The organism is Rhodococcus sp. IEGM 1406 (assembly GCF_030056745.1).
Classification (GTDB): Bacteria; Actinomycetota; Actinomycetes; order Mycobacteriales; family Mycobacteriaceae; genus Rhodococcus_F; species Rhodococcus_F erythropolis.
Genome location: NZ_JASHKO010000005.1, coordinates 33,033 through 90,453 on the forward strand (window position 1 = coordinate 33,033; position 57,421 = coordinate 90,453).

General features: G+C 62.3%; 57 protein-coding genes (1 of these 57 running past the window's edge). 17 read left to right on the plus strand and 40 right to left on the minus strand.

Annotated elements, in window-relative coordinates; genetic code table 11:
* Positions 1-49: 49 nt before the first annotated feature.
* From QM596_RS22060 to QM596_RS22085, 6 genes are all read right to left on the minus strand, one after another.
* Entirely contained in the window at positions 50-1,162 is a 1,113-nt protein-coding gene (locus tag QM596_RS22060; RefSeq protein ID WP_019744235.1) for an NDMA-dependent alcohol dehydrogenase, read from the minus strand.
* A gap of 48 nt (positions 1,163-1,210) precedes the next feature.
* Positions 1,211-2,710: an aldehyde dehydrogenase family protein gene (locus QM596_RS22065; protein WP_019744236.1), complete on the minus strand. Its 1,500-nt coding sequence runs from the start codon at positions 2,708-2,710 to the stop codon at positions 1,211-1,213.
* Between the two features lie 108 nt (positions 2,711-2,818).
* Positions 2,819-4,486, minus strand: a complete 1,668-nt coding sequence (locus QM596_RS22070) for a sigma-54-dependent Fis family transcriptional regulator (RefSeq protein WP_020969015.1) — start codon at positions 4,484-4,486, stop codon at positions 2,819-2,821.
* 4 nt (positions 4,487-4,490) lie between these two features.
* Positions 4,491-6,128, minus strand: coding sequence for an AMP-binding protein (locus QM596_RS22075; protein WP_080909949.1), 1,638 nt, complete (start codon positions 6,126-6,128; stop codon positions 4,491-4,493).
* A 207-nt stretch (positions 6,129-6,335) separates the two neighbouring features.
* Complete coding sequence (locus tag QM596_RS22080) at positions 6,336-7,706, minus strand: MFS transporter (RefSeq protein WP_019744239.1); 1,371 nt, start codon at positions 7,704-7,706, stop codon at positions 6,336-6,338.
* A 234-nt stretch (positions 7,707-7,940) separates the two neighbouring features.
* The gene (locus tag QM596_RS22085; protein WP_019744240.1) at positions 7,941-8,480 is read right to left on the minus strand and encodes a hypothetical protein; all 540 of its coding nucleotides are present in this window, start codon (positions 8,478-8,480) and stop codon (positions 7,941-7,943) included.
* Positions 8,481-8,669: 189 nt separating this feature from the next.
* Between QM596_RS22085 and QM596_RS22090 the strand changes: the two genes are divergently transcribed.
* The gene (locus QM596_RS22090; RefSeq protein ID WP_069146262.1) at positions 8,670-9,533 is read left to right on the plus strand and encodes a glycosyltransferase family 2 protein; all 864 of its coding nucleotides are present in this window, start codon (positions 8,670-8,672) and stop codon (positions 9,531-9,533) included.
* 15 nt (positions 9,534-9,548) lie between these two features.
* Here the strand turns inward: QM596_RS22090 and QM596_RS22095 are convergent, their stop codons facing one another.
* From QM596_RS22095 to mftA, 18 genes are all read right to left on the minus strand, one after another.
* On the minus strand, positions 9,549-10,847 hold the full coding sequence (locus QM596_RS22095) for an HAD-IB family phosphatase (RefSeq protein WP_283309945.1): 1,299 nt from the start codon (positions 10,845-10,847) through the stop codon (positions 9,549-9,551).
* An 82-nt stretch (positions 10,848-10,929) separates the two neighbouring features.
* The gene (eutC, locus tag QM596_RS22100) at positions 10,930-11,703 is read right to left on the minus strand and encodes an ethanolamine ammonia-lyase subunit EutC (protein ID WP_019744242.1); all 774 of its coding nucleotides are present in this window, start codon (positions 11,701-11,703) and stop codon (positions 10,930-10,932) included.
* A complete protein-coding gene (locus tag QM596_RS22105; RefSeq protein ID WP_019744243.1) occupies positions 11,700-13,124 on the minus strand; it encodes an ethanolamine ammonia-lyase subunit EutB in 1,425 nt (474 codons plus the stop codon). The genes eutC and QM596_RS22105 overlap by 4 nt, the downstream gene beginning before the upstream one ends.
* On the minus strand, positions 13,121-14,593 hold the full coding sequence (eat, locus tag QM596_RS22110) for an ethanolamine permease (protein ID WP_003941913.1): 1,473 nt from the start codon (positions 14,591-14,593) through the stop codon (positions 13,121-13,123). Before eat ends, QM596_RS22105 begins: the two co-directional genes overlap by 4 nt.
* 165 nt (positions 14,594-14,758) lie before the next feature.
* The gene (locus QM596_RS22115; protein WP_283309947.1) at positions 14,759-15,319 is read right to left on the minus strand and encodes a DUF779 domain-containing protein; all 561 of its coding nucleotides are present in this window, start codon (positions 15,317-15,319) and stop codon (positions 14,759-14,761) included.
* Between the two features lie 91 nt (positions 15,320-15,410).
* Positions 15,411-16,934 (minus strand): aldehyde dehydrogenase, encoded by a 1,524-nt coding sequence (gene adh, locus QM596_RS22120; protein WP_007730158.1) that lies wholly within the window; start codon positions 16,932-16,934, stop codon positions 15,411-15,413.
* Positions 16,935-17,076: 142 nt separating this feature from the next.
* Positions 17,077-18,390, minus strand: a complete 1,314-nt coding sequence (locus tag QM596_RS22125) for a sigma-54-dependent transcriptional regulator family protein (protein ID WP_283309948.1) — start codon at positions 18,388-18,390, stop codon at positions 17,077-17,079.
* A gap of 105 nt (positions 18,391-18,495) precedes the next feature.
* A complete protein-coding gene (gene mftG, locus QM596_RS22130) occupies positions 18,496-19,977 on the minus strand; it encodes a mycofactocin dehydrogenase MftG (RefSeq protein ID WP_283309949.1) in 1,482 nt (493 codons plus the stop codon).
* Positions 19,974-21,371, minus strand: a complete 1,398-nt coding sequence (gene mftF, locus QM596_RS22135) for a mycofactocin biosynthesis glycosyltransferase MftF (RefSeq protein ID WP_020906864.1) — start codon at positions 21,369-21,371, stop codon at positions 19,974-19,976. The genes mftG and mftF overlap by 4 nt, the downstream gene beginning before the upstream one ends.
* A 97-nt stretch (positions 21,372-21,468) precedes the next feature.
* Entirely contained in the window at positions 21,469-22,161 is a 693-nt protein-coding gene (gene mftE / locus QM596_RS22140) for a mycofactocin biosynthesis peptidyl-dipeptidase MftE (protein ID WP_283309950.1), read from the minus strand.
* 101 nt (positions 22,162-22,262) lie between these two features.
* Complete coding sequence (locus tag QM596_RS22145; RefSeq protein WP_283309951.1) at positions 22,263-23,501, minus strand: HNH endonuclease signature motif containing protein; 1,239 nt, start codon at positions 23,499-23,501, stop codon at positions 22,263-22,265.
* Positions 23,502-23,553: 52 nt separating this feature from the next.
* Entirely contained in the window at positions 23,554-25,503 is a 1,950-nt protein-coding gene (locus tag QM596_RS22150) for a mycofactocin system FadH/OYE family oxidoreductase 2 (protein ID WP_283309952.1), read from the minus strand.
* The gene (locus QM596_RS22155; RefSeq protein ID WP_003941966.1) at positions 25,503-26,330 is read right to left on the minus strand and encodes a mycofactocin-coupled SDR family oxidoreductase; all 828 of its coding nucleotides are present in this window, start codon (positions 26,328-26,330) and stop codon (positions 25,503-25,505) included. Before QM596_RS22155 ends, QM596_RS22150 begins: the two co-directional genes overlap by 1 nt.
* The gene (locus QM596_RS22160) at positions 26,327-28,258 is read right to left on the minus strand and encodes a mycofactocin system FadH/OYE family oxidoreductase 1 (protein WP_283309953.1); all 1,932 of its coding nucleotides are present in this window, start codon (positions 28,256-28,258) and stop codon (positions 26,327-26,329) included. The genes QM596_RS22155 and QM596_RS22160 overlap by 4 nt, the downstream gene beginning before the upstream one ends.
* Before the next feature lie 26 nt (positions 28,259-28,284).
* Positions 28,285-29,463, minus strand: coding sequence for a pre-mycofactocin synthase MftD (gene mftD / locus QM596_RS22165; RefSeq protein WP_019744252.1), 1,179 nt, complete (start codon positions 29,461-29,463; stop codon positions 28,285-28,287).
* Between the two features lie 55 nt (positions 29,464-29,518).
* Positions 29,519-30,736: a mycofactocin radical SAM maturase gene (gene mftC / locus QM596_RS22170; protein ID WP_003942089.1), complete on the minus strand. Its 1,218-nt coding sequence runs from the start codon at positions 30,734-30,736 to the stop codon at positions 29,519-29,521.
* A 76-nt stretch (positions 30,737-30,812) separates the two neighbouring features.
* Complete coding sequence (gene mftB, locus QM596_RS22175; RefSeq protein WP_007728309.1) at positions 30,813-31,100, minus strand: mycofactocin biosynthesis chaperone MftB; 288 nt, start codon at positions 31,098-31,100, stop codon at positions 30,813-30,815.
* On the minus strand, positions 31,085-31,180 hold the full coding sequence (gene mftA / locus QM596_RS22180) for a mycofactocin precursor MftA (RefSeq protein ID WP_063836238.1): 96 nt from the start codon (positions 31,178-31,180) through the stop codon (positions 31,085-31,087). Before mftA ends, mftB begins: the two co-directional genes overlap by 16 nt.
* Before the next feature lie 150 nt (positions 31,181-31,330).
* Here mftA and mftR point away from each other — a divergent pair, with 150 nt between their 5' ends.
* Both mftR and mftM read left to right on the plus strand, forming a co-directional pair.
* The gene (mftR, locus tag QM596_RS22185) at positions 31,331-31,930 is read left to right on the plus strand and encodes a mycofactocin system transcriptional regulator MftR (RefSeq protein ID WP_283309954.1); all 600 of its coding nucleotides are present in this window, start codon (positions 31,331-31,333) and stop codon (positions 31,928-31,930) included.
* Between the two features lie 28 nt (positions 31,931-31,958).
* Positions 31,959-32,792 (plus strand): mycofactocin oligosaccharide methyltransferase MftM, encoded by an 834-nt coding sequence (gene mftM, locus QM596_RS22190; protein ID WP_283309955.1) that lies wholly within the window; start codon positions 31,959-31,961, stop codon positions 32,790-32,792.
* A gap of 6 nt (positions 32,793-32,798) precedes the next feature.
* Here the strand turns inward: mftM and QM596_RS22195 are convergent, their stop codons facing one another.
* On the minus strand, positions 32,799-33,002 hold the full coding sequence (locus QM596_RS22195; RefSeq protein ID WP_007728313.1) for a DUF4287 domain-containing protein: 204 nt from the start codon (positions 33,000-33,002) through the stop codon (positions 32,799-32,801).
* Between the two features lie 142 nt (positions 33,003-33,144).
* Between QM596_RS22195 and QM596_RS22200 the strand changes: the two genes are divergently transcribed.
* The gene (locus QM596_RS22200; protein WP_003942061.1) at positions 33,145-33,357 is read left to right on the plus strand and encodes a TOBE domain-containing protein; all 213 of its coding nucleotides are present in this window, start codon (positions 33,145-33,147) and stop codon (positions 33,355-33,357) included.
* A 16-nt stretch (positions 33,358-33,373) separates the two neighbouring features.
* Here QM596_RS22200 and QM596_RS22205 read toward each other — a convergent pair whose 3' ends face one another.
* Positions 33,374-33,799, minus strand: coding sequence for a DUF6314 family protein (locus tag QM596_RS22205; protein WP_019744256.1), 426 nt, complete (start codon positions 33,797-33,799; stop codon positions 33,374-33,376).
* A gap of 104 nt (positions 33,800-33,903) precedes the next feature.
* On the opposite strand from QM596_RS22205, the gene QM596_RS22210 reads away from it, so the two are divergent.
* Together QM596_RS22210 and QM596_RS22215 are read left to right on the plus strand one after the other, a co-directional pair.
* On the plus strand, positions 33,904-34,380 hold the full coding sequence (locus QM596_RS22210) for a MaoC/PaaZ C-terminal domain-containing protein (protein WP_029254883.1): 477 nt from the start codon (positions 33,904-33,906) through the stop codon (positions 34,378-34,380).
* A gap of 233 nt (positions 34,381-34,613) precedes the next feature.
* Positions 34,614-35,402, plus strand: coding sequence for a thioesterase family protein (locus QM596_RS22215; RefSeq protein ID WP_030535459.1), 789 nt, complete (start codon positions 34,614-34,616; stop codon positions 35,400-35,402).
* A 23-nt stretch (positions 35,403-35,425) separates the two neighbouring features.
* Here the strand turns inward: QM596_RS22215 and QM596_RS22220 are convergent, their stop codons facing one another.
* Positions 35,426-37,096 (minus strand): ABC transporter permease, encoded by a 1,671-nt coding sequence (locus QM596_RS22220; RefSeq protein ID WP_133728527.1) that lies wholly within the window; start codon positions 37,094-37,096, stop codon positions 35,426-35,428.
* Positions 37,093-38,028, minus strand: coding sequence for an ABC transporter ATP-binding protein (locus QM596_RS22225; protein ID WP_283309957.1), 936 nt, complete (start codon positions 38,026-38,028; stop codon positions 37,093-37,095). The genes QM596_RS22220 and QM596_RS22225 overlap by 4 nt, the downstream gene beginning before the upstream one ends.
* Before the next feature lie 68 nt (positions 38,029-38,096).
* On the opposite strand from QM596_RS22225, the gene QM596_RS22230 reads away from it, so the two are divergent.
* Together QM596_RS22230 and QM596_RS22235 are read left to right on the plus strand one after the other, a co-directional pair.
* On the plus strand, positions 38,097-38,591 hold the full coding sequence (locus QM596_RS22230; RefSeq protein WP_133728528.1) for a GbsR/MarR family transcriptional regulator: 495 nt from the start codon (positions 38,097-38,099) through the stop codon (positions 38,589-38,591).
* Between the two features lie 83 nt (positions 38,592-38,674).
* Positions 38,675-39,214, plus strand: coding sequence for an RNA polymerase subunit sigma (locus QM596_RS22235; RefSeq protein WP_041815731.1), 540 nt, complete (start codon positions 38,675-38,677; stop codon positions 39,212-39,214).
* Here QM596_RS22235 and QM596_RS22240 read toward each other — a convergent pair.
* Genes QM596_RS22240 through QM596_RS22250 form a run of 3 tightly spaced genes read right to left on the minus strand, consistent with a single transcriptional unit; the run spans position 39,211 to position 42,546 of the window.
* The gene (locus QM596_RS22240; protein WP_019744264.1) at positions 39,211-39,894 is read right to left on the minus strand and encodes a MadR family response regulator transcription factor; all 684 of its coding nucleotides are present in this window, start codon (positions 39,892-39,894) and stop codon (positions 39,211-39,213) included. The two genes, QM596_RS22235 and QM596_RS22240, sit on opposite strands and share 4 nt — an antisense overlap.
* Positions 39,891-41,282, minus strand: a complete 1,392-nt coding sequence (locus tag QM596_RS22245) for a MadS family sensor histidine kinase (protein ID WP_037125960.1) — start codon at positions 41,280-41,282, stop codon at positions 39,891-39,893. Before QM596_RS22245 ends, QM596_RS22240 begins: the two co-directional genes overlap by 4 nt.
* Before the next feature lie 58 nt (positions 41,283-41,340).
* Positions 41,341-42,546, minus strand: a complete 1,206-nt coding sequence (locus QM596_RS22250) for an iron-containing alcohol dehydrogenase (RefSeq protein WP_080910022.1) — start codon at positions 42,544-42,546, stop codon at positions 41,341-41,343.
* 420 nt (positions 42,547-42,966) lie between these two features.
* On the opposite strand from QM596_RS22250, the gene QM596_RS22255 reads away from it, so the two are divergent.
* Both QM596_RS22255 and QM596_RS22260 read left to right on the plus strand, forming a co-directional pair.
* Positions 42,967-43,329, plus strand: coding sequence for an RNHCP domain-containing protein (locus QM596_RS22255; protein WP_020906849.1), 363 nt, complete (start codon positions 42,967-42,969; stop codon positions 43,327-43,329).
* Between the two features lie 15 nt (positions 43,330-43,344).
* Entirely contained in the window at positions 43,345-43,764 is a 420-nt protein-coding gene (locus QM596_RS22260; RefSeq protein ID WP_070385004.1) for an RNHCP domain-containing protein, read from the plus strand.
* On the opposite strand, the gene QM596_RS22265 is transcribed toward QM596_RS22260, so the two are convergent.
* The 4 genes from QM596_RS22265 to mdo form a co-directional block, all read right to left on the minus strand.
* On the minus strand, positions 43,753-44,100 hold the full coding sequence (locus QM596_RS22265) for a hypothetical protein (protein ID WP_020968992.1): 348 nt from the start codon (positions 44,098-44,100) through the stop codon (positions 43,753-43,755). The genes QM596_RS22260 and QM596_RS22265 overlap by 12 nt on opposite strands.
* A 56-nt stretch (positions 44,101-44,156) precedes the next feature.
* Positions 44,157-45,680, minus strand: a complete 1,524-nt coding sequence (gene madC / locus QM596_RS22270) for a MadC family VWA domain-containing protein (RefSeq protein ID WP_283309958.1) — start codon at positions 45,678-45,680, stop codon at positions 44,157-44,159.
* Positions 45,677-46,759 (minus strand): MadB family AAA-type ATPase, encoded by a 1,083-nt coding sequence (locus QM596_RS22275; protein WP_279218241.1) that lies wholly within the window; start codon positions 46,757-46,759, stop codon positions 45,677-45,679. Before QM596_RS22275 ends, madC begins: the two co-directional genes overlap by 4 nt.
* Positions 46,760-46,845: 86 nt before the next feature.
* A complete protein-coding gene (gene mdo, locus QM596_RS22280) occupies positions 46,846-48,120 on the minus strand; it encodes an NDMA-dependent methanol dehydrogenase (RefSeq protein ID WP_003942095.1) in 1,275 nt (424 codons plus the stop codon).
* A 361-nt stretch (positions 48,121-48,481) separates the two neighbouring features.
* On the opposite strand from mdo, the gene QM596_RS22285 reads away from it, so the two are divergent.
* Positions 48,482-49,537: a ferredoxin--NADP reductase gene (locus QM596_RS22285; protein ID WP_020906844.1), complete on the plus strand. Its 1,056-nt coding sequence runs from the start codon at positions 48,482-48,484 to the stop codon at positions 49,535-49,537.
* Here the strand turns inward: QM596_RS22285 and QM596_RS22290 are convergent.
* Both QM596_RS22290 and QM596_RS22295 read right to left on the minus strand, forming a co-directional pair.
* A complete protein-coding gene (locus tag QM596_RS22290) occupies positions 49,509-50,828 on the minus strand; it encodes a glycosyltransferase 87 family protein (protein ID WP_283309959.1) in 1,320 nt (439 codons plus the stop codon). The two genes, QM596_RS22285 and QM596_RS22290, sit on opposite strands and share 29 nt — an antisense overlap.
* A 38-nt stretch (positions 50,829-50,866) precedes the next feature.
* Complete coding sequence (locus QM596_RS22295; protein WP_283309960.1) at positions 50,867-51,604, minus strand: DNA alkylation repair protein; 738 nt, start codon at positions 51,602-51,604, stop codon at positions 50,867-50,869.
* A gap of 361 nt (positions 51,605-51,965) precedes the next feature.
* Here QM596_RS22295 and QM596_RS22300 point away from each other — a divergent pair, with 361 nt between their 5' ends.
* Entirely contained in the window at positions 51,966-52,334 is a 369-nt protein-coding gene (locus QM596_RS22300) for an SPW repeat domain-containing protein (RefSeq protein ID WP_283309961.1), read from the plus strand.
* A 37-nt stretch (positions 52,335-52,371) separates the two neighbouring features.
* On the opposite strand, the gene QM596_RS22305 is transcribed toward QM596_RS22300, so the two are convergent.
* Positions 52,372-53,136, minus strand: a complete 765-nt coding sequence (locus QM596_RS22305; RefSeq protein WP_283309962.1) for a glutamate racemase — start codon at positions 53,134-53,136, stop codon at positions 52,372-52,374.
* Positions 53,137-53,178: 42 nt separating this feature from the next.
* Entirely contained in the window at positions 53,179-54,357 is a 1,179-nt protein-coding gene (locus QM596_RS22310) for an NAD(P)/FAD-dependent oxidoreductase (protein WP_283309963.1), read from the minus strand.
* 184 nt (positions 54,358-54,541) lie between these two features.
* On the opposite strand from QM596_RS22310, the gene QM596_RS22315 reads away from it, so the two are divergent.
* The 5 genes from QM596_RS22315 to QM596_RS22335 are packed head-to-tail and all read left to right on the plus strand — an operon-like array spanning position 54,542 to position 57,085.
* Positions 54,542-55,009: an Asp23/Gls24 family envelope stress response protein gene (locus tag QM596_RS22315; protein ID WP_003941912.1), complete on the plus strand. Its 468-nt coding sequence runs from the start codon at positions 54,542-54,544 to the stop codon at positions 55,007-55,009.
* Positions 55,006-55,383 carry a hypothetical protein gene (locus QM596_RS22320; RefSeq protein ID WP_020968986.1) on the plus strand — a complete coding sequence of 126 codons (378 nt, stop codon included), beginning with the start codon at positions 55,006-55,008 and terminating at the stop codon, positions 55,381-55,383. The genes QM596_RS22315 and QM596_RS22320 overlap by 4 nt, the downstream gene beginning before the upstream one ends.
* Before the next feature lies 1 nt (position 55,384).
* On the plus strand, positions 55,385-55,564 hold the full coding sequence (locus QM596_RS22325) for a hypothetical protein (protein WP_003942043.1): 180 nt from the start codon (positions 55,385-55,387) through the stop codon (positions 55,562-55,564).
* Positions 55,551-56,525 carry a DUF6286 domain-containing Asp23/Gls24 family envelope stress response protein gene (locus tag QM596_RS22330; RefSeq protein ID WP_019744281.1) on the plus strand — a complete coding sequence of 325 codons (975 nt, stop codon included), beginning with the start codon at positions 55,551-55,553 and terminating at the stop codon, positions 56,523-56,525. Before QM596_RS22325 ends, QM596_RS22330 begins: the two co-directional genes overlap by 14 nt.
* Positions 56,522-57,085 (plus strand): hypothetical protein, encoded by a 564-nt coding sequence (locus QM596_RS22335; protein ID WP_019744282.1) that lies wholly within the window; start codon positions 56,522-56,524, stop codon positions 57,083-57,085. The genes QM596_RS22330 and QM596_RS22335 overlap by 4 nt, the downstream gene beginning before the upstream one ends.
* Positions 57,086-57,203: 118 nt before the next feature.
* Here the strand turns inward: QM596_RS22335 and tuf are convergent, their stop codons facing one another.
* A protein-coding gene (gene tuf / locus QM596_RS22340) for an elongation factor Tu (protein ID WP_019744283.1) crosses the window boundary here: on the minus strand, positions 57,204-57,421 show its end. The gene runs 973 nt beyond the window's last position; 218 of the gene's 1,191 nt are visible here — the last part of the coding sequence; its start codon lies beyond the right edge, outside the window; its stop codon occupies positions 57,204-57,206.

The window sequence follows — 57,421 nt, forward strand, 5'->3', positions numbered from 1 at the left end:
GCGCTGTTATTACCCGGGGGGGTTTAATAACGGCGCACAGCACTTGGGGTTACTTGTCGTGAATGATCACGCCACGGATGTTCTTGCCATCACGCAGATCCTGGTAGCCCTGGTTGACGTCTTCGAGGCTGTAGGTGTTGGTGATCAGTTCGTCGAGCTTGAGCTGACCCGCATCGTAGAGACGAAGCAAACGCACGATGTCGTACTGCGGGTTCATTGATCCGAACAATGTGCCCTTGATCGTCTTCTGGTTCAGCGTCAGATCGGTTCCCGACACGTGCACGGTCAGCTTGGCCGGATCGGCGAGACCCGTGATCACCACGGTGCCGCCCTTGCCGATCACTGCTGTCGCTGCACTGACCACGTCCTCGTCGACGGTGCCGACAAGGATGAGCGCCGCGTCGGCGCCCTGTCCCCACGTCAGCTCGTTGACCTTGGCAGCAGCGCTCTCGGCGTCTGCAAAGGCATGGGTTGCACCGAACTTCAGTGCGGTCTCACGCTTGAGAGCAACCGGGTCGACCACCACGACATACTTGCAGCCGGCCGAAACGGCGCCCTGGACGGCGTTGATGCCGAGACCACCGATGCCGTAGATCACAGCGGTGTCACCGGCGCGAAGGTTACCGGCATTTACTGCCGTTCCCCAACCCGAAGGCACGCCGCAGCCGACGACCACCGCTGTCTCCAAGGGAAGCCAATCGTCGATCTTGACCACCGAGTGCTGAGAAATGGTGGCGCGCTCGGAGAATGTTCCGAGCATGCACATTCCGCCGAAATCCATTCCGTTGCCGTGGAAACGGAAGGAACCGTCCGTCATCGAACCTTCGAGGATGGTGGCACCCATGTCACAAAGGTTCTGGCGACCGGTCGAGCAGTAGCGACAGGTGCCGCAGTTGGGGATGAAGCTACACACGACGTGGTCGCCCGGCTTGACCTTCGTGACGCCGGGTCCGACCTCTTCGATGATGCCCGAGCCTTCGTGTCCGCCGACAATCGGGTAACGCGGCGGGAGATCACCGTCGGTCAGATGCAGATCCGAATGGCACAGTCCGGCAGCGGTGTACTTGATCAGTACCTCACCCACCCCTGGGCCGTCGAGGTCGAGTTCCATGATCTCGAAAGGCTTTCCGGGCTCGAGCAGTACAGCAGCTTTGGTCTTCACTGGTGATCTCCTTGATTGTCGGACGAGAGAATGAGCGATGGGGGTCGGTCAGAGGGCGATGTTGACGGCCTTGGTCTGGGTGTAGAGATCGATAGCCGAAGCGCCGAGCTCGCGGCCCCAACCGGACTGCTTGTATCCGCCGAAAGGCATTGCGGTGTCGAAGCCGTTGTACTGGTTGATCCACACCGAGCCAGCCTTGAGACGCTTGGCCGTGCGGTGGGCCTTGGAAATGTCACGGGTCCAGATGCCGGCGGCAAGTCCGTAGATGGAATCGTTTGCGGCAGTGATGGGTCCGTCGTCCGCGTTGAACGGCAGCGCTGCCACGACGGGTCCGAAGATCTCCTCCTGAACGATGGAGAATTCGGGCTTGACGTCGACGAAGACAGTCGGCTCGACGAAGTAGCCCTGATCGCCCCAGCGGTTACCGCCGGTGAGTGCACGTGCGCCGTCGGCGATTCCCTCACGGAGGTAACCGGTGACCTTGTCGAACTGCTCCTGCGAGACCAGCGGTCCGAGCTGGGTGGTGGGATCGAGGCCGGGTCCGATCTTGACCTGGCTCGCTGCGTGCGCGACGGCCTCGGTGAACTTCTCGAAGATGGTGTCCTCGACGTACAGACGGGTACCCGCAACGCAGCACTGACCGTGGTTGAACAGCCAGGCGTTGAGTGAACCCTCCACCGCGGAATCGAAATCCGCGTCGGCGAATACGATGTTGGGGCTCTTGCCACCGAGCTCGAGCGTAACCTTCTTCAGGTTGCCTTTGGCGGCGTCGACGATCTTCTTACCCACCTCGGTGGAACCGGTGAACGCGACCTTGTCCACGTCGTCGTGGCCGGACAGTGCAGCACCTGCATCGCCGAAGCCGGGAACGATGTTGACGACGCCGGGCGGGAAGCCTGCTTCTTCGAAGACCTCCGCGAGAAGCAGTGCGGTGAGCGGGGTCTGCTCAGCGGGCTTGAGGATCACCGTGTTGCCGGCAGCGAGCGCGGGGGCGAGCTTCCACGACGACATCAGCAGCGGGAAGTTCCACGGCACGATCAGTCCACAGACGCCGATTGCCTCACGCAGGGTGTAGGCGTGGAACTCGCCGCCCGGAGAGAAGGGCATCGACACGTTGACGGTGCTGCCTTCGATCTTGGTGGCCCAACCCGCGTAGTAGCGGAAAACGTCTGCGGCCCAAGCCACGTCGACGGCGGTGGCGATGGCAACGGACTTGCCGTTGTCGAGAGCTTCGAGCTGACCGAATTCCTCGGCACGAGCACTGAGAATGTCGCCGACGCGCCAGATCATCCGCTCGCGCTCGTTTGCCTTCATCCGAGACCAGGGGCCGTCCTCGAAAGCCGTTCGGGCGGCGCGTACCGCGCGGTCGATGTCTTCGGCCTGGCCGTGTGCCACGTCTGCGAGCTTCTGTCCGTCAGCCGGGTTGTACGTCGCGAAGGTCTGACCCGAAGCGGCGTCGACGAATTCGCCGCCGATGTAGAGCTTCTTCGGTCCGTTCAGGAAACCCTGTACCGCGGAACTGATGGTGTGTTCGGCTACTGCCGTCATCGGAAACTCCCCTGAAGTAGTGAGGTGCGAATGTGATGCACGCCATACTTCCGCGCTTCCGGGGGTGCTAACTGTCCGAACTTTGTACAACTCAATTCGGACAGTCAACTACACAGTGATGTCGAGCGCCCGCATCCGTGTGTAGAGAGTGCTTCGGCTGATTCCGAGTTGCGCCGACGCGTGAACCTTGTTGCCGCCGCAGTCTTTCAACGCTCCGATGATCGCCTGGCGCTCGGCCTTCTCCCGCCCTGCCAACCGCGACACCTTGGCCGTGGTGCGATAGTCCTCGGGCAGATCGACGACGTCGATGCGATTACTCGAGCGTTCACCTGAGGCCCGATTCAACACGACGCGCAATTCGGCCAGGTTGCCCGGCCAACTGGCCGCAGCGAGCGCTTCGGCAGCGCTGGCGGTCAACCTCAACTCGGGCGAGATCCCCTCCAACATCACCTGAGCCAACTCGGCGATCTCAGCCTGTCGCTCGCGCAGAGGGGTGATGACAACCCTGGAGGCGCATCGTGAAAGCAGCGCCGCGATGGTCGGCGGAAGATCAACTGCCGCCCCGCTGGTCAGTACGATCTTCGGCCCCTCGGCGCTGGCATCGATCAGGTCTGCGACCAGCGGCAACACCGAATCGGGAAGGAGCTGCACCTGTTCGATCACGACCACGCCCGAACGCTTACGGGCTGCTCGCACCAGATCGGTGATCCACTGCTCACGGCCGTCGAACGCGATCCGCGTGGCATCGTGCCAACTGGCGTCGACGCTCCCGACCACGTCCGATGCTGCCGAAGTTCGACCGGAACCCGCTTCACCAGAGATGGCAACTGCGGACGACGAGGCCCGCGCTCGCATGAGGTCTCGGCGCAGTCGTTCCCCCGGAGATGGTGCCCGCTCGTGGGTTCTGCGGATGGGCGCCCGTTCCCGTTGGAGTGGTTCGACCAGGAAGAGTGCACCGCCGTCGGCCCCGGAAATCCGGTCGGCTTGAACTCGCGCCAGCGCACCGGACGCCAATTCGACTGTCACAAGCCTCGATTGATCAGGATTGAGATCGGCGATCAAGGACCGGAGTGATACGTGGTCGGCGGTGTCGAGCAGATCCAAGGCCGTTCGGTTGCTCAGCAGGATGTCGTCGCCGATGGCCGCGACGGCAATGTGGCGCTGATGTGACACTCGCTGGAATGCGTCGACCAGCCGCTGCTCCGACGCCTTGGAGCCTTCGAGCAGTCGTTTCTCGATATCCGCTGCAGCACGCGCAAGGAATGGCGCGAACAGCGGGTTGGCCTGCGAGACAACGCCGGTCATGTCGAGAATACCCTCGACGCGACGTGTGACGGGATGCAAGATCGGCTGGCCGTAGCAGCTCAATCCCTTGAGGCTGTCGAGGAAATGCTCGTCCCCGTGGATCACCACGCTTCGACCTACCTCGAGCGGAGTACCGAGTGCATTGGTACCGGCGTGCTCTTCACCGAAGCGTGAACCGTTGACGACGCCCAACCGCTCGATCGTCCGCTCGACGCGGCTGTCGGAGTACACCGAAGCGACCACGCGGCATTCTCGATCAGCAAGCAGCACACAGAAACCGGTGCCCGCGATCTGTTGCGACACCTCGTCGAGCACGGGCGCGGCCGCCCGGAGCAGACGAGATTCGCCGTCCTGCTCCTCGGTGTCCACGGCGATTGCCGACGACGGATCGAGGCCACTCAGTCGAGAACGCTTCCAGGAGAGCGCGATCTCGGGGCGTACCGGCTCACGCTCCCCTGGGTTCGCGGACATATGCTCAGGCCTGACCGATCAATTCGATCGCCTGTTCTCGCATCGCGATCTTGCGGACCTTGCCCGTGACTGTCATCGGGAACTCGTCCACGACATGGACGTACCGCGGAATCTTGTAGTGCGCGAGCTTGCCGGTGCAGAAGGCACGGACCGAATCGGCGTCCAGATCGTCTGCACCTTCGCGCATCTGGACCCACACCATCAATTCCTCGCCGTACTTGGCGTCCGGTACACCGATGACCTGCGCGTCGAGAATGTCGGGATGGGTGTAAAGGAACTCCTCGATCTCACGCGGATATACGTTCTCACCACCGCGGATGACCATGTCCTTGATGCGTCCCGTGATAGCGACGTATCCGGCCTCGTCCATGACTCCGATGTCTCCGGTGTGCATCCACCGGGCAGCGTCGATCGCCTCGGCGGTCTTCTCCGGGTTCTCCCAGTAGCCGAGCATGACCGAGTAACCACGCGTGCACAGTTCGCCCGGCTCGCCGCGCGGCACCGTCAGTCCGGTTGCCGGATCTACGATCTTGATCTCGAGGTGCGGCCCCACCCGACCGACGGTTTCGGTGCGCTGCTCGATCGAATCGTCAGAGCGGGTCTGCAGCGACACCGGTGACGTCTCGGTCATGCCATAGCAGATGGACACCTCTGCCATGCCCATGCGATCGATGACCTGCTTCATCACTTCGACCGGGCAGGGCGAACCCGCCATGATGCCGGTGCGAAGGGACGACAGATCGAAGCTGTCGAAGTCCGGCAGCGCCAACTCGGCAATGAACATCGTCGGAACGCCGTAGAGGGACGTGCACTTTTCGGCCTGGACGGCCTCGAGCGAAGCGCGCGGATCGAAGGCGGGGCCCGGAATGACCATGGCAGCACCATGACTGGTGCACGCAAGGTTGCCCATCACCATGCCGAAGCAGTGATAGAACGGCACCGGGATGCACACCCGATCGACCTCGCTGTAGTGGCACAACTCGCCGACGAAGTAGCCGTTGTTGAGGATGTTGTGGTGGCTGAGCGTCGCGCCCTTCGGGAAACCGGTAGTGCCCGAGGTGTATTGGATGTTGATCGCGTCGTCGGCCGACAGCGCGGCTTGGGCAGCTGCGAGCGGAGCCGGATCGCTGGCCTGGGCCGCCAACCCGTCGGCAAGCACCGCGTCCCACTCGGGTGAACCGAGCAGGAGCACCGACGTCAGATCCGGGCACTGCGGCCGCACCGTCTCGATCATCGACGCGTAGTCCGAGGTCTTGAAGCTGGCCGCAGACACCAGCGTCGAGATTCCGGCCTGCTCGAGCACGTACTGCAACTCGTGCGAGCGGTACGCCGGATTGATGTTGACCAGGATCGCGCCGATCTTTGCCGTCGCGTATTGCGTGAACGTCCATTCCGGACAGTTGGGAGCCCAGATTCCCACTCGGTCGCCCTTCCCCACACCACGGGAAAGTAGTCCGGCAGCGAGCCCGTTCACCTGCTCGGCGAACTCCCGGTACGTCCATCGTCGACCGCTGGCGTGGTCGATCAACGCATCGCGGTCACCGTGTGCGGCAACCGTGCGATCGAGGTTGTCTCCGATGGTGTCGCCCAGCATCGGACCGTCCCATACTCCGGACGTATAGCTGGGCAGCGGCGTACTCATGTGTTCTGTCCTCTCCGGTTACCTGTTCAGGCACCTATGAGAGGGGCCGCCGCAGCGGACCCTCTCATCTACGAATTTACTCGATTCGGTGTGATGCACGACATACTTCCCGGTGCGGGGTGTCCGTAACTGTTCAGAGTCCGGACACCCCACCCGCCTGCTGTGCGCCTTTATTAACCGCCGGCGGTTAATAAAGGCGCACAGTGTTTACAGGGCGTGGTCCTTGGTCTCGACGAGCGCCCAGGTGCAGACCAGACTCACCACGCCGAGGATTGCCAACATGATTCCGATGGCCATACTCCCGTAGGCCGAGGCCAGCGGTGCGGCGATCAGCGGCGGCACTGCGCCACCGAGCACTCCGGCGAGGTTGTAGCCGAGGCCGGCACCGGTGTAGCGGTAGCGGGTCTGGAACATTTCCGGAAGCAGCGCACCACAGGGGCCGTACGCGATTCCGAAGATCATCAGCGTGCCGAACATTCCGAGGATGAACGCGATCGGTGTTCCGGTGTCCAGGAGCGGGAACAGAATGAGCGCCCACACCACAGCCAGACCACAAGAGATCATGATGACCTTGCGACGCCCGATGCGGTCCGAGTACAAGGCGGAGACGATGATCGCCGCACCGAAGACGAAGGCGGACGCGATACCGACCGACAGGACGAACGGGCGGGAGAAGCCGAGGGTCTTGGTTCCGTAGCTCGTGAGGAACGCCGTGCCCATGTAGAAGAACGCGAACAGGCAAGCGAGGGCGCCGGCCGAGAGCAGGATTTCCTTGGTCTGGAACCGCCAGGCATCCAGGAACGGGAGGGTGCGAGGTGCTTCGTTCTTCTGCTCTGCAACGCGCTCTGCCTGCTCCGCCTTGAAGACCGGGGTCTCCTCGATAGCGAGTCGCATGTAGAGGCCGATGCCGACCAACACGATGGAGAACAAGAACGGGATACGCCAGCCGTAGTCGAGGAAGGCCTGATTGGTGTCGCCGAGAACAGCGCCGGTGATGAGGAATGTACTGCTCGAGAGCACGAAGGCGATTGCGGGGCCGAGCTGCGGGAACATCGCATACAGACCACGTTTGCCCGGTGGGGCGTATTCCGCGGTGAGCAGAGTTGCGCCGGCCCATTCACCACCGACCGCGAAGCCTTGGCCGAATCGCAAGAGCACCAGGATGATCGGAGCCGCAACACCGATGGTTGCCGCACCGGGCAGCAAGCCGATCAGGAGCGTCGAGATACCCATGAGCAGGAGCGTCGAGATCAGAGTCTTCTTGCGACCGATGCGATCACCGAAGTGTCCGAACAGCATTGCGCCGACGGGCCGGGCGATGAATGCGACTGCGAAGGTCGCAAACGATGCGACGGTTCCCGCGGTGGCACCGAGCGCGGGGAAGAATACCGTCGGAAAGACAAGTGCCGCAGCAGTTCCGTAGATGAAGAAGTCGTAGAACTCGATGGTCGTGCCGATGCAGCTCGCGATCGCGACGCGCCGCACACTGGTGGTCTGCGGGGGTTGTGTCGCGCCTGCGGCACTCGCACCCCCGGCGCCGGCGGCGCTGTTGCCGCCTGTGGGAGAGACTGTGGTCACTCGATTCCTCCGTGGTCCCGTGGTGTCGCCCTGTGGGCATCACCGTCGATAGGAGGAAAGGTAGTGATGTGGCTCACCCCCGCACTACCCCCGAAAGGGGGTAGGAGTGATCTCGGTCACGACTTGTATGCAATGGTAACGAGTTTCACGGCCCTTCACATGCCGTGGGCCGTCCGATTCGTTCACACGAATCGGACGGCCCACGCTGAACTGCGTCAGGTCCAGCGCTACGAATCAAGCCTTTCCGGCAGCCCCGAAAAGCTCCTGACGGATCTCTCCCCACACCGTGGCATAGGAGTCGATGATCGGTTCTGAAATCCACTTGGACTCCCCCGCTTGAACTTTCGCGAGAGCATCCGAGAAGAGATCCTGGTAGCGGGACAACCGCGGAACGAATGCCGACAAATCGTCGAACAGGTTTGCAGCCCGGCGGTCCAGCTCGGCAAGGGAATTCGCGTCTGCGTCGTCGATAAGTGCAACGAACTCCTCGTCCAGCGGAACGAAAGCCTCGTACACCTCGCCGATGGAGTCCTCGTCGATCGAGACCCGCTCAGCGTCCAACTGATCTTCGAGTTCCGCGAGGCCTTTCTCGGTCAGGCTGATGGCACCTTCTGCTTCGGCCGCTTTACCCTGCGCGACAAGTGCGTCGTACGCAGCTTGACCGGACGCTGCGCTGACGCCCAAGTGCTCGGCCAGTACAACCGCTCCGACCCGCTCCTTGAGACGTACTGCTTGGAGCAGTGCCAGTTCGTCCACATTGCCAGCGAAGGCCATCAATTTCTCCTACTCACGTGCCGCCTCTGCGGCTCCAGCATGTCAGCGGACACCCCTGGGTCTCCGAAGCCCAGTGAAGGGCTCGAAAGAATCAGATCACACACACTTTGCCATGTGTCGAGTAGCTGACGAGGGGCTCCCCGACTGACAATTCGGACGATCCGGTATGTTTGCAGCGTGATAGCTCCGATGGTGTCTGTGATAATCCCCTGCCTAAACGTCATGAAATACATCGACGTCCAGCTGACTGCGTTGAGCGAGCAGAACTTCGGCGGAGTTTTCGAGGTCATCGTGAGTGACAATGGATCGACAGACGGTCTCGAACAGCACATTGCAAATCACCCGCTCACGGCTGAGCTCGACCTTCGATATATAGATTCTTCGCAGAGAGCTGGAATCAGCTTTGCCCGGAACAATGGGTCGGCAAATGCGCGTGGGCAATTTCTTGCATTTTGCGACGGTGACGACCGCGTCCACAGCTCCTGGCTGACCCAGCTGCTTCTTTCGGCCGAATTCGCAGATCTGATTGCCGGCGGCGTGGAATCTGAATCGATCAATTCGTCGGAAGTGCATTCGTGGCGACCGTTTTCCTCGACGGACGGGCTGGTTCTCGGCCGCTTTCTTCCTTCTGCGATGGGTTGCAACATTGGAATCTGGAAGCGCGCCTTCGATTCGATCGGCGGCTTTGACGAATCGATGACAGCGGGCGAGGATGTCGAGTTTTCGTGGCGAGCCCAGATCTCAGGCCTATCCTTCGCCCACGCGCCTAAGGCAACCGTCGCCTACCGGCTTCGATCGACCCTTAGCGGAACATGGCACCAGACCGTGTCGTACGGTATGGCTGAAGTCGAGCTATTTCTTGCATTTCGTGACTACGGGGTCCGACGACCGACGATTAAATCTTCGCTCACCACGCTTGCCGGCCTAATCTTGCTGAATCCGTTGATTCCACAAAGGCTCAGCGGAATGCCGCGGGGTCGATGGATCGCCTTTGCCGGTCTACAGGTGGGCAAACTCAAATGCGCCGCCAGGAATCGCACCTTCTACTTCTGAGCGCCCGATATCGTTTCAGGCGACGGAATCGACCTGATCGGGGATCACGCTGCCGTCCGCACGAGTTACGGCGCCTTTGGCCCCGGCCGCGTCGGTGTAGGCATCGGTCGAGCAGTGATAGGGAGCATCCGCCTGTGCTTTCGGTTCGATGAACATGGGGTTGACCAGCCATTTTCCGTCACTGTTGTCGTAGGCATTGCACATCAGTTCGGGATTGTTGCGGTTGATCACCAGGCGCGCACCGGTCGCATCTCCGAGGAACGTCACGTCGGTGACAGAATCACCGGCAGCAAACACCTGACGCCGATCGGCAGGCAACTGCTCGAACGCCGTAGGCCCTTGGACCCCGTAGACAACCTCGTTGACCTGACACCGCTTCCCATCGATGTACGGAATGACCGAGTCGTCACCGTCCGCAACCCCACCACATCCCCGCAGGCGCCCCGTCAGAACGCCGCCCTCGACGATCGGCCGAACTCCCATCACGTGATCGGCATCCAATCCCAGCTGCTCCGACCAGACTCGAACGACCGGTTCGGCCGACGCGGAGATGATCCGCACGTCGAATCCATGAGCGCCGAGGGATTTCACCAAATCTTCGATTTGCGCGTAGTAACGCACCGAGCCGTCGACTTCCGTGGTCCCGACGGTCTGATCGGATCCTTCTGCAGCAGCGAGATTCTCAGCACGCGCTGCGCGGGCGTACTCGGTGATCTCGTCCTCGGTGTGCCCTGCCATCAACTGCACCGCCCACGCGTATGCAGCCTTGGTCCGGCGGTGATCGTAGCCGTCGAATGCAACCTGTCCGTCGCGAGTCTTCTCCTCGAGTACCGCAACGATCTCGTCAGCGCAGTCCAAGTCGGTACTGGTTACCAAGGGTTGACCCGGGGCGGTCTCCGAGCCACACGCGGCGGAAAGTGCGGCACCGCCGGCTGGAGTCATGAAGCGACTCGTGGTCGCCCAGTCCGCTCCGGCGGGCTGTAACACCTTGTTGTTCTTGATCATCCAGAATGCAGTGGCGCTTCCGATGTCGTTCTTGACAACTGTGTTGTCCCAGTCGAAGAGCGCCAACGGAGCGCCGTCATCGACATCACCTGCAGCTCCACACGTTCCGAACTCCGTCATCATGGCATCCAACCTCACACGGTTGTCGCCGTACCACGCCAGACTGGGATCCAACACCGTGCAGGATGAACCACTCTGCGCCGCATCCTCTTTCGTGGCACTCTCGGCCGAACTACATGCAGTTGCACTCAACAGGACACTACCTACGGCCAACGCACACAGGGCGCGGGCATGCAGCGAACGGAACATCGATTCCCTCATTTTCGTCGTGATTCGGGTACGACGGCATACCCGAGTGTCGATCGACCCGGGTATGCCGTGCAGGTGTCAACTAATCGAGCGTCAGCACTTCTCCCGACGCAACGGCGTCGGCGCGAGAGGTGTCCTTGAGGTCGACGCCGGAGCGGCCCAATTGGCGCGCTCCCGTCACCAACCCCAGGACGACACGAGCAGCCTGCTCGTATCCGAGGCCCTCGGGTGGGTGGACATTGGAAATGCAGTTTCGATCCGCGTCGGTACGACCGACGCGCGGAAGATGAGTCAGATAGATCCCGACGCTGTCCGCAACGGAGAGCCCTGGACGTTCGCCGATCAGGACGATCGCCGTCTGCACTCCCATCGCGGCGGCGATGTGATCACCCAGTGCCACACGGGCATTCGTGGCGATCACCGGCGGAGCAATCGAGTACCGCTCCCCCAACACCGTGACCAACGCGGACAGTAGTTGCTCGCCGTGGTCCATCAGTGCTCGCGGGGAGAGTCCGTCGGCGAGGATGAACCCGATTTCCTTGTCGGAGCTCTTGATCGCGCTCAGATCGGCAGGCTGGCGACCCAGGTCGGGTCTCCGGAGATACTCGCTGCGAGTGGAGACGCTGCTCGCGACCACCACCGGTGCCCCGATACCCACCCCGTCGACCCGACTGGCGAGAGTCTCGGAATCGAGTGGCTCGTGCACTGCGTCGCGGGCTGCGGCGTGTGCTGCCTTGAATTCGAGAACCCGCTTGGTGGGCAACGAATCTCCGGCACGCCCCAACCCGATACGCGATTGTGTGGTCTTGCGCAGTGGACCCCAGAAATCGAGGATCGGTGCCTGATCTTCGGTCATGAGTTCACCGTCAAAGCCCGCAGCGGCGACATTTCGGCGTCGATCGGAAGAACCCGACCGTTTGCGTCGGTCATCCCCAAGTTGTGGAGCCAGGTCTCGAACTCCGGGGCGGGCTGCAAACCGAGGACCTTACGCACGTACAACGCGTCGTGGAACGCCAGACTTTGATAGCCGAGCATCACGTCGTCGGCGCCGGGCACCGCGATCACGAACGCCGCGCCGGCGACGCCCAGCAAGGTGAGGAGGTTGTCCATGTCGTCTTGATCGGCTTCGGCGTGGTTGGTGTAGCAGACGTCCACTCCCATCGGCAGCCCGAGGAGTTTTCCGCAGAAGTGATCCTCCAAGCCCGCGCGAATGATCTGCTTGCCGTCGTAGAGGTACTCGGGACCGATGAAACCGACCACCGTGTTGACCAGCAGCGGCTCGAGATCTCGGGCCACGGCGTATGCCCTGGTCTCGAGTGTCTGCTGATCGACCGGGGCTCCGCCGGTGCCGTAGTGGGCACCTGAACTGAGGGCGGACCCCTGCCCTGTCTCGAGGTACATGACGTTGTTGCCGACCGTTCCGCGGTTCAAGGAGCGTCCGGCCTCGTTACCCTCGCGCAGTAGCGGAATGTTCACTCCGAAACCGGAATTGGCGCCTTCGGTACCGGCAATCGATTGGAACACAAGATCGACCGGCACCCCCGATTCGATCAGTCCGATCGTGGTGGTCACGTGAGAGAGCACGCACGACTGAGTCGGGATCTCGAATCGCTGACGGATGTCGTCGAGCAGGTGGAGCAGATCCGAGGTGGCCTGGGGTGAATCCGTCGCGGGGTTGATGCCGATGACGGCGTCGCCACATCCCATCAGGAGACCGTCCAATGTGGCCGCCGCAATGCCGCGTGGATCGTCCGTCGGATGGTTTGGCTGGAGTCGGGTGCTCAGCCGTCCAGGCAGTCCGATGGTGGTGCGGAACCCCGCGGTGACCGTGATGGCCTTGGCGACGGCGATCAGGTCCTGATTGCGCATGATCTTGCTGACCGCGGCCACCATCTCGGGGGTCAGACCGGGACTCACGGCAGACAAGCGTGCTGAAGCTTCCGGCGCCGACGCAGTCTCGAGCAGCCAGTCCCGTAATCCGCCAACAGTCAGGTGGGCCACTGGCGCAAATGCGAGGCGATCGTGGCTGTCGATGATGAGCCGGGTCACCTCGTCGTCCTCGTACGGAACCAACAGATCTTCGAGGAACACAGTCAACGGAAGATCAGCCAGAACCCATTGGGCAGCAGCACGTTCGGCGTCGGAGCTTGCCGCGCAACCGGCGAGTTCGTCACCCGACCGCAGTGGTGTCGCTTTTGCCATCAGATCGACGAGACCGTCGAACGAGTAGTTGGTTCCGGATACCTGCTGGTGATACTTGGCCATCCCGCGACTCATCCCAATTCTTCTTCCGCCTGTGCAAGTACAGCAAACTCCTCGTCCGGCGAGTTGGCAACAAGGTGGTGACGACTGTAGAGACCGAAGTACGCCATCAGAACTCCGAAGGCAACCAACGTCAGCAATGCCGCAACGGGATCGACCAGGAAGGTGGCCACCACCGACACTGCCGCGATCACGAGCGCAAACGAGGTAGTGGCGATACCGCCGGGCGTGCGGTACGGGCGCGGCATGTTCGGCTCACGCTTACGAAGAACGATGTGACTCACCATCATCAGGACATAGCTGACTGCCGCGCCGAACACCGCCATGTTGAGCAACATGGCACCTTCACCGGTGAGTGAGAGCGCGAAGCCGATGATTCCGGGAACGACGAGCGCGAGAGTGGGGGCCTTGCGCTTGTTGGTCACCGACAGGTTCTTCGGCAGGTAGCCGGCGCGGGAGAGCGCAAACGTCTGACGTGAGTAGGCGTACATGATCGAGAAGAAGCTCGCGACCAGACCGGCAAGTCCGATGTAGTTGACGGCCTTTGCCGCTCCGCTGTCCCCCAGCGCCTCGACGAGCGGATTTCCGGAGGTGGACAGGGCGTCGGCGCCGAGCGCACCGGTGGCGAGGAAGAGAACCGTTGCGCCTGTGACGATCAGGATCAACATGCTGATGATGATGCCGCGGGGGACGTTCTTCTCCGGCTCACGTGCTTCCTCGGCGGCCAGCGGCACACCTTCGACGGCAAGGAAGAACCAGATCGCGAAGGGCACGGCGGCCCAGATTCCGAGCAGACCGAATGGCAGGAACGACGACGATCCGACTGCGCTGGTGTCGACGGCGATATCGGTGAGGTTGGACGAATCGAAAAGGCCGACAGCCGAAACCGCGAACACGACCAGGCCGACGAGTGCAATGGCGGTGATGATGAACATCGCCTTGAGTGCCTCACCGGCGCCGGTGAGGTGAATGCCGATGAAGATCGCGTACACCGCGAGGTACACCCACCACCCGTCGGTGATCCCGAACAGGTTCAGGGACTCGACGTACGCACCGATGAAGGTCGCGATCGCTGCGGGTGCTATCGAGTACTCGATGAGAATTGCTGTGCCGGTGGCAAATCCGCCCCAGGGCCCCATGGCACGTCTGGCAAACGTGTATCCACCACCAGCGGCAGGAAGTGCCGACGACATCTCGGCCATACCGAGCACCATCGCCAGGTACATACCCGCGATGACGACGGCCGCGATGAGAAGGCCACCGAAACCACCTTCGGCCAGACCGTTGTTCCAGCCGGCGTAGTCACCGGAAATCACATAGCTGACACCCAACCCCGCGAGCAGCACCCACCCTGCTGTTCCCTTTCGGAGTGTTCGTTTCTCCAGATACGAATTGTCTTCCGCATGGAAGTCTGCGCCGTCGTGGTGTGCACCCGCGGCACCGGCGTTTTTGCCGGTTGCGTGGTCGGAAAGAGACATGTCCATCCTCTGAATCGGTCAAGAATGAGACGACGCACGGTGGATGCGTCGCGTGAAATGAACGGTATGTGGGCGATGTACGGAGAAGGTCGCCTGGAGATGACCGTGCTGTTAACTGGCTGTCATGTGAGCGGCCCCGAGTCTGTTCAGATCTTCTTCAGGCGGCCGTTCTCACGATCGGGCGGCCGCGCCCGGCACCGGGCAGGCATCGACGGCCTCGGCGACCACCTGGGGAACCGTCGGGGGCGAAGGACGCACGCCCGCTTCCCAATCAGTGCCTACGAGAATGCTCGACGCGCCGAGTGCTTCGTTTTCGTCCGGTGTGAATGCCCTTGCTCGACTGAGGAATCTGAATCCTTCAGGAGACTCCAGGCTGAATCCACTGCCGCGGCCGGGCACGACGTCCAGCACCAACTGGGTGTGCTTCCAGGCTTCGAACTGTGATCCGGAAATCCAGACCTGTACAGCGTCGGTTCCGGCGGGAAGGTCTTCGGGAATCTCTCCGACCGCAAGTCGGAGATCGACGATTCCGAGTAGTACGTCACGGTCCCCGACGATGAATTCGCCTGAGGGATAACACATCGGGGCCGAGCCGTCGCAGCATCCGCCGGATTGATGCATCATCAGTTCGCCGTGAGTCCCGCTGAGGCGGCGTAGCAGGTCAGCCGCCCCAGCGGTGGTCACCAACCGGGGTGGAACGGCGCCGGTATCGGGTGTGTCCGTGGCGCTCATTCCAACCTCCGTGTGTTTGTGCAGGTTTCGCGTGTTGCAGTCTTGCGCACCGGCACCCGCAGCGAGGGGCTCACGGGTGCCGGTGGGTCGATCAGAAGAAGCCCTGAGCCTTCTGGGCGTAGCTGACCAGGAGGTTCTTGGTCTGCTGGTAGTGCGAGAGCATCATCAGGTGGTTCTCGCGGCCGATGCCGGACTGCTTGTATCCACCGAAAGCGGCGTGTGCCGGGTACTGGTGGTACGTGTTGGTCCAGACGCGACCGGCCTGGATGTCGCGGCCTGCGCGGTACGCGACTCCGCCGTCGCGGGACCAGACACCGGCGCCCAAACCGTAGAGCGTGTCGTTGGCGATTTCGATGGCCTCGTCGTAGTCCTTGAACGAGGTGACCGAGACGACGGGTCCGAAGATCTCTTCCTGGAAGATGCGCATCTTGTTGTTGCCGGTGAACACCGTCGGCTGGACGTAGTAGCCGCCGGACAGGTCTCCGCCGAGTTCGGCCCGCTCACCACCGGTGATGACCTTGGCGCCTTCCGCCTTGCCGATCTCGATGTACGAGAGGATCTTCTCGAGCTGATCGTTGCTGGCCTGGGCACCGATCATGGTGTCGGTGTCGAGCGGATCCCCTTGGCGCACAGCCTTGGTGCGAATGGCGGCCATCGCGAGGAACTCGTCGAAGATGTCTTCCTGGATCAGCGAACGTGACGGGCAGGTGCAGACCTCGCCCTGGTTGAGGGCGAACATCGTGAAGCCCTCGAGTGCCTTGTCCTGGTAGTCGTCGTTGGAGGCGAGGACGTCGGAGAAGAAGATGTTGGGGCTCTTGCCACCGAGTTCGAGGGTCACGGGGATGAGGTTCTGCGACGCGTACTGCATGATCAGGCGACCTGTGGTGGTTTCACCGGTGAACGCGATCTTCTTGATACGCGGGCTCGACGCGAGCGGCTTTCCGGCCTCGACGCCGAAGCCGTTGACGATGTTGAGCACACCGGCAGGCAGCAGGTCACCGATGATGCCGATGAGGTGCAGGATCGAGACGGGTGTCTGCTCGGCAGGCTTGAGCACGATGGCATTGCCGGCAGCAAGGGCGGGTGCGAGCTTCCACACGGCCATGAGGATCGGGAAGTTCCACGGAATGATCTGGCCGACTACGCCGAGCGGCTCGTGGAAGTGGTACGCCACGGTGTCGGAGTTGATCTCCGAAAGCGAACCTTCCTGTGCGCGAATAGCTCCCGCGAAGTAGCGGAAGTGATCGATGGCGAGCGGAATGTCGGCGTTGAGGGTCTCGCGGATCGGCTTGCCGTTGTCCCACGACTCGGCGAGTGCGATGGATTCGAGGTTCTCCTCCATACGATCAGCGATCTTGTTCAAGATGATCGCGCGCTCGGCGACCGAGGTCTTGCCCCAGGCCGGAGCTGCTGCGTGCGCTGCGTCGAGAGCGAGCTCGATGTCTTCTGCGGTGGAACGAGCCACATCACAGAAATTCTGTCCGGTCACCGGTGTCGGGTTCTCGAAGTACTGACCCTTGACCGGAGCAACCCATTCGTTGCCGATCCAGTTGTCGTATCGAGACTGGAAGGACATGATCGCGTCGGCGGTACCTGGACGGGCGTACACGGTCATTGCAAGCTCCTATGTAAACGTGATCTTCCTGGGCGCACCCACCAAATCGGTGACTGCAATCCCACCCCCGGTGGGGTGTGATTCACAACACTAGGAGTTGCAACGTTGCAAGTACGTTGCGTGCGAGAAACGCAGATGATTCTCAGATGCCCAATTGGCGGTCGAGGAGATCAATTCTTGCCTGGACCTGCGAATACAGCGGAGATTGAGGATCCAACGTGGACAGGTAGGCCTCCCACACGACGGAGTCTTCGCGCCCATGTACGGACGTGGTCCACCGGGCCAGAAGGTTGGCGTCACCTCCACGCAGCAGAGCCGCCTGAACCCTGGTGCGTAGTTCTTCCCGCACCTCTTCGATTCCCGGGGAGGCCGAGCCTGCCAGTACCGGGCCCGAATACAGTTTCATCGCCGTCGCCGCGTCTCCGCGATCCAACGCTGCCCGCACGTCGCCGACGTCTGTCGTGAACTCCGTGATGATCCGATAAGGACGCGAAGCCAGCCGGTCGGCGCCGAAAACCTTACGAAGCCGCGACATTTCCGCGCGAATGGTCACTGCGTCGAGCTCCCCCTCGTCGAGCAGGACCGCAAGGTGGTCGGAGCTCAGACCCTCCGGATGTTCGGAGAGCAGAAGGAGAATCTCGGCGTGACGCTGCGAAATCGGGATGCGGTCACCGCCGCGAACCAGCGTCGGCCGGCCGGCACCGAATGTTTCGAGGCGCGGAGCCGTGGCGCTGAGCGGGATAGGCGAGTTCAAGAGGTGGAATCGCAATTCCGATTCGGCGGCCGCAACAGTTGCACGGATCAGCGACAGCACTTCGGGAACCGCGACCCTGGGACCACCGGTGATGTCGATGGCACCAAGGATTTGCCCAGTGGTGGGATCGTGGACGGGTGCGGCCGAACAACTCCAGTCGTGCACGGTTCGGTTGAAATGCTCGGATCCGAAAATCTGTACGGAGTGATCGAGAGCAAGCGCCGTTCCCGGCGCATTGGTGCCGACACGATCTTCGCTCCAGTCGGCGCCTTCGACGAAGTTCATGGACAACGCTTTGTCCTTGGCCGAGTGGTCACCCTCGACCCAGAGCAGTCGACCGTGTGCGTCGCTGATCGCGATCAGTAGTCCGGTCTCGGCAGCATCTTCCACCAGGAGTTTCCGAATCACCGGACGGATCAGTGACATGGGATGCGCGGACCGATATTTTTCGAGCTCCAACCCTTCGAGCATCTCAGGGTTGCCGACCACATCGGGATTTACTCCCTTGTTGCGGCTCCGCATCCAGGACTCGAGCACGACCGAACGGACATGGGAGTCGTCGGTGAGCCCTTGGCCGGGCACGCCGCGGGCATCGATGAACGACTGATGGGCAGACGAAAGTCGCCGCGCGAGTAACGCGACGTCATCGCCTGGCCTGACCGCCACCCACGGGTTGCCGGACACAGCCTGTTCACGTGCCATATTTTGCGTTCCTCCGCTCCGTGGACCACTGTAACGCCGATCACAGCCCATAGGCGAGAACGACCATTCGGTATGACTGTCGACCTAGCCTGCTGCCCCTCGCGGTCACTCGTCACCGAGCAGGATGGCGCTTGCTCGTTCCGCGACCATCACCGCGGTCGCGTGTGGCCCGCGGGTCGGGATCGTCGGCAGGATTGACGTGTCAACAATACTGAGTCCTGCCGCGCCGATCACACGGCACCGATCATCGACGACTGCGAACGGGTCCGATTCAGCACCCATCACGCAGCTACCGGACATGTGCAAGGACGTACCGAGACGAGATTCGATCCACTCGTCGGTGTACTCCACGACGGGGCGATCGATCAACCCGGTCTCGGCGATCGACTCGAGAAGGTTCTCGGCGATCTGCATTCCTTCCCGAATGGCTGCTCGATCGTGCGTCGACGCGACGTAGTTGTATCGAATACGCGGTGCCCCAGCGGGATCCCCCGATGCCAGTTCGATGCTCCCACGACTGCGCGGCGCCATGAGGACCACCCCGACGCCGTGATCCATGCGAGGCACACCGGGAACCAAGTCTGTGAAAGATGCGGTGTACGGACGGATTTCAAGCTCGGCGAGATTGAGCGCAGTCTCCAGCACCGGTGTCTGCGAGCGAATCGTACGAGGCGTCGAAAAATGGTACGGCAGCAGCACTTCCGGATGGTCGACGAAGTTCTGGCCGACGCCAGGTCGATCGAGAATGACGGAAACTCCTTGCTCTGCAAGTTGTTCCGCCGGACCAACACCGGAATTCAAGAGAATGTGCGGCGTCGCCACCGCACCCGAACACACGATCACTTGGTCGGCACGAATGCGTCGGACGTTGCCGTCGTCGAGAACGTCGACGCCGATCGCACGGGTTCCCGAGAATACGATGCGAATGACGTTCACTCCGGATTCCACCCGCAAATTCGGGCGGTGCAACGCCGGCATCAGATACCCGATCGCAGTACTGATCCGACGATGATCCGCCACGTTCAGTGGCACTCGGCCGACGCCGAACGAGTCCGGCGCATTCTTGTCGACGTCGTCGGGAAAGCCCGCTCCGAGCGCTGCCGCATGAAACTCACCGCTCAGTGGATGCAGTTGGTCCCACGCTCGACGCTCGACCGGGATCGGACCGGCGGTCCCATGGAACTCGCCCTCGAAATCACGATCCGTCTCAGTCTTCTTGAAGTACGGCAAGACGTCGTCGTATCGCCAAGCACTCGGCCAGTTCTCGAAATCTGCGCGGGTCGCGCGAGTGAAGTACGCACCGTTGACGGCCCCGGACCCACCGAGTGTCCGCCCGCGCGCAATCGTGGACGCCCGACGCGGTGTCAGTTCGACCGGATACGTCCACGTGTATTCGCTCGCAGGTCCGACCGGCAGTCGGTACGGATCACCCAGGACGTCCGGAAGTTCGAGCGCCGAACGATATCCGCTTCCCGATTCGAGGAGCATCACCGTGGCGGATGGATCTTCACTGAGCCTGGCTGCGACGACGCAGCCACACGTGCCACCACCGACAACCAGGAAATCTGCGTAGTCGGCTTCTGTCACTTGGTGATTCGAGGTTTCAGCGCCGCCCAGTCACGGGCGTCGAACGCGCCCCGCCAGAGTCCGGCTCCATACGCGATGTCATCTGCACGTTTGAAGAAGACGTACCGAACCGGACCCAGCCCGCCTGGCTCACGGTGGCGATACCAGTCCACCAAACCTTCGGTGACTGCCGCAGCGACGGCCAGTCGCCGAATTCGACGGGAAGCGATCACCGCCAGAAGAGTCACCGGCCAGTAGTGACGACACATCGCCGAGGCGAGTTGCCAGAATCCTCCGACAAACCCCTGCGCAGTGAGGATCGCTGCGATCCGGGTGGGCTGACTCAGCCCGTTGAACATCTTTCGCAGGCGATACACCGTGAAGAGCAGAGCGCCCAGCGCACTCGCAAGACCGGAACGGGTCAGTGTTGCGGCGGCGATGCACGCGAAGAGCGTCGAGAACGACATCGCCATCGGCGGAACCGAACCCTCGTGTCTTGCAGCCAACGGCGCCGCGCCCGTGCCGTAGAACGCTCTCCTGGCGAACCACTTGTCGAACTGAACTCGATGATCGTGGGCGACATGCGCAACCGGTTCGTACCTCAGTCGCCAACCCGCAGCCTGCAGTCGCCAGCAGAAATCGACGTCCTCGGCCACTTCGAGACTCTCGTCGAAACCGTTGCATTCGAGTGCCACGTCGCGCCGGACGATCACGGCCGCGCTGGGAACATAGGCGACCGGACTTCCCGACTTCACCGCAGCTTCTTTACGTCCGAGGTCGAGAGACGATCGCATGTTCTCGTACCGCGCCAGCGCCGTCCCGTACGGATCGAGGGCGACGATGCGGGGCGCAACAAGGGCAACCCCTGGATCGCTGAAGTGGCCCAACATCAACTCGAGCCAACCGGCACGCGGTATGACGTCGGAGTCGAGGAAAGCTACGAAACGTGTTTGGGCCGAACGCAATCCCGAGTTCCTCGCTGCCGAGGGTCCTCGGGCGCTCTCGTGCCGCACCACTGTGATGGTTCCGGTGCCCGGGCAGGCGCGACGGGGCTCCACCGGCACTTCCGAACCGTCGTCGACAACGATGACGGTCAGATCCTTGAGGACGGGCAGTAGGCGTTCGACGCCGGCCTGGTTGTCCTTGACCGGAATCACGACGGTGACATCTGCCGCAGACGGTGTCGACATCGGACGAGGATTCGCGACGCCTGAATCGAGAAGGTGACGAGCAACCGCAGCGCTCTGCTGGTCGACCACCTCGAGGAAGCCGTCACCGATCATCGCCGCAGCCGTCGGAGCCAGCTTGAGCATCCGTGTCGGAGAGCCGCCGATGAGCACCCGGCCGCCCGAGTACGTGCGCACCTTGGGGTCCAACCGAATGCCGAAGCCGTCGGGGAGTCTTGCTGGTCGCATCAGATGATCGTAAGGGACGTAGCCCGTCGTGCTGCAACTCGTCGCAGCCTCGAAAGCCGTCGCAGGTGGACCGTCCGCCCCCACTCGGTCGTGGTCGTCACCGAAGCCTCCCATCTGGACCAGGCTCCCACCGGGCCAGTCCATCCGTCACGCGTCCTACCAACTCACCGAAGATGTATGCGCCGTCTTCGGCGGTAGCCCCGACTGGATTGCCGAGAACGCCGTTTTGCGACACAGCGACCATACCGCCCGAACGCATTCCTGGCATCAGGTCCGCGATAGGAGACAAATTTCCTGTCTCAGCAAGGCTCATGCGCACCAAATCGGGCGAAAGGTGCAGCAATAGGCTCGTTTCAGTGTGTCCGGCATGGGCGTCGGCACCCGGAACAGCGCACGGCACCCAAGCGGCGTCACGTCCCTCGTATCGAAGAAGTGCCACAGCTTTGGCCAGCGCGGGACCGTTTCCGCCGTGGCCGTTGACGAACAGCACCCGCTTCGTCCACCTGAACGCCGACCTTCCGTATTCGACCACGAGGGTTTCCATAGCCTCGGCACCGATCGAAATCGTGCCGGCAAACCCTTCGTGTTCGCCGCTCGCCCCGTATTCGAAGGCCGGGGCCACGACAACGTCGGGGAGAGCCTGTGCGACTGCTCTCGCGATCCGCGTGTCGGTATCGAGAGGCAGGTGCGGTCCGTGTTGTTCGAAAGAACCGACCGGGACCACGACGGTGAGCGCAGTGCCCTCGAGCGCCGGACTCGGGATGGCAGCAAGGTCACGCGGAGAACTCATCCCCCGATCGTATTGGTGCCGGCCCCTCCCACCGCAACACAGCATGCGGATACACCGGGGCATGGCTGCGCCCCGGTGTATGAGTTTTCAGTGGTCGCGGTTCACGCCGCTGTTGGTGGGCTGTTCCCGCCGATCGGCTGCTGATACGGATCGATCGATATCGGCGGGTAGAACACCGACTTCCGATCCGGACCGATCTCCACCCGCCACTCCGTATGGTGCATCGTCCGATGGTGATGACCGCACAACAAGATCAGATTGTCGAGATCTGTTGGGCCGCCATCATTCCAGTGAACAATATGATGAGCATCGCACCACCCCGACGGCGTCCCACACCCCGGAAACGCACACCCACCATCCCGAACCGCAAGAGCACGCCGCTGCGGCACCGTCGCCGTTCTCGCTTCCTTACCGCAGTCGAGCGGAACACCGTTCTCATCCAACAAGATTCGGGTGACGGTGCAGTCGCAGGCGAGCATCCGGGCGGTGTCGATACTGATGGGGCCTACCCAATCGGTCCACGCGAATCCGAGTTCCTCGGTGGACGGCAGGAGGTCTTTCAGAACTTTAAGGTCCGTCATGTCTTTCGCGCTGGCGGTGACCGTGATGTGCGGTTTCACTCCGCCTTCGATCGGACCCAACCCCGCTCGCTCGTACCGGCGCAACAACTCGCAAAACCCGTCCGCACGCCGTAATGCCGGAGTACGCGTGTCCTTCACGCCGTCCTTCTCCGGTGTCGGAGCGGACAGGCTCGACAGCAACGTGATCAGACGCGCCCCGTTCACAGCATCCAGATCACCCTTCACAGACACACGCCCGTACAAGCCTTTCGAAGCGTAGAACTCATTCCGCTCAGAGTCTTCCCCGACCGGAACACCGTCCTCACGCTTGCCGTACTGCTTCTCGATTCGGCGGATCGCCGCCCGCACCGCATCACAATCCGCAATATTCTTCGACGCCAACGACAACAAAATCCCACGGGCCTTGTCCACATCCGCCAGGGTCATGTTCTTCGGAGGATGCTGACAAAACGACGCCACCTGCCGCGCCTTCAACGCATCCACGTCACCACGATGAAACGCATCCGCCACCACAGGTTCGAGCATCAACAACCGCGCCAACCCGACCAGCAGACTGCACTCACCGATCTCCAGATTCGTCGAACCATGCAACCACTGTGCGATCGCCCGGAAACCCTTCCCACCGAGAACCTCACGGGAAAACATCTCCACGATCAGCAACACCATCCGCGACTGCAACTCGTGCCGGGCGCGCACCAGATCCAGAACCTCACACTTGAGGTCCTCACCATCCAGCTGCCACGCTTCCCGACTGTTCATACCGAAAGTTTAATCGAACATACTTTCGAGAACCATAGACAAAACGGACGACTTATATCGCCAACGCAGCCCGATGCCCCTCGATAACCGCTGCGTGCGAACGTCTCGGAGACAAGGCGTCACCGATGCGAAATATCTCGAAAGAACTTCCCTGCAAGGAGTTCCACAACTCGTCGACAGGTTCCTGCGGTGTCGCGAAGACTACCCAGTCGACCGCAACTTCCTCGACCACACCCGTCGGAAGGTGAACCAAGCTCACGAGCGGCGAGGCTCCAGTGCTCACCGAAGTCACCATCAGATCCGTCCGTTGCACGATCGACTTCTCGAACGCCCGGCGGTTCCACCCCTCGAAATCCAGGGTGACGCTCAGATCTTGGGCAACCACCATGCCGTTGGTCGCGATCGTGACAGCGCAACCTCGATCAGCCAGGAATTCAGCCACCGACGTACCTTGATGGAATCCCAACTCGTCGTATACGAGCACCGTTCCGCTCGGCAGAACCCTGCCGTCGAGAACGTCTCGAACACTTACGACACGCTCTGATCCACCCGCCCACGTTGGGCGCACGGGCCGCGCGCCGGTTGCGATCACGACCACGTCGGGCGCCCGTTCCTCCACAATCGCAAGGTCAGCTCCAACACCCAGCTCGATCGTCACACCGCTTCGGCGACACTCCGATTCGAGATTTCGCACGAGGTCGGCGAGCTCACGGCGAACCGATACCACCGAGGCGGTAAGAATCTGTCCGCCAAGTCTTCGTTCACGCTCGAACAGCGTCACCGCATGACCTCGCTGGGCCGCGGTGGCCGCAGCTTGCAGGCCGGCCGGGCCGCCGCCAACTACCACCACCGTGCGGCCCCGTCGCCGCGGCATCGGCAGCGGGACCGATTCCCGACCGGCGCGCGGATTTTCGGTGCACCCCAACCAACGCCCCAGACCCATCCGCCCGACGCATTCCTGGTTGCAGGACAGGCAGGTTCGCACCTGTGACGATTGACCAGCACGCGCCTTGTTCACAAAATCCGGATCGGCGATCTGCCCGCGAACTACGCCCACCAGATCGCATACACCGTCCTCGAGTGCAGCTTCGGCTTGCTCCGGCGTCTTGAAACGGCCGACTCCGACGACTGGAAGATCGACGACCTCCCTGATCGCAGACGGGACGAAGTTGGCGTAGCCCGTGGGTACAGCCATCGATGCTTCGACCAGATGCAGTGTTTCCGTGGCCATTCCGACGGTGGTGTTGATGTAGTCGACGTGACCGTCAGCGTCGATCAGTTGGGCGGTGGTTACCGCGTCGGACAGTTCGATGCCACCCCGCGTTCCTTCGTATCCACTCAGGCGCACACCGAGCACACGATCCGGGCCGATGGCCTTACGCAGGACCCCGAGCACTTCGAGAAGGAAACGAGCACGATTCGCCACGCCCCCGCCGTAGCGATCGGTGCGCAGGTTGGTCGAGGGTGCCAGAAACGCGCGCACGATGGACGACTGCGACGCCTGCAATTCCACCCCGTCGAAGCCACCGGCAACGCAGTTGCGCGCAACAAGGGCGAACCCTGCGAGAATCTCGGCAATGTCCGCGTCGTCGACAGCTTTGGGCACCTCGCGGAACAACGGATCCGCAACGGCGCTCGGCGCCAACAGCGGCGATCGCGAATAGGTTCCAGCGCCCTGACCCCCATTGTGGTTGATCTGCGCGAGAATCGACGAACCATGCGCATGAACGGCGTCGGTGATCCGCCGGTATCCCTCGATCGCTTCCGGCCGATAGCCCGCAATCATCTTCTCGTACGGTCGATCCGAAGGATGCGTCGAGTGCTCCTCGGTGATGATCAGACCCGCACCGCCGCGTGCCCGCGCCTCGTAGTAGCTCGCGTGCTGCTCCGTCGGCAACCCGTTCTCCGCGTAATTGGTCAGGTGTGCGGAGAACACGACCCGATTGCGGAGTGTCAGGTTGCCCAGGCGCAGTGGCGCGAAGAGGCGCGGGTACGGCGTCATCAGACCTTGGAGTTTCCTTGATCGAGAGCGATATGACTTGCCGTGACGGTGCGTGAACCGTCACCCGCGAGCCACAGAACGGTATCGGCGATCTCGTCGGGTTCGGCGAACGCGATGTCCGAGAGGATCGGAGTGAAGTTGGGAAGGTACTGCGGAAACTTTGCAAATACCTCGAGCGCGCCCTGGTCGACCCCCATCGGCGTATTTACTCCGTAAGGGTGGATCGAGTTGACCCTGATCTTGTACTCCCCCAGTTCCTTTGCCGCGGCCTGCGTCAGACCGACGAGACCGAACTTGGCGCTCGCGTAGTGCGCCTGTCCGGGCAGCGCCTTGAGTCCGGCCACCGAACTGACCACGATGATCGATCCACCGCGCCCACCTTCGATGATCGCCGGCACCGATGCCTTGAGGGTTTTCCAGACTCCGGTCAGGTTGATGTCGATCAGGGTTTCCCACTGCTCGTCCGACATTTCCCAGAATCGATTCCAGTTACAGACCCCGGCATTGGCGACCACGATGTCAAGGCGTCCGAACTGCTCGACACCGTCCTTGACCACCGCGGTGAGCGCTGCGCCGTCACGGACATCTACCTCGCGGGCGAGGATCTTCCCACCCTCCGCTTCGACCAGACGTATCGTCTCGGCAAAGTCCTCGGAAGTTGCTGCGTCGTAAGAATTGTCCGACGCCACCGACGCGCACACGTCGACTGCGATGATCGCTGCTCCCTCGCGCGCCATCTTGACCGCGTGCGCACGTCCTTGACCGCGCGCTGCGCCGGTGATGAAAGCAACGCGACCTTCGAGCGAACGAACTGAACCCTGTGTCATGAGATAGCCCTCTCTGCAGAATTGAAACTCGTTCTAGTAGTAAACCCTGCAAAGCGCCCTTCGCGGATGGATTCGAGAACAGTTCTCGGGGCAACCGAGTCACCCACCTGGATGTCGGCCGCTTCCTTCAGCGTTTCGTTCGGCAGACGGGGCGAGCAGTCGATCACCACTTCACACTCGAGCTGTGACCGCTCGCCGGTATGAACGTGCTCGACGCAGACGGCCCCTGAGGCGATTTCGATGACACGGGACGCGAGCACCCTGGTGACCCCGGCCTGCTGGATGCGCGTGTTGGCGCCGACCAGATCCCCACTCGCACCGAGCCTCGAACCGACGATGCTGTCCGGGGTCACAATCGAGACGGAGACGCCCTGGACCGCGAGTGCTTCTGCGAGCGCCACCGCGATCGGTCCACCGAGCGGATCGATCAGCGCGACCGGACCCGGCCCCACGGTGGTCAACTTCCCGAAGGCTTCCGACGCATCCAACCACCGAACCGAGTCGTCGACCGGATACGTCGGCGGCCGCGCAGCACTACCGGTGGCAACCACAACCAGCTCGCCCCGACTACGTGCATCACTCAGGTCCTGCGCGTCGACCGCCGCCCCGGTCCGCATCGTCACGCCGCTACGACGGCATTCGTCCTCGAGCCACTGCGCGAGGAGTGCGAACCGGCTGCGGCCGTCACCTCGCGCAAAAGTTCGGATCATGCCGCCGAACTTCGATGAACTCTCGACGAGGGTGACCGAGTGCCCCGCCACCGCCGAGATCCGCGCGGCCTCCATCCCGGCGGGGCCACCTCCCACGACCAGCACGGCTCCCGGTGTCGAAATCTGCTCTCGCTCATCGGGGTCCACCGTCTCGAAACCCGCGCTCGGATTCCCCACGCACGTCACGACCGGGTTGCGAGGATCACGCACGAGGCACGTCTGATTGCAGAGCACACACGGGCGTGGACGATCACCGCGCGCGGCTTTCACGACCACGTCCGGGTCTGCGATCTGGGCCCTCGTCATCTCGACGAACTCGGCTACCTCCAGCGCTGCACGAGCGTCGGTGATGTCCACGACGCTCCCCTGCACGACAACAGGAATCGACACCGCGGCCTTGATCTCACGGCACAGATCGAGGTTGAAGTTCGGCGGGCAGTGAAAGTCGGGTCGGTACCCCTCTGACGAATAGAGTCCGCCACGAACGACGACAAGGAGATCGAGTAGTGGCGACAGATCGCGTGCAAAACCGGCGGCGAGATCGGGTGTCAGTCCCGCCCATGGTGCTTCCTCGTCGCAGGACAACCGCAGGGAGACAACGTGGTCCGACCCGACTTCCTCGCGCACTGCCGAGATGATCTCGCGAACAAGGGCAACGCGATCAGTGCCGTATCGGTCTTGCCGAGTGTTGGTCAGACCCGAAAGGAACTGTCGCAGAATGCTTCGAGGACCGGCATCGAGTTCCACTCCGTCCATTCCCGAAGCGATGGCCATTGCCGACGCTTCACGAAAGCCGGCCATCAACTGGTCGATTTCCGGCTGCCCCATTGCCATCGGCAACTCACGCGTCACCGGGTCGGCCACTCTTGACGGTCCCCACAGCACCGATTGGGAGTATGCGCTCGATCCCTGCATGCCGGTATGACCGAGCCCGGCAAGAACCAGCGTCCCGTACGGAGCACATGCGGCCGCGATCGACTGCCACCCCGGGCCGCACTCCGACGCCAGCGGTGCCCGCTCGTACGGCCAGTCGTTCTCCAATACCGAGGCGACTTCGGTGACGACGATTCCGACTCCGCCCTCGGCGCGGCGCTGGTAGTACGCACGGTGCCGATCGGAAAGTGATCTTCCCACAGCAAGATTGGTCTCATGCGGACCGAAGACAACCCTGGACCGGACGAAGCGTCCGGCCAGGGTTGTGTGTTCGTCGAGTGTCAACTCACAGCTCTATCGGAACCGCAATCTCAGCTGGCGCCCAGTGAGCGTGTGAAGCCATCCGGGATCACCAGGTCTGCCGGGCTCAGTTCGGTGATGGACGAGTGGCCAAGGCCCATCAGCCCCGAGTCGATGCCCATCCGCATCAGGTCGAGCACGTTCTCGACACCGGCCTGGCCGTTTGCCGAGAGACCCCACAGGTAGGCGCGCCCGAGCATGACGGCCTTGGCTCCGAGTGCTAGCGCCTTGACGACGTCGCCGCCGCGTCGAATGCCGCCGTCGAGAACAACTTCCACCTGATCGCCCACGGCCTCGGCAATGCCCGGGAGCACGCGGATCGGCGCCGGGGTGCCGTCGAGGTTGTTACCACCGTGGTTGGAGACCGAGATAGCGGAGACACCGGCGTCGACAGCTCGCTTGGCGTCGTCGATGCGCATGATGCCCTTGAGCATGAACGGTCCACCCCACTGCTCACGAAGCCAGGCGATGTCTTCCCAAGTCGGAAGCGGGGTCTGCATCCACTCGCCGTACGCGCCGAAGAACGTCGGTGCCGGCTGGCCGGGAGCCGCGAGGTTGGGTGTTGTCAGGTCGGGGATCTTGCCGGTCTTGGCGAACTCCAGCAACCACTTCGGGCGCATGATGCCCTCGGGAGCGAACTGGAACATCGCCTTGAGGTCCATCTTTTCGGGGATGGACGGGCTGCCCCAGTCGCGACCGTACGAGAAGGACCAGTCGGTGGTGATGATCAGGCCCTTGGCACCGGCAGCGCGAGCGCGCTCCATACGCTGCAGGAGCACGTCGCGGCTGCCGACCCAATACATCTGGAAGAAGACCTGCGGGTTGGCCGCGGCAACTTCTTCGATGGACTTGCTGGCGAAAGAACTCAGTCCGATGGCTGTTCCCCGTGCTGCAGCCGCACGAGCTACCGCTACCTCACCGTCGGGGTGCACTGCCTGCACACCGGTCGGTGAAATCATGACGGGCAACGAAATGTCCTGGCCCATAATGGTGGTGGACATCTCGCGCTTGTCCGACAGTCCCGCAGCGTGAGGAGCGAAACCCAGTTCGCTGAATGCCGCGACGTTGTCGTCGACCGTCAGCCCTTTCTCGGATCCCGCCACCAACGCCGCGTACACGGACTTGGGCAACCTCTTCTTCGCACGGCGCTGTGCTTCTGCCACCGTCTCGAAGAAAGCATTCTTAGCCATTGAACTGACCTCTCTGGGGTGCAGCTTTCGCCGCACTGTCGGTATCGCGCAGTAGTTACTGCATTCCCGCAAGCGGGTTTTCGTCACAAATCTTGGCGGGCGGACGCATCATCAGTGTCAGTGGCACCGATGCACGTGGGGTCTTACGTTGACCGGAACGGGAGTGATCGACGCTGGACTTCGGGACCTCTCCCGCCGACGCCAATGCCATTTCACCGTTACCGATGACGCACTCGGGGTCAGGTCCGTCCATCGGCAGTCCGGTGAAGAACTTGGCTGCCATGCAGCCACCCCGGCAGGAGTCGTAGTGATTGCACTTGCTGCAGGCGCCACCGGTCTGCGGCGAGCGCAGCTCCTCGAACAGGTCCGAGTGCTGCCAGACTTCCTGGAATCCACCGTCTTTCACGATGTTTCCGGCGAGGAACTGCTCGTGAATCGCGAACGGGCACGCGTACACGTCACCGACCGGGTCGATCAGACACACGACGCGGCCCGCGCCACAGAGATTGAGACCGGGCAGTGCATCGCCGAACGCGGAGAGGTGGAAGAACGAGTCGCCCGTCAGGACGCCTTCACCGTTGGCCACCAACCAGTTGTAGAGCTCACGCTGCTGTTCGGGGCGTGGGTGCAGATCGTCCCACACGTCGGCGCCGCGGCCCGAAGGGCGCAGTCGAGTGATGCGCAGGGTCGCGTCGTACTTGTCCGCGAGAGCCTTGAACTCGTCGAGCTGACTGACGTTGTGCCGCGTGACGACCACCGAAATCTTGGCGTCCTTGAAGCCGGCTTCCTTCAGGTTCGCGAGAGCACGCTCGGCCATTGCGAACGAACCAGGCCCGCGCACAGCGTCATTGACTTCAGCGGTGGCACCGTCGATGGAAATCTGCACGTCGACGTAGTCACTGGCCGCAAGGCGTGCCGCGACCTTCTTGTCGATCTTCACGCCGTTGGTGGAGAACTTCACGCCAACCTGGTGGTCCGTTGCGTAATCGACGAGCTCCCAGAAGTCGGAGCGTACCGTCGGCTCGCCGCCACCGATGTTGACGTAGAAGACCTGCATACGTTGCAGCTCGTCGATGATGGACTTGCACTGTTCGGTGCTCAGCTCGTTGGGGTCACGGCGACCCGACGACGAAAGGCAGTGCACGCAGGACAGGTTGCAGGCGTAGGTGAGTTCCCACGTCAGGCAGATGGGGGCGTCGAGTCCGAGTTCGAACTGATCGACGAGGCGACCCACCTTGGCGGGCGGAGAGGGCTGTTCAAGAACTGAGGTCATGGCTGTGTCCTCGCGAAGAAATGAAGCGGGCGAACGTGCAGAAGGGCTGTTCCGCACGTGGGGGCGAGCGTCTGGCTCAGACAGGCACGATCATGTGCGAATCGGCGAGAGTGCTCAGCGCGCGGGCATATTGGGGAGCAGCGTCATCTTCGATGCCTTGCGCACGTAGTGCGGACCTGACATCAGGATGGTCTGGCAACGCCTTGACCACCGCAACGATGGTCGTGTTCTTCAGGAACGACAGCTTGCGCGTTCCGAAGTGGTAGAGCAACGCCCCGAAAGGTTCGGGGCGAAGCGCTACCTGCGGGTGGAGTTTCCACCCCGCATCGAGATCCAAAGCAGACACGGTCAGTACACGCCGCACATGCCGTCGATGGAAACTTCCTCAACGAGGGACTCCTCGACGAGGTCGTTCTCGAGCGCCTTGTTGTCACGATCTGACATGGATTCCTCCTGCGGTCGCACTCCGTCTGGAAGTCTGTAGATCAGACTTCCAACCTGGGAGTTGGTGGTCACTAGTGGGACTTCACTGTGACTCGGTTCACCACTGTAATGGCATCGAGTGCAGAATGACACACATGGAGCGAAAAAAGTATGCGTAGCCGCAAGAAACCGTCCGCTCGGATAGGTCGTCGCCCCTCCACAACGAGGGAGGGAATCAGCACGATCGGCATCGAACTGTTCTCCACCGTCGGCTTCAACGAGGTGAGCGTCGACCAGATAGCCGACGCCGCCGGCATCGCGCGTCGGACTTTCTTTCGCTACTTTCCGTCCAAGAACGCCGTCCCCTGGGGCGACTTCGACGGACATCTCGACGAGATGCGCGAGCACCTGGATTCACTGCCCGCTGACATACCGTTGGTCGACGCACTCGAATCCGCATTGTTGACGTTCAACACCTTCCCGCCGGAAGAGACTGCGGTACATCGCAAACGGATGGAATTGATCCTCAAAGTTCCGACGCTTCAGGCATACTCTGTGGTGATGTACGAAGGTTGGCGGCAGGTGGTCGCCGACTACGTCGCACGCCGAATGAATCTCGAGCCGACCGATCACGGCCCACGCACGGTCGGCTATCTTCTGCTCGGGGTCGCCATGTCGGCGTACGAACAGTGGCTCACCGACGATTCACTCGAGCTACCGGAACTCTTGAAAACAGGTACGCAGTCCTTGCGGACCGGCATCACCACCTGAGAAGCATCACCACCTGAGAAAGGCGATCATGTCCACCATCGCGAACGAACCGGTCCTGGATTCACTGGCACCGTCGACGCCGGGCTTGTGGTCGTTCGGGCATGTCACCGTCGAACGTGTCGATTCCGGTCCGATCTCGCTCGATCGTCGAGGCGGCCGACTCCACGTCAGGCACTCCCTCACTCCCGCCGATCTGAGCGAGCGACTCGTAGCCGGAGTCACCTCGTCGATCCAGGACGCGGAGTTCGGTCAGAACGAATTCGAGTTGACGATGGTCGGACTGGTTCGGTCCACCGTGGACGGCGCTCTCGAATCCTGGACCACCTACTACCGGAACTCCCTTGCCGAACTACTGGACGGCACTGCAGATTTCGCGCCGATTCACGACAAAGCCGAAGAACTGGTTCGCGGTTCCGTACTCGATCTGGGTTCCTGCTTCGGTTTCCTGCCCCTGCGGCTCGCGCGCGCCGGAATGGACGTGACCGCCACGGACATCCTGCCCGGAACGATGATCCTGCTCGACGCGGTAGCCCCCGAACTCGGCATCACGATCGACACGGTGATCTGCGACGCGGGTGAAGTACCGGCACCGGACAACAGCGCCGACACCGTCACCGCAATTCATCTCCTCGAGCACGTCGACGACTCGGTCGGCGAAGCCGTGATCGCGCAGGCACTCCGAATCGCACGTCAACGGGTCGTCATAGCCGTCCCCTTCGAAGACGAAGCCACCGCGTGCCACGGCCACATCCGTACGTTCGATCTCGAGTCACTGCGTGCGGTCGGCCGGCAGACCGGTGTGCCGTTCGAGGTATTCGAGCATCACGGCGGCTGGTTGGTGCTGGACGCATCGGCCGCCTGAAAAGAACTAACCTTCTTTCAGCGTATGGGCGACAAGTGCATTCGCGTGTCCATGCCCCATCCCGTGCTCCGACTTCAACCAATTCACCAATTCCATGTGCTTGGTGAGGTCTGAGCTTCTGATCAGCTCTTGCCACTCACCGATCGGCCGACCGTATTTCTTCTCGATCGACGGAAAATACGACGCCGGGCCTTTCACGGGTTCAGTCATGACCGGAATCTACCTCCACCGCCCGACAATATTCGCGCACCTGCGGTGCCCGCATGTCCGCACCTGCGGAATCGCTGGGTAGATACGCGACCATCGGATTATGGTCGAAGTACACCCACCCCAGAGCACAGGAGTTTCAGAGATGCGACTGTCCACACGAAATCAACTCACCGGCACCATCACCGAGGTCAACCTCGGCACCGTCATGGCAACGGTCAAGGTGAAGTTGGACGGCGGCAACCAGATCGTGACTTCGTCGATCACCCGCGATGCCGCACTGGATCTCGACCTCGAACCAGGCCAAGCTGCAACGGTATTCGTGAAGTCCACCGAGGTGACGATCGGCGTCGAATAACTGGTGATCGCTGCGATCAGGGCCGGGTGAGATGCGTGGTCATCGTGTAGTTCTTGCTCGGCCCCGTCACGGTCCAGACGACCGCCCAAGCCGATCCATCTACTGCAGTGACGTCGATTCGCCCGCGGTAGGTGTCCGCACCGCACAGGTGCTCGACTTCCTCCCCCGGTGCCCAGTCGTGGAACTCTCTGCCGTCTTCGAATGTCACGGCCCATTCGAGGCCGCGCTTTGCAATGAACAGAGTGCGGAACACTGGCAATTCCAGATCGCCGTCACGCAGAGTGCCACTCTCGTACCAGCGCATCCGACCGTCACCGGCGTCGGAGATAGTGGTCTCGCCGAAGACATGCTTGGTGGAACCGGAAAGGCGGTCGACTATGTCGCGCTCGAAGTGCCACGTTCCTGCCAGCGCCCTCGGCTCGATCTTCGCGTCGTCAACCATGTGACGATTCTAGTGACCCTGGACAAGGACTTGCGAAGGGGCCGAACGCACTGCGGGGAGTATGTTCCGAGTACATCCGGAACACGCAGGAGATTCACACAGACATGAACGATTCGGCCGCCCTTCACCAACGCACAGTGTTCGCAGAAGATCTCGAGATCGGCCAAGTGATCCCATTGGGCTCGTATTCGGTGACCGAAGAGGAGATCGTCGAGTTCGCAACCCAGTGGGATCCCCAGTGGTTTCACATCGACAAGGAAGCCGCCGGGTCCGGGGTCTTCGGCGGGTTGATCGCCAGCGGGCTGCACACCCTGTCGATCTGCCAGAAGTTGGTGGTCGCCAGTCTCTACGACCAGTGGAACGTGATCGCCGGAAAGTCCATGCGCGACGTGAGCTTCCTACGTCCACTTCGCCCCGGTGACACCCTGAGCGGAAAGGTCACCGTCGACAACGTCGTGTTCGACAATCGCGCGCGGGGATTGGTCACCATCACAGCGAAATTGGTCGATGCAGACGGCAATCGCGTTCTCGACGTAGTCACTGACGCCTACCTGCACTGTCGCCCGACTCGCGGACAGTGAATTATCGGTAAATTCCGCACCGCATTGTCTGAATTGCCGTACTTTCAGTGACGTTGCGACGCAACAGTACCCATCCCCGCAAACAGGAGTTCCTCACACATGAGCAGCCTCGGCGAGATCAATCCTCTCGGCATTCTTCAGATCCTCATCTACATGCTCTTCGGTGGGTCGTCCAACACTCCCGAGTAGACCCTAGCTTGCCATAGCCATAGTCAGCATCTAGGGTGCTGACTATGGCAATTAATAGTCAGGCGTCCGCGACGGTAGCGCCGTCGACCGACGCAGCGTGTCATCACACCGAATTCGACTCCAGCTGGCGGAGTTTCGACGGCATTCAGGGCGGACTCGCAGTTGCACGGATGCTGCGAGTGGCTGCCGACGCGTCCGGAGCCGAACCTCTGGCAGTCACGGCGCACCTGGACCGCCCCGTCCCTCCGGGGCCGGCCGAGCTGACTGTCGACGATATGCGGGGCGGGCGGACCGTCAGTTGCCACGTCACGCTGACCGGTTCGGGATCCGCTCTCGTTCGGCTAGCCCGCGACACAGGAGGCACAACGATGTCCGCCCCTGTCGCCGAACCGACTCCGGCCGACCCGTCAACCCTGCCGCCGCTGGAGATCCCGGTGGATTTTGTGCCGTTCTCCCAGCACCTCGACATCCGGCCGATCAATTCCGCGAGGCCGTTCGCCGGTGGCGACGCCCCGGAATTCGACGTCTGGATCCGATTGCTCACAGACCTCGATTTCACGGCCCAAGAGCGCGCCGCGGTCCTTCTCGACGCGCTTCCGCCCGGATTGTTCGCAACACTGACGATGCCCGTGGCTATACCCACTATCGAGTTCACCGCGCATTTCACACCGGAGCACCTCACGGCAGATCCCCGAACACTGTCACCGTGGTATCGCCTACGCCACGGGACCGCCTGGGCGACAGACACTCTCTGTGTTGACGAATCCGAACTATTCGACTCGACCGGACGGCTCGCCGCTCGGGCTCGCCAGCTTCGTCGAATTCTGGGTTGAACTCCCAATTGAGTTCAGTCCTACTACCCCTGGAGGTCGCGACGACGGAACGCAACAAGCGATGCTGTCGAAAGCACTACTGCCACAACGATCATTGCCAGCAGCGGTAGAACTGTCACTGGCTCGGCGGGGGCACCCGGCACGTGGGTGAAGGGTGACAGATCCAGCACTAACTGTGGAAGCTTCAGCAACGTTCCGAGTTGCCCGAGCACGATGCATGCCGCCAAGATTCCCCAGGAGAGCGCCGACGCGTAGGTCGGAAACAGTCCGAAAGCCAACGACACCAACCCCACGACTACAAGCACCGCGGGTAGATAGGCCAAGGCGGCGCCAGTCATCCGGAGTGTGTTGCCGCCGACGTCATCCGTGACGAGCCCGAAGGCAAATCCGGTGAAGGCACCCATCAAGACGTGCGCGAGGATCACCCCACCCACAACCACACCCAGGTGGGAAAGCATCCACCTCCACCGCGACAAAGAGGTTGCCAGCAACGGTTCGAGCCGTCCCGATGTTTCCTCACCCCGCATCCGGAGAAGACTCTGGACCGAATATGCCGCGATGACAATCGAGGTGAGACCGAGCGCAGTGGCCAAGTACGAATCCACCAGATCCGTACCGCCGCCACCAAGTTTCTCGAACATCTCCGCGGTCTGCTGCGACGATCCCACCATCGCGTCGATCTCGTTGCCCACAGCGCCGTAGGCGAACCCGAGAATGACAACGGCAAAGATCCACCAGAACATCGTCATTCGCTGCATGCGCCACGCCAGGCCCCAAGCCGACGGCAACCACGATGCTGCGGTCGGTGGGCCGGGCCGGGGCTGCACGAGCCCCGCTCCCTGATCACGATGGCTGATGAGAACAAACGCCACCATCACGTGCACAACCGCAAATCCGATCAGCAACAACAGGATCCACCAGGCATCGTCGTCGAAAGGTCTGATCTGTTGCGCCCATCCGATCGGCGAAAGCCACGACAACCAACCGCTCACCACGCGAGTTCCGTCGTCGACGACCGTACTGTTCACGTCGCCGATCGCGCGCAGCATGAAGGCAACACCGATCGCGGCACCCGCCAGACCGTTGGCCGTACGAGCACCGTCGGTGATCTGCGCAGTCACCGCCGCCACACCGGCAAACGCGATTCCGGTCCCACCTATCGAAGCACCCAACGCGAGCGAACCAACGACAGGCAAACCGACGGCGATCGATCCCAGGGCAATTCCCAGTGTCAGAACCACGTTCGCACCGACCGTGACAATCAGTGCGGAGGTCAGAAGCGCTCGCCGACCCACCACCGCAGCACCGATCATCTCGGCACGGCCGGTCTCCTCGTTCTGTCGTGTATGCCGAACCACCGCAAGGGTGCTCATCAATGCCGCCACCAACGCGAACACGAGCACCGACTGACTGGCGACTATCGCGCCCTGCGAATCGCCGGACACGATTCCGTTGGTCGCCAGCGCCACCGGCGATACCGCGGAACTGACTGCGATGTTTCGCAATTCCTCGGGGGTCGAGTACAGCCCGGTCACACTGGCGACGACGAGCAGCATGAACAGGACGATCGAGATGACCCACACGGAAAGCTGAATTCGGTCCCGTCGCAAAGCCAGCCGGACCAGTCGGCGTGTGCCGGTGAATTGACTTGCCGAGGCAGGTACCGGTGGAGCGGCCTCGACAACAACGGTCATGGCCGTACACCGGTCTCGGCTCGCAGGTGGACCGAAGTCTCCCTGGCGCGCTCGTCACCGTAATGACGCAAGAAGAGTTCTTCGAGTGTCGGCGGAGTGGAAGTGAGCGCCACGATTCCGAATCCGACCAAGTACGTCATGAGTGGTCCGAGTTGCGCGCTGTCAACTTCGCAGGTGACGTGGTTACCGTCGATCACCGCGTCGTGGACACCGCCGAGCCCGTCGAGTTCGCCGATCTGGCGCTGTGTCTCCGCCGAGATGGACGTGCGCGTGAGATGCCTGAGTTCGGACAGCGTTCCCTCTTCCACCGTCCGCCCGTCGCGGATGATGCTCACGCGATCGCACAGCGCTTCGACCTCGGCGAGGATATGGCTCGACAGCAGGACCGTCTTTCCGGCGTGAGCCACCTCCTCGACGCAGTCCTGAAACACCGCTTCCATCAACGGGTCGAGCCCCGATGTCGGTTCGTCGAGTACGTAAAGGTCGACGTCGGACGAAAACGCCGCCACGAGTGCAACCTTCTGCCGATTACCTTTCGAGTACGTCCGCGCCTTCTTGGTCGGGTCAAGTTCGAAGCGATCGAGCAACTCGCTGCGGCGTTTTCGGTCCAAGCCACCGCGCAGACCCGCCAACAGATCGATAGCCTCCCCGCCGGTGAGGTTGGGCCACAGATTCACGTCGCCAGGCACGTAAGCGAGACGTCGATGCAAGGTAACAGCGTCTCGCCACGGATCGCCGCCGAGAACAGTTGCGTCTCCGGAGTCCGAGCGGAGCAGGCCGAGGAGCACCCGAATAGTGGTCGACTTTCCAGAGCCGTTCGGTCCCAGGAATCCGTGCACTTCACCTGCTGAGACTTCGAGGTCGAGGCCGTCCAGCGCGCGGGTGGTACCGAAGGTCTTGACGAGGCTTTTCACTGAAATTGCCGCACCCATGAATTTGACCGTACGCCGATTTCACAAATGTGTGAAGATAGAAAAGAAGAAAAGATCGAAGGGTTCCGATGACCGACACCAGCCACACCGTTGCACCGGACGAGAGCCGACATTTTGTCGAACGACTCTCACTCGTTCTGAGCGACATGGGTTTTCCGCCGATGCCTGCCCGCGTGTGGGCCGCGTTGATGACCAGCGAGACACCCTCGTCCACGCCAGGAGATCTCGGATCCCGATTGGGAGTGAGCCCCGCCGCCATTTCCGGAGCAGTCAGATACCTCCAGCAAGTCGGATTGATCGAGCGAGTGGCCGTCCCCGGATCGAGGCGTCAGCACTACTGCGTCAGCGTCGACATGTGGGCCGACGCGGTTGTCACGAAACAATCGTCCCTCTACCAGGTCTCGGCAGTTGCGGACGAGGGCATTCGGGTCCTCGGTGAAGGCACTACGGCCGGCGATCGTATGGAAGATCTGCGCGACTTCTTCGACTTCATGGCCGCGGAAATGCCGCGCATGCTCGCGGACTGGCGCTCCCAGCGAAAAGACCGGACACCTGGAAGGTAACTTCAGGTTTACCCGCATTTTCGGTGGGGTACCTCAATTCTCGTTCCAGCATGATGAGGTGCGCTGTACCCGAGGAGTTGTTGATGAAGCTGTCGATCAGGGGCGCGAAGACTTCACCGACGCCACCCTCCGCACGAACCGCTTCACCCGAAACCTGTGAACAATCGATTTCCTTGAACCGCAATGCCGCCGGGGCATTCGCCGGCGATCATCACGCACTGTCGAAACTCCTGGCCCGATTGCACCCTCGCGTCGTTCTCTACTATCGCGCCAGGCTTCTCGGGACGCCTGTCGCAACATTCGCCGACGATCTCGCCCATCAATGCACCCTGGACGTCGTCACACGAATGTCCGAAACGATCTCGGCCGACACACGCATCGAGAACTTCGCCTACGAGTTGGCCTCGCAACGGATTGCGTCAATTCCCCAGTCACGCAACATCGACGGACAATTCAAACGCCCACGTCGCCTCACCGACGACCAACGTGAGGTCCTGGTATTGCGAATCGCAGTGGGTCTGACTGCCGAGATGACCGCGTCGACTCTGCGCACAACTCGATCGAGCGTGCTCCTCGTACAGCATCAGGCGCTGCGCGCCTGGGCGGTCTCCGAGCGGAGCTAGATCAGACCTTGCTTACTCGCGGCGTAGACGGCCTCTGCTCGCCGACTCACCTCGAGTTTGCGCATGATGTTGCTGACGTGGAACTTGACCGTGGTCGGCGAGATGAACAGTCGCTCACCGATCTTGATGTTGGACAAGCCGTTTGCGAGCAGTCTCAGTACTTCGAGTTCACGATCGGTCAGTCGTTCTTTGGATGACGACTGCCCGTTGAGCGATCGGACGACAGCCGATGCGCTGCGAGAATCGAACGCACTCTCACCCCGCGAGACCGCCCTGATCGCACGCACCAATTCGGTGGTGTCGACGTCTTTGACGACATAGCCGCGAGCGCCCGCGTGTACCGCTCGCACCACCAGTTGATCGTCGAGAAAGGTGGTGAGAACCAACAGTCCGAGCCCGGGATGCGCCGTAGACAACTGGCCACAGAGGGTCAGTCCCTCGTAGTCGGAACTGGCGGAGAGTTTCAGATCCATCAAGACGATGTCCGGGCCCACCTTGTCGACCACGGCAAGCGCCTCGGCGAGAGACGAAGCCTCCCCCACGATCTCGAGGTCGCTTTCGCGCTCGAGAACCGAGCGGAGCCCTTGCCGCAAAATTGCATGGTCGTCGACCAGGACGATTCGAACCAATCCCTGAACCGGCGATGCTCCGCGGGTGATGACGGGACGCGCAGTGGTCATGATTCCTCGCTCTCGATTTCAGTGGTGGAGCAAAGATTGTCGACATCCGCCTGGAGCGGAAGTGCCTGTGGCAGTGGTAGTGGCAGTCGCACGAGAATCTGAATTCCACCGATCCGCGCGCGCCGTACTTCGAGCGCACCACCCAACTCGAGAGTTCGTGTCTGCATGTTCGCCAGTCCGCGATGACGGCCGTCGACGTCGTTGGTGGCTGCGAGTTTGAGGATCAGACGCATCCGCGCAGGGTCGCCGTCACCGTCGTCGGAAACCGACAGCAGCACCGTATCCGCTCGATAGGTCAACCGCAGGACCGCTCGACTCGCATGGGCATGCACCGCAACATTGAACAGTGCCTCCCCCGCGATCCGCAGAAGAGCGTGTTCGGCATCGCCTGGAAGCTCGGTCGGGGTGCCGCCGACGCGAACGCTGACCGCCAACTCGTCCGGCATGTGAACCACGCCGAGCTGCTCGAGCATCTCGGGCAGTGACGTCCGGTCCGCGTCCGAGGAATGATTGAGCGCGTAGATCGCCGAGCGAAGCTGCTCGACCGCCCGCCTGGTCAAATCCTTGGCCAAGTCCAGTCTTTCACTGCGTTCCGCCTCCGGGATGTCGCTCCGGCAGACCTCGATCTGCATGCCGGCCGACAACACAGCCTGTGTCACGCTGTCGTGAAGTTCGCGGGCGATCCGGTGCCGTTCGTCGTCGACCACCTGGTGCCGGTGAGCCACTCCGAGTTGGCGCTGCGTGGACTCCAATTCGCTGTTGCGCACCGCGAGGTCGGCTGCAGTGCGATTGGCCTCCGCATATGCGTCTTCGGCTCGTTCGAGCAGTAGTTGTCCGCGCTGGTAGAGCGCCGAGTTCTGCAGGGCCACAGCAGTCTGGCTGGCCAGAATGCTGAGCACGGCTCCGTCCGTCGTATCGAGTGTCCGGTTGGCCGGCGTCCAGGCAGCAAAGGCGCCGACCACACCGCCGCCGAGCACGATCGGCACAAACGCGTAGTGGGCTTCGATCACCGAGTTGGATTCGATTCTTCCGCACCGGATATCGTCGAGACATTCGACGACGTCCTCCGGAAGTGGTGGCCCCTCGACGTTGTCGACCAGAAAAGGGGTGGCGTCCGGGCCGAGAACCAATCGCCGTGGTCCGGCGTCGGGCAATGTTCCGTCGGCCAAGGCGAAGACTATCCAGTTCGCACTCAGATGAGCACGGGCAGCTTCCGCCACCGCACAGACGAGGGTTTCCGGCCCCTCGACGGTTCGCACCAAAGCCCGCGAGATCAATTCCAACGCATGCACGACGCGTTCGAGACGCTCGGCCGCACCGCGGTACTGCGGATAAAACGAACTCTTACCCGAACGTAATCCGGTGAGCCGCGACAGGTCCGCGGTCATCGTCTGCACCGCTTCACCCTGCACCGCATCACACTGCACCCCATCACACTGTCCCTCTTCACAACGCACCTCGGAACAACGCCACCATCTGCTCCTGCGTCGCTTCCCTGGGATTGGTGGACATGCAGGCGTCGAGCAACGCGAAGCTGGCAAGTCGACTGAGGTCTTCCTCGCGAACACCCAACTCCCCCAGCCCCTTCGGGACCCCAACCTCCCGGGCGAGACGTTCGACCCGGTCGGCCACCGCCAGCGCTGCTTCCTCCGGGGTGCCGTGCTGTTCAGGAAGGCTCAGTGCCGCAGCGATGGCGACAAAGGGGGCAGCGTCCGTCGTGGAATTGAATCGGATGACGTGGGGCAACAGAATTCCGTTGATGACGCCATGTGGCAGATCAAGCATGCCGCCCACCTGATGGCTCATGGCGTGCGCGGCTCCGAGTATCGCGTTGGTGAACGCCAACCCGGCCTCGAGACTCGCCTGCGCCATCACCGATCGAGCTTCCATCTCCATCGGGTCCTGGATCGTGTTCACCAGATTCTCCGTCACGAGGCCGACCGCGCGGAGCGCGTGATGATCGGTCAACGGATTGTGCGCCAGTGAGACGAAGGCTTCGATTCCGTGCGTCAGTGCATCCAATCCCGTTGCTGCATTGAGCCACTCGGGCATCGTCGTGAGCAACCGCGGATCGATGACCGTCACATCTGGCACCAGGGCACGGCCGATGATGGTGATCTTGGTGCCGCGGGTCGTGTCCGTGACGATGCAGAACTGCGACACGTCAGCGCCCGTTCCGGACGTGGTGGGAACCATCACCAACGGCGGGATCGGTTTTGTCGCCTGATCGACACCCTCGTAGTCGAGTATGTTGCCGCCGTTGGCAGCGAGGACGGCTACACCTTTAGCCGCGTCGATGACGGAACCGCCACCGAGCGCGATGATGACGTCGCACTCGCCTTCCTGGTACACCTCGAAACCGGCCGCGATCTCGAAGTCCTTGGGGTTGGGCGTCAGCCCTGACCACACTGTCGCGGTCAAGCCCTGCTCCGTGAGATGGTCCTCGAGTTCGCTGACCCACCCCGCGTCGATCAAGCCGGGATCGGTGACCAGAAACGGGCGGAACCCGCCGAACCGCAGAGTCGCGTGTGCTGCCTCGACCAGGGAACCGATACCGAAGACGATCTCGGGGGCGTGAAATTTGACCAGTCGAGCAGCAGTGCCGCGGCGATGAACACCGTGGTTCACAGCATCCGGATATGCCACGGACACGACCCCACTCTCCTCTCGCGCGGCACCGAGATCACCGCTTCGCGAATTCCCAGCTCGCTCGCCCGAGCACCAACTGGTGTGATCCACCTTACAAGTGCTGGCCCCGAGCCTACGCGGACAGCAGTCGGGGCACACCCACCGAAGGAGAGGCGCTTACCTACCCGTTCGGGCAGGTAGTCGTCGCCGGAAAATAGATGGCGCGGCAATCAGGTCCCGTTGTACTTTCGGTTCTGGCCAGAGCGGCCCGCAGTACCGATCCAGAAGGTGTTTATGACCCAGCCCGCGCCGAGCGCGCCTCTCGCCCCTGCACTGCCGGCAACCTCGAGAGTCACTTGCTGATCCCCGAAACGACGGACTGACAGCCGCGAGGCCACTCGGCCTGCTCCTACCTGCTTTGTTCACTCAGCTAGGAGTTCTCCAGTGCCTCAATCACACAATTCCATCTCGAAAACCGACACCTTCTCGTGCATTCAGTGCGGACTCACCGTCATGACGTACGACCCCGATGGTGATCGCCGAAACCACTGCCCCAGTTGCCTGCATTCCCGACACCTGTTCGACCAGGTGGAAGGTGGACCGTCGGACTGCGGAATGCGGATGGCCCCCATTTCGATCGCGGTGCTGCGAAGCGGCGATTGGATGATCATCCACCGCTGCGCACAGTGCCTCGAACTCACCTCCAACCCCGTCAGCCGTGACGACAACCAGTTGTTGTTGATGAGGATGGCGGTGCGGCCGCTCGCACAACCACCCTTCCCGCTCGAAGCCTTCGGCGACTTGTGAGGGGTGAGAAAGCAGATGCCACGTAGGAATCCCAGCACCCGCGCGCGGCGGGCACCGCAACGGACCAAGCACGTATTGCACGGAATCGGCGGCGAACAAGGATCGAGCTTCCGTTGTCTCACATGCCGTTTGGACATTTCCACTGCGGCCCCGGGTACCGCACATCGGAACCATTGCCCGAACTGTCTGGCCAGCCGCCACGTGGATGGTCGTGTTCCGGGTGACCGGGCACAACAGTGCAGAGGTGCCATGGCGGCGCTGTGCCTGTCGGTCCGGCAAGACGGTGAGTGGATGCTCGTTCACCAGTGCGTCGAGTGCAATACGTTGAAAGTCAACAGGATCGCCGGCGACGACAACGCCTTGGTCTTGCTGCGGTTGGCGCTACGCCCGTTGGCGGATCCTCGACTGGGCTCGCGCGCGTTGCTAGCGCTCTGATCGATCGTCCGGCGTAATCGCGCGGTCCTGCGCGCGATTACGCCGGACGAACACCACGAACACGATCCCGGCAAGCAAGCCGACCGCCGTCGGTCCGAGGACCAGTCCCGAATACAGCCACGGAGCAGGTTCTGCCGGAAAGAGGTCCATGAATATGGGTCCGGTGTATGTCGGCTCGGCAAACGGCTCCCGATAGGACCCGCCGGTGAGAATGTGAGGTGATGCCAACGAGTTCCACCACCACTGAAACACGCCGAGCGCCACCAGCCCACACACGGCGCCGAGCACTGTCAGCGCCGCGATCGGCCGCCAGATCGATCCCCTGATTTCGGACATGAGATCAAACTAGTTCACGACGGATCGCGCAGTGACATCGGTGAAGTGCAGTGACATCAGCGAAGTGCGTGCCCCAGTTCAGCGGCCTTTGCCATCAGTTGCGCGGCATCTCGGGCAACAACAACCTCGTCGCAGATCTCCGAATACTCCGGCATCGCGCACGATGCCTGGTTCCAGTAACGCTGAGGTTCAGGCGTGATCCAGGCCAGACGATGAACCTTTCGGCGGAGTTCCTCGAGCTTGTCCACCTGTGGGGGCAACCCGTTGCACCGACCGTCGCCCACGATGATGATGGACGTCCATGAGTTCAAGCTGTTTCCGTGCTCGTCCAACAATTCTGTGAGCACTCGACCGTAATCGCTGCTGGCTTCCAGATCCAGACCCGGGTGCGCAAGTACCGCAGCCAGTGCGCCGTCACCGCTACTGGTGAGAAGGGTGTCGGTCACGTCGACCGGACGATTGACGAATGCGAGGACTTCACAACGATCTGCCCGGCGATGCATTGCCTGAGCCAACCGCAGAGTGAACGCGGTGATCGGGCGCACGGACAGCGACACGTCTGCGATGAGAAGTAGTCGAACACGATCGGGGCGAGGAGCTTTCACGACCAGATGGAAGGGAATTCCGTCGGTGCGCAGACTCGAACGCACCGTGCGTCGCATGTCGAGATGCCCACGAGAGCGCTCACGGGGCCGCGGTCTGGACGGTCCTCTCATCCGCCGAAGCACCTCGTGGCACGCGAGTTCGATGTCGTTGTGCGTTGCGCCCGCAGCAGATTCGCTGTCGGGCGCATCGGGAGCGCTTTCGGCGAGTGCAGCGGCCGAGAGTGCTTGCACGAACGCTTCGACCGCCTCGACGAGCCGGTTCAGTTGCGCCTGCGTCAGCGGCCCGTCGTCGGAGACGTCCGCATACGCTTTGCTCGGGTCGTATGCATCCAGCCAGGCGAGGATCGACGTCGGATCGTCCCAGGACAACGAACCGGTCACTGCTGCAGCAACACTGGTGCTCAGGTCGCCGACCACTGCCGACGCGGCACGGTCCACGTCGACCGTGTAGCTGACTCCCCGTCGACCGGTCTCCGAACCGGTATCCACCGACAGTTCCGCATCGCTGGACGTCATCGACACATCGTCGTCGTCCTTGTGCGGGTTGAACCCCTTCTCCGCTTCCGGAGTGTCGAAGTAGTCGCCAACCTCGGCTGCACGCTCGTTGTACTCGGCATACCGGCCTACTTCTTGATCCTCGTCGATCCCCAGCGCGGTGGGCAGACCGTCCGCCACCTCGGCGCGCGAAGCCATCCGCTCGGCGTGCGCTTTGCCTGCGGCAGGCCGGAACAGCGCGTCGAACGCCCGATCGAAACCGGCCTGTTCGTGAGAATACTTGGCGCACAATGCCCGAAGACATGCGCGCAACGTCTCACGATCCGAAGCTCCGACCATCGCGAGTACACGCCGAACCTCGATGACCTCGGCCGGTGACGCGGAAACTCCGGCTGCCCTCAGCAATCGGCCGAAACTCGCGGACACCACGTCGAGAACAAACGACGGTTGCCACACGGCGAGGCCACCGAGCGTCGTCATCGCGTCGAACGGATTCCGCTGCTGCCGCGGATTCCCTGTTGATGAGGGTCACGTCCACCCGTGCCCCGGAACACGGCCGTCGTCGTGTTGGCGGGTTTGCTTGCCACCGTGGATCGCTCGATCGGCTCGCCACCGTCACGCGACGGTGATTCGAGACGCTTTCCGTCGAATCGTTCTTTGGCCAGCGTCACATCTGACGAGTACTTGAGCAACGCCGTGAGCAGGATGTCGCGCACCTTGGCGTCGGAAGCGGTGTCGAATCCGCTGGCGGCGAGCACTGTTGCCGCTCTGGCCGCGTCGATGACCTCCGAGATGGACGGGCTCTTGCGCAGCGGGAGATCACGCAAGATGCGAGCCAATTCGACAACCTCGGTGGCCGTAGCCGCATCCACCTCCGGCGCTCGGGCCGTGACGATCTCGCGTTCACGCTCCGACGTCGGATAGCCGAGATGGTAATGCAGACAACGACGCTTGAGCGCGGGTGAGAGCTCGCGGGTGTCGTTGGACGTCAGGATGACCCAGGGCTGCGAGCGGGCAACGAACGTACCGACCTCGGGAATGGTGATCTGCTGTTCGGCGAGAATCTCCAGGAGCAGTGCTTCCATCGATTCCTCGGTGCGGTCCACCTCGTCGACCAGAAGCACTACCGGATCGGGTGAGAGGATCGCTTCGAGCAGCGGACGGACGGACAGGAAGTTCTCGGAGTACAACCCGAAATCCTGATCGGCCAGAAACTTGGATGCTTCGGCGACGCTGTCGAATTCGGAAACCTGATCACTGATCCGGTCACGAAGCATCTGCACGTGCAGGAGTTGCTTCGCGTAGTCCCATTCGTACAGGGCCCGATTGTCGTCCAGCCCTTCGTAGCACTGCAATCGCACCAGTTTGCGGCCCCCGATCGCAGCCAGAGACTTCGCCAGTTCCGTCTTGCCGACACCGGCCGGCCCTTCGAGCAGGAGCGGACGCCCCAGCGCCGTCGCCAGATGAACGACTACCGCGAACTCGTCATCGGCAATGTAGTCCTGCTCTCGCAGAGCATCTTTCACTTCGATTCCGCTGGAGAAACTGCGACCGGACATGGAATACCTTTCGATAGGGGCACAGCCCCTGTGCGCGCTCGAGGAGTCTCTGGACTCCTTAAGCGCGCACGGGGCCGAAGGCCCTGCTAGAAGTACGACTTGTTGATCGCGTGATCGACAACCGGGATCATCGACTCCACAGTGACCTCACGAGGGTTACCCGGGGTGCACCAGTCGTCCTGAATGTGCTCGGAGATGGCGCGCACAGTCTTCTCGTCACCCTTGATGACATCACCACGACCCTCGTACTTCTTGGTGTTCATCTGGTTCTTCGCGTACGAGTCTGTGCGAACCTGCCCGAAGTTGTCGGGGATACCGACGTCCTTGGCCAGACGGATGGCAGCCTCGACGGCAGCATCCGCGGCCTGAACCGTGGTGAGGTTGCGAGTGTCGACACCGAGTGCGCCGGCCAACTGGGCGTAGCGCTCGTAGCGCGAAGGCAGGTTGTACTCCCACACACGCGGCAACGCGATGGCGTTGTTCAAACCGTGGTGGCTGTCGAAGAATGCACTGACCGCGTGCGAGATCGAGTGAACGATGCCGAGGCCACCGGAGTTGAAGGCCTGTCCGGCAATGTACTGCGCGTTCATCATTCCCTCGCGCGCCTTGAGGTTACGCGGCTCGAAGACGGCCTCGCGCAGGTTCTTCGCGACCAACTCGACCGAGTAGATCGCGTTACCGAGCGAAGGCGCGAAATCGAGACGAGACACGAAAGGCTCACTGCCGTGCGCGAGTACGTCGAAGCCGCAATACGCGGTGAAATGCTGAGGGCAGGTGTAGTAGAGCAGCGGATCGTCGATCGCCAACGTGACGATGGTCGCCTCGTCGAAGCCCACCCACTTGTGCGGGTTGTTCATGTCCGAGGTGTCAGTGATGACGTATGCCCACGACGTCTCGGATCCCGTTCCAGCCGTGGTGGATACGGCGATGTGCGGCGGGTTCTCCTTGTTGGTGGACTTGGCGAAGCCCTCGAACTCGTTGATGTTGCGACCGTCGTGTGCGATCACGACGCGAGCACCCTTGGCGGCGTCGTGGCTCGAACCACCGCCGATCGAGATGATCGAGTCGCACTTCTCCTTCTGATAGAGAGCCGCGGCCTCCATGACGTTGTAGTCCTTGGGATTCGACTCGACCTTGTCGTAGAGCACGACCTCGACACCCTGGTACTCGATCTTGCCGACGAGTTCCTCGATGATGCCCGAACCGCGCAGACCGGTCGTCATCAGAAGGGTGCGCTTGAAGCCGAGATTCTTGGCCTCCACACCGATGATGTCGTGAGCGCCCACACCCATCAGGGCGCGCGGGAAGGGGTGGAACTCCTTGATCGGAAAGTCCCAGATCTGGTTGAGCTCGATAGCCATCGGTATCTCCTCATGGATGTGCACGAATGTGACTGCGGGAGGGATTCGAGCCGATTCTTTGTGACCGGCGTCTCACCTGGTTCCCACTGTGTACCGACAAACACCCCGTGCACAGACTTCGGCAGCTCAACCGCCCGGACGCCGCCCGCGAACCGCCCGTTCGGGCAGGTCGTCGCCACCCCGGACCGCCAGGAAGGCCGGATCAGACTGCCGTGGTTCCCGCTGATCGGGAACGTGTTGCTCGGCGACTACGATCCCCAGTAGCTTTTCATCACTGCTAACATTGAACTAGAACACGTTCTATATGTTGCACTTCACTGACCTGCGCTTTACCCAGCTTCACGAGAGGACTAGCTTCGCGATGACGACAGTCGAGGTACCGCACAGCTCGCGATCGGCGGTACTCACCGTGTCCGGAGTCATCGAAGAGACTTCCGACGCCCGGTCGCTGGTGTTCGAAATTCCCGCAGAACTGAAGGACAAGTTCGACTACAAGCCAGGTCAATTCCTGACCCTGCGCATCCCGAGTGATCAGACCGGCTCGGTCGCACGCTGCTACTCCCTGGCCAGTTCACCCTTCACCGACGACGCCCCCAAGGTGACCGTCAAGCGAACTGTCGACGGCTACGGCTCCAACTGGCTGTGCGACAAGCTCCAGGTCGGCGACACCATCGAAGTGCTGCCGCCGTCAGGTGTCTTCACGCCCAAGTCGCTCGATCACGACTTCCTGCTCTTCGGTGCAGGCAGCGGAATCACTCCGGTGATCTCGATTCTCAAGTCCGCCCTCACGCAGGGCAGCGGCAACGTCGTGCTGATCTACGCGAATCGCGACGAGAAGTCCGTCATCTTCGGCGCCGAACTGCGCGAGCTGGCAGCGCAACACCCCGGCCGCCTCACCGTGGTCCACTGGATCGAAACCGTGCAGGGACTCCCCGCTGTCTCGCAACTGGCGACGCTCGCCAAGCCATTTGTCGCGTACGAGGCCTTCATGTGCGGTCCAGGCCCCTTCATGGACGCCGTCCACAAGGCACTGGCAGAAGCGGGCATGCCCCGCACGCAGGTTCACGCCGAGGTCTTCAATTCACTCGCCGGCGACCCGTTCCGTGACGTCGAGGTAGCCGAGGTCTCCGACGAGGAAGCTGCCGACGCCGCAACCGTCGAGGTCGAACTGGACGGTGAAACCCACACCCTCGTCTGGCCGCGCAAGCAGACGCTCGTCGACATCATGCTCGCCAAGGGTCTCGACGTTCCGTACTCCTGCCAGGAAGGTGAGTGCGGGTCGTGTGCCTGCACCGTCACCGAAGGCGAAGTCCAGATGGACAACTCCGAGATCCTCGACGCCGAGGACGTGGCGAACGGCTACATCCTCGGTTGCCAGGCGAAGCCGATCACCGATCGCCTGAAGATCGAGTTCTGAACCCTGCTTCGATGCATGACGGCCCCTGATTCCCTGCGGAATCGGGGGCTTTGTCATCTTCCGAGGCATCATCCGCGCTATCTTCCGAGTCCCGCCCCGTAACCCACTCCGGCGCCGTTGTGGGCAACCGCCACAACGCAAGAATCAGCACCAGGGTCACGATCAGGAAGCCCTCACGAAGGACCAACCCCAGCGGCAGCAGGAGCGGCGACGTCTCGATGAACTGCTGCCCCATGCTCGGCCCGCAATAGACGACGGCCAACCCCACAGCGGCCGCACCGAACTGCAGCGGCGATCGAAGCCGAAAGAGAACCGTGACGGCAGCAGGCACGAGATACACCCAGTGATGAATCCAGCTGATCGGCGAAAGAATCGGCGCACTCAAACCGATCACCAACGCCGCATCGACCCCACGACCGACGCGATATACATCTCGGGCGACCCAGAGCGCTACCGCCGCGCACAGCACGGTCAACGGCATCGCCAGAGACGCCGTCCATGTGCCCAGTGCCGCAAGTCCGCCCTGCAGTGAACTGTTACCGGCACTCGCGATCGCCTGCCCGCTCAAGTCCACCCGGTCACTGAGGTTCCAGACGACGTCCGACCAGAAGGTCCAGCTGACGGCCGGGTCCACCATTGCTGCGACGGCGGTCGCCGCGGCAAATCCGATCGAACTCCAGATCGCGAGTCGCCACTGCTTCGTGACGACGAAGTAGACGATGAACAGCGCCGGCGTCAGCTTGATCGCGGCTGCGACGCCGATCAAAAGTCCTCGTGGAAACCACCGGCCGAATCTCGAATCGCCTCTGCGGGTCACGTCGAGCAGTACGAGCACCATCAGCACCAGGTTCACCTGGCCGAAGGAGATGTGCGCGCTGACGATGGGTGTCACCGACACGGCCAGGACCAATGCCGCCATGACGAGCGGCCGCTTGGGGACGCGAGCGGGAGTGAACTTGGCGACTGTCCACACCACCGCCGCGATGCACAACGCCGACCACAGCAGATAGGCCGTCCACCAGTCGAAGAGAACAGTCGGCCAGAGGAAGATCACCGCGAACGGGGTGTAGGTGAACGGCATGCCCTCGTCGACGATCAACGGGCCGACAAGGTTGCTCTCGTAGATGTTCGAGCCTGCGGCAAATGCCTGGGCAGCGTAGCGGTAGACGAGAAAATCAACGGGTTCGACGGCCCGAACGGAGTACACGAGATAACACAGAGCTGCGACGCCGGCAGCGATCAGTGAACCGATCGTCACAATTCGAGACGCCTCGACACGGGTGGCGGGCATACCGAGAATCGTCCCACAACCTACCGAGCGGTACTTCGCTAGCGGGCCGCCCGGAAGTGCGCTCGCTCGTCTGCGGTCAGGTGTTCGCACGCGTAGCTCAGCGCCGTGCGTCCCATGTCTGCTGCATTCTCAGTAAGGAAGCCGGTCAACAAATCCCGATCCACCCGCTTGCCCACCTCGCGGAGCATCCAGCCCATCGCTTTCTGGGTCAGGTCTCGTCGATCACCCAGCACCTGAGCGGCAAGCTCGAGCGTGGTCGACGCGTCGCCGCGAGTGATGAATCCGTACGTCGTCAGCAGCGCCACCCGTCGTCGCCACAGGTCACCCGAATCGGAAAGCTCGAAGATCAGCCGGCGATCTCGGTCGTACAGCCAGCCGCCGAGGATCTGTCCGGCGGACGAATCCACCAGATCCCAATTGTTGACCCGCCCGTCCTCGACAGCGGTCAGATAGAAGCCTGCGATGCGAGCGCGGCCCTCGTCGTCGAAAAATTTTGGGCGACTGACTTTTTCGAATTGAGCGACCAGGATCAGCAGCCCGGCCAATCGGTGCTCGTGAACGTCACTGTCGAGAAGGAGACGTATCTGAGGCAACGCGAGTCCGACGTGCTTCTTCACCACCGATCGCGTCTTCGGTACTCGCACGCCGATGAATACGTCGCCCTCGCCGTACTCCCCCGGCGCTGTCTTGAAGAACCGCTGCAAGTGGACGGCATCCGCGGGATCCGCGAGGTCGGCCAACTGCTCGATCACGTTCGGGGCACTCGATTGCGTCACCCCAGAACCTTCTCACGGGTCGTCTGTGCGGACTCTTCGATTCTCTCAGCGTCCTCACACCGTGTGCCCTGCTCGGCCACAGGTCGGCAGACGACACTCGAGGACAGTCAGTGAAAGGACCACCCATGATCACCGCCGCTATCGCATTCACCACTCTCACCCTCATGGCACTCTCGGGACATATCGCGGCAAGCGCGCCGCGCGGGCTCGTGGCCATCCGGACGAATGGTCACAAATCTTGATATTCGAGCCTCCACATCGCCTCTAACTGCAACGCGAATGCAATTGGCGGAGAGTTGATCTCGATCTTCCGCGGGCGTGTACTACAGGTGGACACACTCTCGTCTTTGGAGGTCTCGTCATGAAGTCGTGGAATCGAATGCAAGATGCCGTCGCGGTGGTTCTCGGCGTCTTTGCGGCTCTCTCGCCGATGTGGCTCGACACCACCGATCGGGCAATGTGGTCACTCGTCGTCCTGGGTGTCCTGGTTGCACTGTCGGGTCTGGCGCACATGGCACGTCCGGACATGGCCATGGCGGATTACGCGATGGGTGTTTTCGGCGTCTTGATGTTCATTTCACCCTGGGTGATGAACTTCGACGTTCTGCGCGGTGCGTCGTGGACGGCCTGGGTGGTCGGGGTTCTGACCGTTGTGGTCGCGGTGAGTGCGATGCCGGTGATGAGTGCGCGGATGCATCACGGGGGTCACGGCGGCGTAGCCGCCCATTGACGGAGCGGCGTAGCCGCCCATTGACAGAGCGGCTGGATCAGGCTTTGATCGCGCCCAACAACCGCCCGGCGTCGAAGGCTTCGGCGCTGGGCGGTAGTGCGCCCGGACGACCGCTCACGAACACCTCGACGGTTCCCGATCCTTCGCCCGCGGCACCGAGCCCGTCGATCCGCCGCAGAGTCTGTCGTGCAACGGCTTCGGCGCTGTCGAAGAGTGTGACGCCGGCGGGTAGCCGTGCTGCGATCTCGTCGGCGAGCAGTGGGTAGTGGGTGCACCCGAGGACAACGCCGCTGACGTCGTCCGGCGTCCGGGCAACCGCGGAATCGATGGCAGCAAGTGCGGCTGCGCGATCACCGAGATCTATCGAATCGGCCAGGCCGTGGCACGGCACTCCGACGACCTTGGCGCCGTTGCCGAACTGCTCGATCAGATCGGCTTGGTACCGGCTGGCCGTCGTCGCGGCTGTAGCCCAGATCGCCACTGAATCGCACGCGGCAGCGGCGGGTTTGATCGCGGGCACCGTTCCGATGACCGGCACTTCCGGCCCGACCAGTTCTCGCACGTGTGGCAGCGCGGTGACGCTGGCAGTATTGCATGGAAGAACGATGACCTGAGCCCCACAATCGAGGCTCCGCCGCACCGCACCGAGTACCCGGTCGACGACCCACGGCTCAGGCTTGGGGCCCCAGGGGGCGCCGTCCGGATCCAGGGAGAGCACCAGATCGAGATCCGGGCGCAGGCGTCTGAGCCACGCAGAGGTAGGGAGCAGGCCCAGTCCCGAGTCGATGAGTGCAACGATCACCGCACAAATCTATCGCCTCGGAACCGGTCCTGCCTCATCCGTTCAGGCCGGTGTGGACTCCAACACGTCAGAGATGGGCGTGCCGGCCGCGATCTTGGCGCGCATCTTCATCACCGCTCCCGCGCTACCTCCGCCGACGACAGCTGCCAGCACACCGTCGCGCTCGTAGTAGGCGACGAACTTTCGGCCGTCGTCCTTGACGATGTGAACGGTGTCCGTGGGTGCGACGGTCCCCAACGCCTGGATCTTGACGTCGTACTGATCGCTCCAGAAGTAGGGAACCTGCGCCGGAGCATCGGGATCACCCGTTCCGGTGAGCGCTCCCGCCAGGATCTTGGCCTGGTCGCCCGCATTGGTCCAGTGCTCGACGCGCTTGCGTCGATCACCGATCTGCCAGGACGCGACGTCGCCGACGGCCCAGACGTGTTCGGTACTGGTGCGGCCGACGCCGTCGCAGAGCACTCCGTTGTCGAGTTCGATTCCCGAACCATCGAGCCATCCCGTGACCGGCACCGAACCGACTCCGATCGCCACCACGTCGACCGGGATCTCCGAACCGTCGCTCAAGGTCGCAGTGGCAACCGCTCCGTCGCCGGACAACGAGGTCAAGCCGGTGCCGACGCGGACATCGACGCCCTCGTTCCGATGCAGACGTTCGACGAGGGCGCCAACGGTGGGGCCGAGCACCGACGCCAGCGGTGTCGGCTGAGGCTCGAGCAACACGACGTCGACGCCGTGAGACTTCATGCTGGCGGCCAGTTCGCAGCCGATGAAGCCGGCCCCGACGATCAGCGCACGCTTGCCGGGAGCCAGCTCGGCGCGAAGGGCCAGCGCCTCCTCGATGGAGCGCAGAACGTGCACTCCGGACAGCTCCGGAAGGCCGGCAATGCGACGCGGAGTCAGTCCGGTCGCGATGACCAACTCGTCGTAGTCGAGGGTGGATCCGTCCGCGAACGCCACCGACTTTGCGGCAGTGTCCACCGAGGTCGCGGGCGAACCGAGCTTGAGATCGACCTTGTTCTCGACGTAGAACTCTGCCGGACGCAGCGTCGTCTCGTCCTTGTCGCCGCGGATCACTTCCTTCGACAGCGGCGGCCGGTCGTATGGCAGATGTGTTTCCCCACCGGCGAGCGTCAACTCACCCCCGAAGCCTGCTCGTCGCAGTTCCTCCACGGTCCGCAGCCCCGACAACCCCGCACCCACGATCACTATCCGTGCCACCACGTACCACCCTGTCCGACCCACGTCACTAGCAGCGCTCACTATGAACGCCGTCACTATTTGACCCCGACTCTGCCATACCAAATGCCGGAGTAGGTGTGGTGCATCCCGCATGGCCACCTACCAGTCACTACAGTTGGAGGTACTTCAGACGCACGCACTGACACATGAGCAGGGAGCCCCCATGACCAGCGATTCCAGTGAAAAGAACAGCGTCCGATTCGGCGCCGACGGTGGCGCGGAACTAGTCAGCACCCAGGGCAAGACGATCATCGCCGACGCCGTGGTCGCCAAGATCGCCGGTATCGCGACCCGCGAGATCAACGGCGTGTACGACGTCGGTGGGGGCACCGCGCGCGCGGTGGGGGCACTTCGCGACCGTATTCCGGGCGCCCGCGTCAACCATGCCCAGGGCGTCGCGGTGGAAGTGGGCGAGAAACAAGCCGCCATCGACATCGGCATTGTCGCCGAATACGGCGTCGCACTCCACGAATTGGCGGTAGGTATCCGCCGAAACGTCATTGCCGCAGTCGAAAGCATGACGGGTCTCGAGGTCACCGAGGTCAACATCACCGTCTTCGACGTCATGCTCTTCGAGGATGCAGAGAGTGGCGGCAGTACCGATCCGGAAGCCAAGCCGAGGGTTCAGTGAGTACCGCCGACGCCGGCCGCGAGATCGACGCGGCCGAGATCGTCGCCGACGCAGTTCTTGCGATCCCGGAAGTGGCAGATCTGCACGGCGGGCAATTCGGTGAGGTGGGGACCTACCTCCCCGGACGTCGAGTCACCGGCGTCGTCGTCGACGAAAACTCTTGTGCGGTACACATTTCCGTTCACTATCCGGCCGACGTTCGCGGCGTCGCCGAACGCGTCCGAGCGGTGGTGGCACGGTTGGTCGACGTACCGGTGAACGTGACCGTCGGAGACTTGTCGACAGCGGGATATCCACCCGAAAATTCCGAAGATGCAGTCACCGAGCTTTCCACCGTCACCGAGATCGCACCGAACATTCGAGAAGGGAACTGACATGAACAGCACTACCGTCGGACTGCTGGTCGGTCTGCTCCTCGCGCTCGCCGGAATCATGGGCGGATTCAGCGGATTCGTCTTCGCCGTCCTGCTCGGCGCCGCCGGTATGGCGATCGGAGCACACCGCGACGGACATCTCGATCTCGGCGCGATCCTCCGAAGCCGTGGCCGTGGCTGAGCCGACCACTCCGAACGCGGCAGACGATCCCGGCCTACGAGGTTCACTGGTCATCAAGGACCGGGCGATGGCCAAGATAGCCACTGCCGCAGCGGTGAACGTCCCGGGGGTGGTCCGCCAGTCCGGTGGCTTGACCCGCCTGACCGGGCGCGACCTTCCGCGAGCCGACATCTCGATGGGCAGCGACGCCGTGGCCATCAATCTGTTCCTCGCTGTGTCCTGGCCATGTTCGGTCACCGAACTGACCGGTCGCGTGCGGGCAGAAGTCGGACGCAGCGTCGAGTCGCTGACCGGCCTGCCCCTCCACGACATGAACGTCATGATCGCGGCAACCGAGGGTTCTGACGAATCCTGTGTTTCCGGCGTCGAAATCGCGGAAGGCCCCGCACAGGAGGCACTCTCGGATCCGATTCCACCCCGAGTTCCCTCCGCGAACCCCGCCGCCGCGGTGTCAGCCGTCGTCATCGCGTGCGGTCTACTCGCACTCGCTTTCGTGGTCTCGCGCGAATGGTTCATCAACCGCGGAACCTTCGATTCGGCGCCCTGGATCCGAAACTCCGTGGAGTGGACGTCGCGTCTGCACTGGCAACCGTGGCTGCTTCCGGTGGCCATCGCTGCCGTCGTCGCGGGCGTTGTCCTGATCATGTCCGCCCTCAAACGCCGGGCGAAAACCCATGTGCCGTTGGGTAACCCGAGCGCATCGACGGTATGGATGCGGCCGACGGACATTGCACGTCTGTGCAGTAGCCACGCAGCGGTCGTTCCCGGCGTCGACTCGGCCCACACCAGCGTCGACCGCAAACACATCAAGGTCCACATCGAATCCACCGGCGGCGATCGAACCGAACTTGCCGCGGCCGTCGACGCGGCAGTTCGGCCTCATCTCGCGATACTCCAGCAGCCACTGCAGCTTTCGGTAGTCGTGAGAGAAACGCCAGTACGACGAAAGGACGCCTCGTGAACCGCTGGATCTCCGCGGTCGATCGGACCATCGTCCTCATCGTCGGAATCGCACTCCTCGCGGCGGGCGCATACGCCATCGCGTGGGACGCGGGTGCCTCACTGATCAGGACCTGGGTGTCACGACTCGATCGTGAGGTCCTCTTCGGTCTTCCGGAGGAGCCTTGGTGGCACTGGGTGCTGTCGGGCACCTTCATCCTCTGCGTCTTCGCCGGTTTCGGGCTGTTGTACCTGAACCTTCGTCGACGCCGAACGAGCGCAGTCACATTGCGGCACAACGAGTCCGGTACCGACGTCAGTGTGGATCTGGGACCGGTCGCCGACGGCGTAGCGGCAGAACTCGCCCAGCTGAGCGGCGTGCGCAGCACCAGAAGCAAAGCGACGATCGATCGCGGACTGCCAACGCTGTCGATTGTCGTCACCGCAGACCCGGCGATCGATGTCGTCGGCTTCACCACTTCGGCCGAACACATCGCCCGTGCAACCAGGCGAAGCCTCGACGGCTCACCTGTCGCGGTACAGGTTCTGTTGCATCTCGACCGGGTAGAAGCCTCGAAGTAGAAGCACCCCGAACAACCGATCGCAGACCACCTGACCACAGACACAGAAAAGGCGCTCACTCCCCGAAGGGAATGAGCGCCTTTCCTAGTGCTGTGAATCAGCTAGCGAGACAAGAGTCTCACTTGATGATCTTGGCAACCTTGCCGGCGCCGACCGTACGGCCGCCTTCGCGAATTGCGAAGCGCAGGCCCTCGTCCATGGCGACAGGCTGGATGAGCTTGACGGACATCTCGGTGTTGTCACCGGGCATGACCATCTCGGTGCCCTCAGGCAGCGTCACGACGCCCGTAACGTCCGTGGTACGGAAGTAGAACTGCGGGCGGTAGTTGTTGAAGA

Bases quoted from the DNA above. Each gene is read 5' to 3' on its own strand.
- QM596_RS22065 (WP_019744236.1), bottom strand. From the start codon at position 2,710: ATGACGGCAGTAGCCGAACACACCATCAGTTCCGCGGTACAGGGTTTC.
- QM596_RS22070 (WP_020969015.1), bottom strand. From the start codon at position 4,486: ATGTCCGCGAACCCAGGGGAGCGTGAGCCGGTACGCCCCGAGATCGCG.
- QM596_RS22075 (WP_080909949.1), bottom strand. From the start codon at position 6,128: ATGAGTACGCCGCTGCCCAGCTATACGTCCGGAGTATGGGACGGTCCG.
- QM596_RS22085 (WP_019744240.1), bottom strand. From the start codon at position 8,480: ATGGCCTTCGCTGGCAATGTGGACGAACTGGCACTGCTCCAAGCAGTA.
- QM596_RS22090 (WP_069146262.1), top strand. From the start codon at position 8,670: ATGGTGTCTGTGATAATCCCCTGCCTAAACGTCATGAAATACATCGAC.
- QM596_RS22095 (WP_283309945.1), bottom strand. From the start codon at position 10,847: ATGTTCCGTTCGCTGCATGCCCGCGCCCTGTGTGCGTTGGCCGTAGGT.
- eutC (WP_019744242.1), bottom strand. From the start codon at position 11,703: ATGACCGAAGATCAGGCACCGATCCTCGATTTCTGGGGTCCACTGCGC.
- QM596_RS22105 (WP_019744243.1), bottom strand. From the start codon at position 13,124: ATGAGTCGCGGGATGGCCAAGTATCACCAGCAGGTATCCGGAACCAAC.
- eat (WP_003941913.1), bottom strand. From the start codon at position 14,593: ATGGACATGTCTCTTTCCGACCACGCAACCGGCAAAAACGCCGGTGCC.
- QM596_RS22115 (WP_283309947.1), bottom strand. From the start codon at position 15,319: ATGAGCGCCACGGACACACCCGATACCGGCGCCGTTCCACCCCGGTTG.
- adh (WP_007730158.1), bottom strand. From the start codon at position 16,934: ATGACCGTGTACGCCCGTCCAGGTACCGCCGACGCGATCATGTCCTTC.
- QM596_RS22125 (WP_283309948.1), bottom strand. From the start codon at position 18,390: ATGGCACGTGAACAGGCTGTGTCCGGCAACCCGTGGGTGGCGGTCAGG.
- mftF (WP_020906864.1), bottom strand. From the start codon at position 21,371: ATGCGACCAGCAAGACTCCCCGACGGCTTCGGCATTCGGTTGGACCCC.
- mftE (WP_283309950.1), bottom strand. From the start codon at position 22,161: ATGAGTTCTCCGCGTGACCTTGCTGCCATCCCGAGTCCGGCGCTCGAG.
- QM596_RS22145 (WP_283309951.1), bottom strand. From the start codon at position 23,501: ATGAACAGTCGGGAAGCGTGGCAGCTGGATGGTGAGGACCTCAAGTGT.
- QM596_RS22150 (WP_283309952.1), bottom strand. From the start codon at position 25,503: ATGACGCCGTACCCGCGCCTCTTCGCGCCACTGCGCCTGGGCAACCTG.
- QM596_RS22155 (WP_003941966.1), bottom strand. From the start codon at position 26,330: ATGACACAGGGTTCAGTTCGTTCGCTCGAAGGTCGCGTTGCTTTCATC.
- mftD (WP_019744252.1), bottom strand. From the start codon at position 29,463: ATGGCTAAGAATGCTTTCTTCGAGACGGTGGCAGAAGCACAGCGCCGT.
- mftC (WP_003942089.1), bottom strand. From the start codon at position 30,736: ATGACCTCAGTTCTTGAACAGCCCTCTCCGCCCGCCAAGGTGGGTCGC.
- mftA (WP_063836238.1), bottom strand. From the start codon at position 31,180: ATGTCAGATCGTGACAACAAGGCGCTCGAGAACGACCTCGTCGAGGAG.
- mftR (WP_283309954.1), top strand. From the start codon at position 31,331: ATGCGTAGCCGCAAGAAACCGTCCGCTCGGATAGGTCGTCGCCCCTCC.
- mftM (WP_283309955.1), top strand. From the start codon at position 31,959: ATGTCCACCATCGCGAACGAACCGGTCCTGGATTCACTGGCACCGTCG.
- QM596_RS22195 (WP_007728313.1), bottom strand. From the start codon at position 33,002: ATGACTGAACCCGTGAAAGGCCCGGCGTCGTATTTTCCGTCGATCGAG.
- QM596_RS22200 (WP_003942061.1), top strand. From the start codon at position 33,145: ATGCGACTGTCCACACGAAATCAACTCACCGGCACCATCACCGAGGTC.
- QM596_RS22205 (WP_019744256.1), bottom strand. From the start codon at position 33,799: ATGGTTGACGACGCGAAGATCGAGCCGAGGGCGCTGGCAGGAACGTGG.
- QM596_RS22210 (WP_029254883.1), top strand. From the start codon at position 33,904: ATGAACGATTCGGCCGCCCTTCACCAACGCACAGTGTTCGCAGAAGAT.
- QM596_RS22215 (WP_030535459.1), top strand. From the start codon at position 34,614: ATGGCAATTAATAGTCAGGCGTCCGCGACGGTAGCGCCGTCGACCGAC.
- QM596_RS22220 (WP_133728527.1), bottom strand. From the start codon at position 37,096: ATGACCGTTGTTGTCGAGGCCGCTCCACCGGTACCTGCCTCGGCAAGT.
- QM596_RS22225 (WP_283309957.1), bottom strand. From the start codon at position 38,028: ATGGGTGCGGCAATTTCAGTGAAAAGCCTCGTCAAGACCTTCGGTACC.
- QM596_RS22230 (WP_133728528.1), top strand. From the start codon at position 38,097: ATGACCGACACCAGCCACACCGTTGCACCGGACGAGAGCCGACATTTT.
- QM596_RS22235 (WP_041815731.1), top strand. From the start codon at position 38,675: ATGAAGCTGTCGATCAGGGGCGCGAAGACTTCACCGACGCCACCCTCC.
- QM596_RS22240 (WP_019744264.1), bottom strand. From the start codon at position 39,894: ATGACCACTGCGCGTCCCGTCATCACCCGCGGAGCATCGCCGGTTCAG.
- QM596_RS22245 (WP_037125960.1), bottom strand. From the start codon at position 41,282: ATGACCGCGGACCTGTCGCGGCTCACCGGATTACGTTCGGGTAAGAGT.
- QM596_RS22260 (WP_070385004.1), top strand. From the start codon at position 43,345: ATGCCACGTAGGAATCCCAGCACCCGCGCGCGGCGGGCACCGCAACGG.
- QM596_RS22265 (WP_020968992.1), bottom strand. From the start codon at position 44,100: ATGTCCGAAATCAGGGGATCGATCTGGCGGCCGATCGCGGCGCTGACA.
- madC (WP_283309958.1), bottom strand. From the start codon at position 45,680: ATGACGACGCTCGGTGGCCTCGCCGTGTGGCAACCGTCGTTTGTTCTC.
- QM596_RS22275 (WP_279218241.1), bottom strand. From the start codon at position 46,759: ATGTCCGGTCGCAGTTTCTCCAGCGGAATCGAAGTGAAAGATGCTCTG.
- mdo (WP_003942095.1), bottom strand. From the start codon at position 48,120: ATGGCTATCGAGCTCAACCAGATCTGGGACTTTCCGATCAAGGAGTTC.
- QM596_RS22285 (WP_020906844.1), top strand. From the start codon at position 48,482: ATGACGACAGTCGAGGTACCGCACAGCTCGCGATCGGCGGTACTCACC.
- QM596_RS22290 (WP_283309959.1), bottom strand. From the start codon at position 50,828: ATGCCCGCCACCCGTGTCGAGGCGTCTCGAATTGTGACGATCGGTTCA.
- QM596_RS22300 (WP_283309961.1), top strand. From the start codon at position 51,966: ATGAAGTCGTGGAATCGAATGCAAGATGCCGTCGCGGTGGTTCTCGGC.
- QM596_RS22315 (WP_003941912.1), top strand. From the start codon at position 54,542: ATGACCAGCGATTCCAGTGAAAAGAACAGCGTCCGATTCGGCGCCGAC.
- QM596_RS22325 (WP_003942043.1), top strand. From the start codon at position 55,385: ATGAACAGCACTACCGTCGGACTGCTGGTCGGTCTGCTCCTCGCGCTC.